At 66.0% G+C, this 57671-nt stretch carries 44 protein-coding genes (1 of these 44 running past the window's edge); 23 read left to right on the top strand and 21 right to left on the bottom strand.

The annotated features are described in order from the left end of the window. The 4 genes in view from JW958_09990 to JW958_09975 are tightly spaced (at most 21 nt apart) and all read left to right on the top strand, a layout consistent with a single transcriptional unit that may run on beyond the window. On the top strand, positions 1 to 1431 hold the 3' portion of the coding sequence (locus tag JW958_09990; GenBank protein MBN1826588.1) for an alkaline phosphatase family protein. It extends 720 nt beyond the left edge of the window; 1431 of the gene's 2151 nt are visible here — the last part of the coding sequence; its start codon lies beyond the left edge, outside the window; its stop codon occupies positions 1429 to 1431. Between the two features lie 5 nt (positions 1432 to 1436). Next, positions 1437 to 3476 (top strand): alkaline phosphatase family protein, encoded by a 2040-nt coding sequence (locus JW958_09985; protein ID MBN1826587.1) that lies wholly within the window; start codon positions 1437 to 1439, stop codon positions 3474 to 3476. A 17-nt stretch (positions 3477 to 3493) separates the two neighbouring features. Beyond that, on the top strand, positions 3494 to 3685 hold the full coding sequence (locus JW958_09980; GenBank protein ID MBN1826586.1) for a hypothetical protein: 192 nt from the start codon (positions 3494 to 3496) through the stop codon (positions 3683 to 3685). Positions 3686 to 3706: 21 nt separating this feature from the next. Then, positions 3707 to 4525, top strand: coding sequence for a hypothetical protein (locus tag JW958_09975; protein MBN1826585.1), 819 nt, complete (start codon positions 3707 to 3709; stop codon positions 4523 to 4525). A gap of 438 nt (positions 4526 to 4963) precedes the next feature. Here the strand turns inward: JW958_09975 and JW958_09970 are convergent, their stop codons facing one another. The 4 genes from JW958_09970 to JW958_09955 all read right to left on the bottom strand — a co-directional run bounded on the left by JW958_09970 (position 4964) and on the right by JW958_09955 (position 11258). Then, the gene (locus JW958_09970) at positions 4964 to 7213 is read right to left on the bottom strand and encodes a M20/M25/M40 family metallo-hydrolase (GenBank protein MBN1826584.1); all 2250 of its coding nucleotides are present in this window, start codon (positions 7211 to 7213) and stop codon (positions 4964 to 4966) included. After that, positions 7152 to 8744: an alkaline phosphatase family protein gene (locus JW958_09965; GenBank protein ID MBN1826583.1), complete on the bottom strand. Its 1593-nt coding sequence runs from the start codon at positions 8742 to 8744 to the stop codon at positions 7152 to 7154. Before JW958_09965 ends, JW958_09970 begins: the two co-directional genes overlap by 62 nt. A 130-nt stretch (positions 8745 to 8874) precedes the next feature. Beyond that, positions 8875 to 10212 (bottom strand): phospholipid carrier-dependent glycosyltransferase, encoded by a 1338-nt coding sequence (locus tag JW958_09960; protein ID MBN1826582.1) that lies wholly within the window; start codon positions 10210 to 10212, stop codon positions 8875 to 8877. Next, positions 10209 to 11258, bottom strand: a complete 1050-nt coding sequence (locus JW958_09955; protein ID MBN1826581.1) for a hypothetical protein — start codon at positions 11256 to 11258, stop codon at positions 10209 to 10211. Before JW958_09955 ends, JW958_09960 begins: the two co-directional genes overlap by 4 nt. A gap of 191 nt (positions 11259 to 11449) precedes the next feature. On the opposite strand from JW958_09955, the gene JW958_09950 reads away from it, so the two are divergent. From JW958_09950 to JW958_09940, 3 genes are all read left to right on the top strand, one after another. Beyond that, the gene (locus JW958_09950) at positions 11450 to 12466 is read left to right on the top strand and encodes a Fe-S cluster assembly protein HesB (protein ID MBN1826580.1); all 1017 of its coding nucleotides are present in this window, start codon (positions 11450 to 11452) and stop codon (positions 12464 to 12466) included. Between the two features lie 15 nt (positions 12467 to 12481). Beyond that, complete coding sequence (locus JW958_09945; GenBank protein ID MBN1826579.1) at positions 12482 to 14635, top strand: hypothetical protein; 2154 nt, start codon at positions 12482 to 12484, stop codon at positions 14633 to 14635. A gap of 120 nt (positions 14636 to 14755) precedes the next feature. Further along, positions 14756 to 16321 carry an alkaline phosphatase family protein gene (locus JW958_09940; GenBank protein MBN1826578.1) on the top strand — a complete coding sequence of 522 codons (1566 nt, stop codon included), beginning with the start codon at positions 14756 to 14758 and terminating at the stop codon, positions 16319 to 16321. 90 nt (positions 16322 to 16411) lie between these two features. Here the strand turns inward: JW958_09940 and JW958_09935 are convergent, their stop codons facing one another. Both JW958_09935 and JW958_09930 read right to left on the bottom strand, forming a co-directional pair. Next, on the bottom strand, positions 16412 to 16633 hold the full coding sequence (locus JW958_09935; GenBank protein ID MBN1826577.1) for a hypothetical protein: 222 nt from the start codon (positions 16631 to 16633) through the stop codon (positions 16412 to 16414). Between the two features lie 9 nt (positions 16634 to 16642). Next, positions 16643 to 17383 carry a hypothetical protein gene (locus JW958_09930; protein ID MBN1826576.1) on the bottom strand — a complete coding sequence of 247 codons (741 nt, stop codon included), beginning with the start codon at positions 17381 to 17383 and terminating at the stop codon, positions 16643 to 16645. A 550-nt stretch (positions 17384 to 17933) separates the two neighbouring features. Between JW958_09930 and JW958_09925 the strand changes: the two genes are divergently transcribed. Continuing rightward, positions 17934 to 19850 (top strand): S9 family peptidase, encoded by a 1917-nt coding sequence (locus JW958_09925; GenBank protein MBN1826575.1) that lies wholly within the window; start codon positions 17934 to 17936, stop codon positions 19848 to 19850. 785 nt (positions 19851 to 20635) lie between these two features. Here the strand turns inward: JW958_09925 and JW958_09920 are convergent. The 4 genes from JW958_09920 to JW958_09905 all read right to left on the bottom strand — a co-directional run bounded on the left by JW958_09920 (position 20636) and on the right by JW958_09905 (position 25119). After that, complete coding sequence (locus JW958_09920) at positions 20636 to 21442, bottom strand: right-handed parallel beta-helix repeat-containing protein (protein ID MBN1826574.1); 807 nt, start codon at positions 21440 to 21442, stop codon at positions 20636 to 20638. 337 nt (positions 21443 to 21779) lie between these two features. Next, positions 21780 to 22934, bottom strand: a complete 1155-nt coding sequence (locus tag JW958_09915; GenBank protein MBN1826573.1) for an ABC transporter permease — start codon at positions 22932 to 22934, stop codon at positions 21780 to 21782. Continuing rightward, positions 22931 to 24193, bottom strand: coding sequence for an ABC transporter permease (locus JW958_09910; protein MBN1826572.1), 1263 nt, complete (start codon positions 24191 to 24193; stop codon positions 22931 to 22933). Before JW958_09910 ends, JW958_09915 begins: the two co-directional genes overlap by 4 nt. Then, on the bottom strand, positions 24190 to 25119 hold the full coding sequence (locus tag JW958_09905) for an ABC transporter ATP-binding protein (GenBank protein MBN1826571.1): 930 nt from the start codon (positions 25117 to 25119) through the stop codon (positions 24190 to 24192). The genes JW958_09910 and JW958_09905 overlap by 4 nt, the downstream gene beginning before the upstream one ends. Before the next feature lie 167 nt (positions 25120 to 25286). Between JW958_09905 and JW958_09900 the strand changes: the two genes are divergently transcribed. The 8 genes from JW958_09900 to JW958_09865 all read left to right on the top strand — a co-directional run bounded on the left by JW958_09900 (position 25287) and on the right by JW958_09865 (position 34385). Next, entirely contained in the window at positions 25287 to 25685 is a 399-nt protein-coding gene (locus JW958_09900) for an OsmC family protein (protein ID MBN1826570.1), read from the top strand. A gap of 486 nt (positions 25686 to 26171) precedes the next feature. Continuing rightward, positions 26172 to 26441 (top strand): hypothetical protein, encoded by a 270-nt coding sequence (locus tag JW958_09895; protein ID MBN1826569.1) that lies wholly within the window; start codon positions 26172 to 26174, stop codon positions 26439 to 26441. Positions 26442 to 26520: 79 nt separating this feature from the next. Next, positions 26521 to 27750 carry a DNA repair exonuclease gene (locus tag JW958_09890; GenBank protein MBN1826568.1) on the top strand — a complete coding sequence of 410 codons (1230 nt, stop codon included), beginning with the start codon at positions 26521 to 26523 and terminating at the stop codon, positions 27748 to 27750. Then, on the top strand, positions 27747 to 30428 hold the full coding sequence (locus tag JW958_09885; protein ID MBN1826567.1) for an AAA family ATPase: 2682 nt from the start codon (positions 27747 to 27749) through the stop codon (positions 30426 to 30428). Before JW958_09890 ends, JW958_09885 begins: the two co-directional genes overlap by 4 nt. A 148-nt stretch (positions 30429 to 30576) precedes the next feature. Then, a complete protein-coding gene (locus JW958_09880) occupies positions 30577 to 31224 on the top strand; it encodes a protein-L-isoaspartate(D-aspartate) O-methyltransferase (protein ID MBN1826566.1) in 648 nt (215 codons plus the stop codon). A 178-nt stretch (positions 31225 to 31402) separates the two neighbouring features. After that, positions 31403 to 32833 (top strand): hypothetical protein, encoded by a 1431-nt coding sequence (locus JW958_09875; protein ID MBN1826565.1) that lies wholly within the window; start codon positions 31403 to 31405, stop codon positions 32831 to 32833. Positions 32834 to 33054: 221 nt separating this feature from the next. Further along, complete coding sequence (locus tag JW958_09870) at positions 33055 to 33546, top strand: zf-TFIIB domain-containing protein (GenBank protein ID MBN1826564.1); 492 nt, start codon at positions 33055 to 33057, stop codon at positions 33544 to 33546. Positions 33547 to 33851: 305 nt separating this feature from the next. After that, on the top strand, positions 33852 to 34385 hold the full coding sequence (locus JW958_09865; protein MBN1826563.1) for a GrpB family protein: 534 nt from the start codon (positions 33852 to 33854) through the stop codon (positions 34383 to 34385). A 93-nt stretch (positions 34386 to 34478) separates the two neighbouring features. Here the strand turns inward: JW958_09865 and JW958_09860 are convergent, their stop codons facing one another. After that, positions 34479 to 35882 (bottom strand): DUF4397 domain-containing protein, encoded by a 1404-nt coding sequence (locus tag JW958_09860; GenBank protein ID MBN1826562.1) that lies wholly within the window; start codon positions 35880 to 35882, stop codon positions 34479 to 34481. Positions 35883 to 36270: 388 nt separating this feature from the next. Between JW958_09860 and JW958_09855 the strand changes: the two genes are divergently transcribed. Further along, on the top strand, positions 36271 to 37164 hold the full coding sequence (locus tag JW958_09855; protein MBN1826561.1) for an SPFH/Band 7/PHB domain protein: 894 nt from the start codon (positions 36271 to 36273) through the stop codon (positions 37162 to 37164). Between the two features lie 559 nt (positions 37165 to 37723). Next, a complete protein-coding gene (locus JW958_09850; GenBank protein ID MBN1826560.1) occupies positions 37724 to 37999 on the top strand; it encodes an RNA-binding protein in 276 nt (91 codons plus the stop codon). Between the two features lie 125 nt (positions 38000 to 38124). Here the strand turns inward: JW958_09850 and JW958_09845 are convergent, their stop codons facing one another. From JW958_09845 to JW958_09805, 9 genes are all read right to left on the bottom strand, one after another. Next, entirely contained in the window at positions 38125 to 38901 is a 777-nt protein-coding gene (locus JW958_09845) for an ABC transporter ATP-binding protein (GenBank protein MBN1826559.1), read from the bottom strand. Beyond that, on the bottom strand, positions 38894 to 39448 hold the full coding sequence (locus JW958_09840; protein ID MBN1826558.1) for an ABC transporter permease: 555 nt from the start codon (positions 39446 to 39448) through the stop codon (positions 38894 to 38896). Before JW958_09840 ends, JW958_09845 begins: the two co-directional genes overlap by 8 nt. Next, positions 39445 to 40092, bottom strand: a complete 648-nt coding sequence (locus JW958_09835) for an energy-coupling factor ABC transporter permease (GenBank protein MBN1826557.1) — start codon at positions 40090 to 40092, stop codon at positions 39445 to 39447. Before JW958_09835 ends, JW958_09840 begins: the two co-directional genes overlap by 4 nt. A gap of 29 nt (positions 40093 to 40121) precedes the next feature. Continuing rightward, positions 40122 to 40559 carry a hypothetical protein gene (locus JW958_09830; protein ID MBN1826556.1) on the bottom strand — a complete coding sequence of 146 codons (438 nt, stop codon included), beginning with the start codon at positions 40557 to 40559 and terminating at the stop codon, positions 40122 to 40124. Then, the gene (locus JW958_09825) at positions 40556 to 41251 is read right to left on the bottom strand and encodes a DUF4198 domain-containing protein (protein MBN1826555.1); all 696 of its coding nucleotides are present in this window, start codon (positions 41249 to 41251) and stop codon (positions 40556 to 40558) included. The genes JW958_09830 and JW958_09825 overlap by 4 nt, the downstream gene beginning before the upstream one ends. A gap of 72 nt (positions 41252 to 41323) precedes the next feature. Continuing rightward, the gene (locus tag JW958_09820; GenBank protein ID MBN1826554.1) at positions 41324 to 44080 is read right to left on the bottom strand and encodes a tetratricopeptide repeat protein; all 2757 of its coding nucleotides are present in this window, start codon (positions 44078 to 44080) and stop codon (positions 41324 to 41326) included. Positions 44081 to 44206: 126 nt separating this feature from the next. Then, positions 44207 to 46126, bottom strand: coding sequence for an oligopeptide transporter, OPT family (locus JW958_09815; GenBank protein ID MBN1826553.1), 1920 nt, complete (start codon positions 46124 to 46126; stop codon positions 44207 to 44209). Positions 46127 to 46215: 89 nt separating this feature from the next. Further along, positions 46216 to 47280, bottom strand: a complete 1065-nt coding sequence (corA, locus tag JW958_09810; protein ID MBN1826552.1) for a magnesium/cobalt transporter CorA — start codon at positions 47278 to 47280, stop codon at positions 46216 to 46218. After that, complete coding sequence (locus tag JW958_09805) at positions 47277 to 47507, bottom strand: DUF1049 domain-containing protein (protein MBN1826551.1); 231 nt, start codon at positions 47505 to 47507, stop codon at positions 47277 to 47279. Before JW958_09805 ends, corA begins: the two co-directional genes overlap by 4 nt. Positions 47508 to 47846: 339 nt before the next feature. Here JW958_09805 and JW958_09800 point away from each other — a divergent pair, with 339 nt between their 5' ends. From JW958_09800 to JW958_09785, 4 genes are all read left to right on the top strand, one after another. Then, positions 47847 to 49391, top strand: a complete 1545-nt coding sequence (locus JW958_09800; GenBank protein ID MBN1826550.1) for a polysaccharide deacetylase family protein — start codon at positions 47847 to 47849, stop codon at positions 49389 to 49391. Positions 49392 to 49497: 106 nt separating this feature from the next. Beyond that, complete coding sequence (locus tag JW958_09795) at positions 49498 to 51399, top strand: sulfatase (protein MBN1826549.1); 1902 nt, start codon at positions 49498 to 49500, stop codon at positions 51397 to 51399. Positions 51400 to 51479: 80 nt separating this feature from the next. Beyond that, complete coding sequence (locus tag JW958_09790) at positions 51480 to 52043, top strand: N-acetyltransferase (protein MBN1826548.1); 564 nt, start codon at positions 51480 to 51482, stop codon at positions 52041 to 52043. A gap of 80 nt (positions 52044 to 52123) precedes the next feature. After that, positions 52124 to 54328, top strand: coding sequence for a M20/M25/M40 family metallo-hydrolase (locus JW958_09785; GenBank protein ID MBN1826547.1), 2205 nt, complete (start codon positions 52124 to 52126; stop codon positions 54326 to 54328). 99 nt (positions 54329 to 54427) lie between these two features. On the opposite strand, the gene JW958_09780 is transcribed toward JW958_09785, so the two are convergent. After that, positions 54428 to 55072 carry a hypothetical protein gene (locus JW958_09780; GenBank protein MBN1826546.1) on the bottom strand — a complete coding sequence of 215 codons (645 nt, stop codon included), beginning with the start codon at positions 55070 to 55072 and terminating at the stop codon, positions 54428 to 54430. Positions 55073 to 55693: 621 nt separating this feature from the next. On the opposite strand from JW958_09780, the gene JW958_09775 reads away from it, so the two are divergent. Continuing rightward, positions 55694 to 57133 carry an MFS transporter gene (locus tag JW958_09775; GenBank protein ID MBN1826545.1) on the top strand — a complete coding sequence of 480 codons (1440 nt, stop codon included), beginning with the start codon at positions 55694 to 55696 and terminating at the stop codon, positions 57131 to 57133. The last annotated feature ends 538 nt before the right edge of the window (positions 57134 to 57671 follow it).

Genomic DNA, 57671 nt, shown 5'->3' with positions numbered 1-57671 from the left:
TGCTTCTTCACCACCGACCCCTCGAAGGTGGGGAAGGCGATCAGCGGCGAGAGGCATCTGATGGAGAGGAAGGGGAACGAGGTCCGCGGTTTCGTGCCCGGCCCCGAGAACAGCATGACCGCGGGCGGCGGCGAGATGCGCGTTCCCTGGCGCGCCGTGATCGATGACGCGAAGGGGGAGGTCCATTTCCATCTGCCGGACCAAGACTTCCGCCTGAAGGTCGGCTCGTACTCCGAGTGGATCCGCCTCACCTTCAAGCCGGGGCTCGGCGTGAAGGTGCGCGGCATGGTCCGTTTCCGCGTCCAGTCGCTGAAACCGTACGTGGACATCTACCTCACGCCGACCAACATCGATCCCGAGAGCCCGGCCATGCCGATCTCCCAGCCCCTTTTCTACTCGGTCTATCTCGCCAAGCTGTTCGGACCGTACGCCACCCTCGGCCTCGCCGAGGACACCTGGGCGCTGAACGAGAAGGTGATCGACGAGGAGGCGTTCCTGGAGCAGACCTGGCTGATCCACGAGGAGCGGGAGAAGCAGTTCTTCCACGCCCTGAGCCGCGCCAAACGGGGAATGGTCGCCTGCGTGTTCGACGCCACCGACCGGATCCAGCATATGTTCTTCCGGTACATGACCGACGGCCATCCCGCCAACCGGGGCCGTGACGACGTGGAGAAATACCGGCACACGATCCGGGACCTCTACGTGCGGATGGACGAGCTTCTCGGCCGGACGTTGGCGAAATGCGACGACACCCGCACGGTGCTCCTGGTCATGTCCGACCACGGCTTCACCCACTTCAGCCGCGGCATGAACCTGAACACCTGGCTGATCGAGAACGGCTACATGGCGCTGAAGAACGGCGACAAGACATCGGGCGAGTGGTTCCAGGGCGTGGACTGGTCCAAGACCCGCGCCTACTCCTTCGGCCTCGCCGGCCTCTACCTCAACATCAAGGACCGCGAGGGGCAGGGGATCGTGGAGCCGAAGGAAGCGGGAGCGCTCCGCCGGGAGATCGCCGATCGGATGACCGGCCTGATGGACGAGGAGAAAGGAATCGTCGCCGTCAACAAGGCCATCCCCATGGAGGACCTCTTCGACGGTCCCTACAAGGACAACGCGCCGGACGTGATCGTCGGGTTCGCCAAGGGCTACCGGCAGAGCTGGGAGGCCGCGGTGGGCCAGGCGACGGAATCGGTGTTCCTGGATAACGTGAAGAACTGGAGCGGCGACCACTGCATCGACGCGCGGGAGGTCCCGGGCGTTCTCTTCAGCAGCCGCCGCCTCGCCGCCGCCGATCCCGCGATCATGGACGTGGGACCGTCGGTGCTCGACCTTTTCGGAATCGACACCCCCCGTTATATGAAAGGCCGGTCTTTCTACCGCGCTCGCCCGGAAGAGCGGGACGGCGGACGGAGCCGGCGGGAGGACTGAGAGTCATGACCGGACGGATGCGGCGTCGATACATAGCGTTTTTCGCACTCCTTCTGCTCGTCGTCGGCGTGGCGATCGCGGAGATGGGCGGGGCGGAAGCCCCGGCGCCGAAGAGGGGGAAGGTGCTCGTTCTCGGTTTCGACGGGATGGATCCGGGGCTTCTCCGGCTCCTCCTGGATCGGGGGGATCTCCCCAACTTTCAGCGCTTGATCGACCGCGGGACCTTCACCAGCCTCGGCACGAGCATCCCGCCCCAGAGCCCGGTGGCGTGGTCCAACTTCATCACCGGAATGGACCCGGGCGGGCACGACATTTTCGACTTCATTCATCGTGACCCCAAAACCTATCTCCCCTTCATGTCCACCTCGCAGGCGGTGAGCAGCGACGACGGGATCGGGCTGTGGGGGGAGTGGCGAATTCCCACCGGCGGCGGCGAAGTGCTGAACCTCCGGCGGGGGGTGCCTTTCTGGGACATCCTGACCGCCCACGGCGTGCCCACGGCGATCTTCAAGATCCCCGCCAACTACCCGCCGGTGAGCGAGGGGGCGAAGACCCTCTCCGGCCTCGGCACGCCGGACATCCTCGGCACGCCGGGGACCTTTACCTATCTCACGACCCACCGCCCGGAGAACGCCGACGACATCTCCGGCGGCAAGGTGGTGGACGTGTACTTCGACGGCGGGACCGCGGAGACGGCGATTCCCGGTCCGCCGAACCCGATGCGCGAGGGACACGAGAAGAGCGGCTGTCCGGTGCGGATCCACAGGGACGTGGAAAACAGGATCGCGAAGATCGTCATCGGCGAGGAAGAGGTGCTTCTCCGGGAGGGGGAGTGGAGCGATTGGGTCCCGGTGAAGTATTACTTTCTCCCCGATCACGGCTTCTGGGGCGCCGTTCGTCCGGCGCTGGATCCCGCCGGCATGGGGCTGACCGGCATCGCCCGGCTCTACCTCAAGTCGGTGGCCCCCGAGTTCGGCCTCTATGTCTCGCCGATCAACATCGATCCCCTCGCGCCGGCCCAGCCGATCTCCACGCCCGACGATTGGGCCGCGAAGATCGCCGAAAAGACGGGCCGCTTCTACACGCAGGGGATGCCGGAGGACACCAAGGCGCTCGAGGCGGGGATCCTGACGGACACGGAGTTCCTCCAGCAGGCGGGTTACGTGCTCGACGAGAGGATGCGCGTCTACGACAGCCTGTTGAACGAGTTCGTCGGCCAGGAATGGGGACTCCTCTACTATTACTTCTCCAGCCTGGACCAGCAGACCCACGTGATGTGGCGCGCCATGGACCCCCACCACCCCGCGTCGGACGCGGAGGCGCGGGAGCATCCGGACATCATCTACGACATCATGAAGCGCTTCGATCAGGCGGTGGGGATGGCGTTGGACCGTCTCCCGGAGGACGTGCTCGTCCTCGCCATGTCGGATCACGGTTTCGCGCCCTGGTATCGGGAGGTGCACCTGAACTCCTGGCTCGCCGACAACGGTTATTTGACTTTGAAGGATCCGTCGAAGGAAACGCGGGAGAAGAGCGACTTCTTCCTCAACGTGGACTGGCGCCGCACCCGGGTTTACGCCCTCGGCATCAACGGCCTCTACATCAACACGCGGGGGCGGGAGAAGTACGGCGTCGTCTCGCCGGGCCGGGAGAAAGACGCGCTGATCGAGGAACTGACGACGCGGCTCACGGAGCTGCGGGACCCGAAGACGGGCAAACAGCCGATCCTCGCGCTGTACCGCAACGACGAGGTGTACCACGGCCCCTACGCGGCGGAGGCGCCGGACATGAGCGTCGGTTACGCGCGGGAGTACCGGGGATCGAACGAATCGGCGCTCGGCGAGTTCCCGATGGAGTGGTTCGCGGACAACACGGGGAAATGGAGCGGCGACCACTGCATCGACGCGCGGGAGGTGCCGGGGATCCTGGTGTCGAGCCGGGAAGTCCGCATCGCCGATCCGATGTTGTATGATTTGACGGTCACGTTGTTGAACGAATTCGGGATCGAGAAGGGCGAGCACATGGTGGGCCGCCCGATCTTCTGACCCCGGGAGGAGGACCGATGTTCGGACCGAAAGTAAAGATCTCGAAGGATTTGCTGATGAAGATTCGGAAGTACGCCGAAGTGGCCGGCTACTCCTCGGCGGACGAGTTCATCACCCACGCCCTCGAGAAGGAGATCGCCAAGATCGAGGAGGCGGACTCGGACGAGGAAATCAAAAAGAAACTGAAGGGACTCGGTTACATTTCCTAGAGACGAGAGAGGATTCGGCGTATGTGGCCCCTGGTGAGCGCGGTTACGGCATTCTTCGACGGCTTGATCGGCTTGTTCGGCGGCATGAACCCGTTGGTCGGTTTGACGGTGGTTTCCGTCCTGACCGGTGGGATCATGCTGGTTATCTTTCGATACACGTCGAACCAGGAAGCGATCGCCCGTGCGAAGGGCCGCATCAAGGCCTACATCCTGGAGGTGCGGCTCTTCCAGGACGACCTGGGGCTGCAGATGGCGGCGCAGCGCCGGATCCTGGCCACCAACATGAACTATATGCGGCATGCCCTGACGCCGATGCTCGTCATGCTCGTCCCGGTGTTGATCATCCTGATCCAACTGGACGTGCGCTACGCGCACCGCCCCTTCCATCCGGGCGAGAAGACCATCGTCAAGGTCCGCCTGGACGAGAACGCCGACCCGTCGGCGCTCACCATGCGTGTCCCCGACGGCCTGGTCGCCGAGACGCCCCCTCTCCGGATCGCCGGAGAGAGGGAGGTGGATTGGCGGATTCGCGTGGAGAAAGAGGGAACGCACGAACTGTCCTTCGACCTGGGCGGGGAGACCGCCATGAAGCGGGTGATCGCCGGCGGAGGGCTGATCAAGCTCGCCCAGGGCCGCTACGTCGATGGAGCGCTCGCGCTCTGGACCCACCCGGCGGAGCCTCCCCTCCCCAAGGACGCCCGAATCCGTTCCATCGAGATCGCCTATCCCGAGAGGAACATGGCGCTCTGGGGCGTGAACCTGCACTGGCTCCTGGTCTTCTTCGTGGTGAGCGTCGTCTTCGGCTTCGCCATCAAGGGGTGGGTCGGGGTCGAAGTGTAACCTGGATTATGCACAAACTTCCTGCTGCGGAACCGGTTCTCGGCCTGCGAGACCGGCTTTCCGGCGCCGTTTCCTCGACGTAACTCAGGGGCTACGCCTCCCCCCATCGGGCGCTAAAGCTTATCGCTCCTAGCGGTCGCGATAAGCCCGAGTGCCCGAAGGGTCCCTGGGAGCGGCTTGTCCAAGCCGGCCTCTCGGCACGCGATCCGGTTCCTCGCCACGAAGGTTCGTGCATAATCCGGGTTAGGAGAGGAGATCCCGCGGAGACGCGGGGATCGCAGAATAAAGGCAAAGCCGGAATCCCCTTTCCCTCCGGACGGGAGAGGGGATTCGTTTACCTGTTCATTTTCCCGTTTTCCCTCTGCTTTCCCCGCGTCTCTGCGTGAGGCTTCTTTTCCGGAGCAGTTGGATACTTCGCGTCTTGTCGCGACCGGTTTTTCACCTCAGCCGGACGATTTTCTTGCTGGTCTTCCGGCCTCCCGCCTCGATCCGGGCGAAGTACACCCCCGCCGCGGTTTCGCGGCCGGAGGCGCCGCGCCCGTCCCAGACCGCCTCCAATATGTCCCCCCGCGCCGCGATCTCCCCCGCGCCGAGCGCCCGCACCAACCGTCCCGACACGTCGTAGATCGCCACGGAGACCGTGCCGCCGCCGGCGGGGCGCGCGAAGGGGATCGTCACCGCGCCGCCGGCGGGGTTGGGACGGACCGGAAGGGCATCGACGAGATCGGGATCGGGCGGCGTGTAAACGCCGGCGAGTCGCGCCGTCAGGGCCGCCGCGAAGCGGGCGTTCTCTTCGGTGAAGGCGAAGTCCAAGTTGCCGAGGGTGTCCCCCGGCGTGTGGAGGGGATTGTCCTCCTCGATCGTCTCACCCAGCATCGCCGCCGGGTAGCCTCTTTGCCAGAAGGAGGCGTGGTCGCTGTAGACCATGCAGGGGGAGATGTCGTAGGAGAGATCCAGGTCGGGCGCCGCGACGCTTGCCGCCGCCGCCCCCTCGTCCAGGATCCACGCGGAGGCTTCGTTCGCGTAGAGGTGGGAGGGACGGCCGGGGATGCCGATCATGTCGATCTGCACCGCCGCGCGGATCGCTTCGTCCGCCTCGGCGAGGGCCGAGGCGTAGGCGGTGCTCCCCAGAAGGCCCAGCTCCTCGCCGCTGAAAAGGACGAAACGGACCGTGTAGGCGAAGTCGCGCCCGGCGAAGGCGCGCGCCGCCTCGAGCACCGCCGCGACGCCGGTGGCGTCGTCGTCCGCGCCGGGCGCCGACGCGTAGGGGTCGAAAGAGGTGTCGTACACGATCGAATCGTAGTGGCCGGAGAGGATCACCACGCTGTCGGGACGGACCCGTCCGGGGATTTGTGCCGCCACGTTGCGCGAGGGGTGGGCGATGGAGGGGGCGAGCGGAGGGAAGACCCACGAGTCGCCGCCGTCTTCGCTGCGGAGGGAGAGGCCGTCGTAGCCGGCGAGGAGAACCGTGTCTTCCGGCCCGAAGTGGATGTGGTTCACGCTCCGCCAGAGCACGCCGATCGGGAAGAGGACCTCCTCCCAGGTGCGGCCCCGGTCGGAGGAGCGGATCACCCGGGTGAGGCGGACCGGCGAATCGAGACCGCCGAGCCAGACCGTGGAGTCCCCCTTTACGCCGACGGAGAAGCCGTAGGGGACGCCGGTGGAGAGGGTGTCCCAGGCCGCGCCGTCCCAAAGGAGCAGCCAGGGGCCGGATACGGCGCCCACGGCGAAGGAGGTGTCGGCGAATGCGAGGTCGTAGATCGTTTTCCGGATCGGCAGCGCATCGAGGACCCACCCTTCCGGCCGGAGCCTCCAGATCTTGCCCATCCCGCCGTAGACCCAGGTGTGCGCCGAGTCGACCCGGACGGCGCCCTTGAGGAGTGAAGTGGTGATTCGCTCGCCGCTCCAGACGGAGCCGCCGTCGTCGGTCAGCCAGACCCATCCCTCGCCGTTCACCGCGACGCCGTGCCGGTCGTCGGCGAAGTCGACGGAGACGAGCGGGGCGTCGCCGAGGGTGTCCGCCACGGTCCAGGCGGAGGAGCCGCGCCGGAGCACGATCCCCGAGTCCCCCACCGCCCATGTCTCGCCGGGCGTCGCGGCGATCGACCGGAGGAGCGCGGGCACCGTCGCTTCGGCGGTCCAGCTCGCGCCGCCGTTTCCCGTCGCGAGGATCACGCTCCGATCCCCCTGCCGCGAGTCGGACCAGATCATCCACCCTACGCTCCCGCCGGAGAGCCAGTCCGCGTCGACGGCGTCCCACTCGGAGAGTTCGTACGGTTCGTAGTAGGGATCGAGGCCGAGGGCGCGGAAGCGGTCGTACAGATAGGCCGCCGCGCTTTCCTGTTCGGCGGCGTACTCGTAGCGGGTGCCGAAGGCGACCAGATCCGCCACGGTCCGGCGGAGCGAGTCGGCGTGGATCTCGCCGGCGATGGACGCGAGAAGCGTGTCGCCCGGGGCGGGAGCGCGGCGGGAGGGCGTGATGCTCCTTTTCGGCGCGGAGCGGAGCGCGCGGATCCACTCCTCCCGGCCGGGCGGCCCTCCGGCGGGCAACGGCGGATCGGCCCCGCCGCCGCCCATCGCGCCCGCGGGAAAGAGGGCGAGCAGAAGGGTCGCCGCGAATATCGCCCTACGCTTGCGGGACGGTCCTCCCGTCGCCGAATGCGATCGCCCGGTACGCTTTCTCCACACGATCCCAGTTCTCCTCACGGTCCAGCGCCCAGTACCGGCCGGTCACCGTGCAAACCACCCCGAGTCCCAGTTCACGGCACTTGTCGTCCACCGCCTCGATGTACGCGGCGCCCGCCTCGGGCCTCTCACCGCGGCGGCCGAGAAGGCTGTGGACGCGAAGGCGCTGCACCCCACGCTCCTTCGCCGTCTCGAGAAGCTCCATCAAGTGGTCCAGCGAGCCGTGGCTGCTGAAGAAGGAGACGATGCCGAGGAGGTGGAGGGTTTTATCGCGTTGCGCCGCCTCATCCATCGCCCAGAGGAAGGCTTCGTTTTTGCGAAAGGAGCCGTCCGCGATCGCCTTGTCGATGCGGAGACGGTCCGAATAGATCACCCGGCCGGCGCCGATGTGGAGGTGTCCCGCCTCGCTGTTCCCCACGGTCCCTTCCGGCAGGCCGACCGCCTCGCCGGCGGCGGCGAGAAGTCCGTGGGGACATTCGGCGAGATAACGGTCCATTTTCGGCGTGTTCGCCGTCGCCACCAGGTTGCCGTGGGTCTCCTCGCGGTAGCCCCAGCCGTCGGCGATCAGGAGGAGGAGCCGCCGTCCCTTCCTCTCCGGCACGCCCCCGAGGAGGTTCTCGCCGGTCATCTCCTTCGGTCGCTTCAAGCCGAGGAGCGCGAGAGCCGTGGGGGCCACGTCGGTGAGCGCGCCCTTCTCCCGGCAGGTGACGCCGTCCACGCCGCCCGCGGAGATGTAGACGAGAGGGACCGGGCTGTCGGTGTGACCGGTGTCCTTCGTCCCCTCCGGGTAGAGGCGCTTCTCCACCGTCCCGTGGTCCGCCGTGATCAGCACGTCCGCGCCGGCCGCGCGCGCCGCCTCCACCACGCGCCCCACGCAGCGGTCCACCGTCTCCACCGCGCGGATCGCCGCGTCGTCGTCCTCCAGGTGGCCGAGCACGTCCATGTTGGCGAAGTTGGCCGTGATGAGGGCGATGCCGGGATCGCCGAGGCGGTCGATGATGGTGTCCGCCACCTTCTCCGCCTCCAGCTCGGGCACGGCGGTGTAGTCCGGCACCGTGGGGGAGGGAATGCCGTGATGCTCCTCGCTGGGGAAGGGGTCGCGGTTCTTGCCGTTCAGGAAGTAGGTGAGGTGGATCAGCTTCTCGGTCTCCACCACCTTCGCCTGGCGGAGACCGGCGCGGCCGACCGTTTCGCTCAGCGTCCCCGCCACCGCGCCGATCGGCGGGAAGGCGACCCGCGCGTTCAGCTTCTCGTGATAGCGGATCATGGTGACGTAGCGGAGGTCGAGCCACTCCCGCACCGGGAAGTGGGGGAAGTCCTTTTCGACGAAGGCCTCGGAAATCTCCACCTCCCTCTCGCCGCGGATGTCGTAGAAGATGAGCGAATCCCCCGGGTCGGGCGCGCCGACCGGTTTTCCGTCCCGGCCGACCAGGACGAGGGGGTTCATCGTTTCGTCCTCTTCCCCGCGCCGGTACGCCTCGAATACGGCTTCGGCCATCGGGGAACGGTATTTCGCTTCGTCCTTCGGTTTCATGTTCACTCCCGGTCGTCGTTTCTATGGTTCGCCGCTCGTGTGGAAAACATAGGAAAAACCCCTCTCCTCGGGCGGGGAAAATCCATTTTAACAGACCCGCGCGGAGGGGACCAGGAAGGGTATGGCCCGATCAGACTCGCGGCCCGCCGGAGGGTTCCGGGAAAAGAGAGGCGACCCCCGCGGCCGCGCCGAGGGGCATCAGGACGAGGAGGTTGCGCCCGAGGGCGGTGCCGTTCATCAGAAAGTCGTGGCTGCCGGTGAGACAATAGGCGGCGCCGAAGAGGAGGAGTCCGCCGCCGAAGAGGAGTGCCGGCGTCCCCGCCCGCCCCCGCGCGCCGGGCACGAGGAGCGGAAGGAGGGCGAAGGGGGCTATCCCCCAGCTCCCGTTCAAGAAGAGGCCCGCGAGGGTGAGACGGATGAAGTCGAGGAGCCGGCCGGCGAGCGCCGCCGGGCCGGGGGGCGCGAAGAGATGGTAAGGCGATTCGGGGACGCCGGCGCCGTACTTGAAGAGGAGCCAGGGGAGGGAGAAGAAAAGAAGCGGCGCGAACCAGCGCGGCCAGGTCCGGCGGAGCGTTCCCGCGCGCCGCGCCCGCCACAGGTAGACCGCCGTGACGAGGAGGAGGAGGGGAAGCCCTTCGTTTTTCACCTGCGCCAGGAAGCCGGCGTGCGCCGCCGCGATGAGCAGGTTCGCCTCGCGCCCCTCTTTCTCCCAGAGGACCAGATGGGTCGCGGCGGCGAGAAGGAAGAAGGCGAGGGGAAGGTCCATGTACGCCACGGTGCCGTGATGAACCAGAAGGGGCATGGATGCGATCACCGCGATGCCGGCCGGGACGGCGCGGCGCCCGGCGGATGCGCGTAGGAGGACCGCCGCGAGAGCGACCACGCCGACGTAGAAGAGGGGAAAGATCGACTTGATCATCGGTTCGTGCCAGTAGCCGATCGCACGGGCGATGAACGCCTCGACGAAGGGGATGCCGAGCGGGTAGCCGGGGAAGCCGGCCCAGTCGCCGGCGAAGAAGTCGGCCGGAAATCCTCCTTCCGCGGCGATCACTTTAGCCCGAAAGGACCAGATCCTCCAGGCGTCCCAGCCGTGGATCGGCCGGAGGAGGGCGTGGCGGAAGACGTAGACCACGTGGACGGCGACCAGGGCGTAGGCGGCCGCGGCGGCGGCTCCGGGGCGGATGCGGGGGACGGCGATCCGAAGCGCGGCGCCGGAGCCTCCGGCGCGGAGGCGGCCGGCGGGATAGAGAAGGACCGGCGCGGCGAGGAGGAGGGAAGAGGCGTGCGCGCCCGCGATGGCGAGGAGGAGAGACCATGTGGCGATGAGGGCGACGCCGAGCCCGAATGCCGCGGCGAGGCGGGCGGCGATCCCTCCGGCGGCGCGCCTTCCGCCCACGAGCAGGAGGAGCCCCTCGCCGGAGGCGAGCATCAGCACGATCGTAATCGCCGCGGCGAGCCCCCCCTTCATCTCTCCATCCTCCGGTAGAGCGTTCCCGTCCCCTCGATGCGCAGGATCTCCTCACAGGCATTGGAGTCGGGCGGCGCCGGCGCGCGGTAGGAAACGACATAGCGGGCGCCGTCCGCCGTGCGGCGCGGGTAGAGATAGAAGGCGGCCTTCTCATACGGGTAGGGGCGCTCGGCGCGCACCTCCACCCTCTCGCCGGGAGGGATCCAGTCCTTGCTCTCTCGGAGGAGCCGCCAGAAACCGGGCGGATTCGCCGCCTCCATTTTTCGGCTCAGGCTCTTCCCGGCGTAGAAAGCGTCGTCCACGCGCCACGTCTGAATCATGTCCGCGCCGCTCCGGAGCGCCAGAAGGAAGGCGCCCGCGAAAAGACCGGCGCGAACCCCGCGGCGGATCCGTTCCCCACGTCCCTTTTTCCCGCCGCGCATGCCGAGGAGGAGCGGGATGAGAAGGGAGAGGACGCCGACGAGAAGAGGGAAAGGGAGGGGCCCGACGCGCGCCCCGAGGATCCCGTTCACGGAGTATTGCGCGCGCAGTTCCGTCTCCCAAAATCGGCGCCAGAGCCGGGCGGATCGTTCTCCGGCGCCGCGCGGGCCGCGCGTTTCGAAGCGCGAGAGGACCACCCGGGTCGCCCCCGGCTCCGGCGCGAGGAGGAAACGGTCGATGCTTCCGCGCCAGAAGGGACTGCCGGAGAGGCGGGTCACGGAACGGCCTTCGGGGATCGGGACGCGCCATTGGGGGACGAAACCGTTCTCCGCGTCGTCCGTCCAGTAGAGGAACGCGCCGGTTCCGGGCGGTTCGACGCGGAGGTCGATCTCGACGCGATCGACGCGGCCGGCGTCGACCGCGAGGCCGCCCGGGCTGAGGAAGGAGGAAACCGGGTCCGCGATTCGGAGTTCGAGCCCCGCCGGGCCGGGGAGGAGACGGCCGGTCGGGGTGGCCCATCCCTGCGCGCCCCCCTCCGCGCGGTCGTAAAGGAGCGCGCCTTCGCCGCCGCTCGCGGGCGACGCGAGGAGCGCCGCCGACAAAAGAAGGAAGGTTTGGATCCGCATCGCTCCTCCGCCCGCGTCATGCCGCCGCTCGTGCGCGTTCATGGTACACGACGGCCGCCCCGCGCGCGAGCCTCTCACCCTCCTTGCCGCCTTCCGCTCCCCTTCCTATAATCCGACGGGACCCCGGTCCGCCGGGCCGGTGTGAGAAATGGGCAAAAAGTCCTCCCGATATTCCACCCGGGGAAAACGGATTGTCGATTCCCGTTGAGAAAGAGAGTGAATTGGGCGGATCGGAGGGAAGGCGGGGTGCGCCGGCGGCGGAGATCGCGCTCGCCGTTCGTCGTCCCTTTCGTTTCCGGCTGATGGTGCTCTCCCACGGCTGGTACGCGCTCCCCCCTTTCCGCTGGGACGACGGGCGTCGCGCGCTGGATGTCGCCTTCCGCGCCGAAGGGGAGCCGGTCGCCTTCCGCGTAACCAGCCGGCGCGACCGGAGCGAAGGGCAGGCCCTGCGGGCGGCGCAGATCGGCGGCGCGCCGGTCGGCCCGGCGGCGAGACGCGAGGCGCGGGCGATTCTCCGATGGGTGTTCCGTCTCGACGACGACTTCGCTCCCTTTCACCGCCTCGCCGCCGAGAGGGGTGAGCTGGATTTCGTGGTCCGTGAGGGGCTCGGCCCGTTCCTCCGCGCGCCGACCCTCTTCGAGGAGTTCGCCAAGGTGCTTCTGACGACGAACGTCAGCTGGTCCGGAACGAAGAGGATGGTCCGGAACCTGATCGATCGGGCGGGCGCCCCGGTGCGCCCCTGGCGAGGGGGCTCGGCGGCGCCTCGCCTCTTCCCGAACCCGAGCGCCGTCGTTCGTCTCGGCGAAAAAGGTCTCCGTGAACAATGCGGGCTCGGTTACCGGGCTCCCTATCTGTACGCCCTCGCCGCGGCGGTGCGCGGCGGCGATCTCGATCTCGACGGGTTCGCCGATCCGCCCCGGGGCACTGAGGAACTCGCGGCGTCGCTCGCCTCGATCCGCGGTTTCGGGCCTTACGCGGTGAGCACTCTTCTCGTCTCGCTCGGCCGGTACGATCGCCTCATTCTGGATTCCTGGATCCGAAAGACCGTTTCGGACGTTCATTTTCGTTCCCGCCCCGTCACCGACCGGGCGATCGAGCGACGCTACGCTCCCTGGGGGCGTTGGAAAACGCTCGCCTGTTGGTTTGATTGCGCCTGGGCTTCGTGGCTCGGAAACGCCCACGCCGCCGGCGAAACACCCGACCTCTGAAAGGAGACCGGTTTCATGCGCGCACGCGCTTTTCTCGCGTCCCTCGCCTTTCTCACGCTCCTCGCGGCGCGTCCTCCCCTCGCCGCGGCCGCCGTGCCCCACATCACCGAACACGTGATCCGCGCCGAGCTCGAACCGGGCGCGTCGACGATCCGCGTGACCGATCGGATCAGCGTCGTGGAGATCGAAACGAGCGTGTTTCGTTTTCTTCTCAACGAGAATCTCAAGATCGACCGAATCGCTCTCGGCGAGCGGGAACTGCAATGGCGGCGGAGTGAGAACGATCCTTCTTTTTGGGAGGTGGCCGAGGGCTCGGAGGGGGAGACCTGGGAGAACGCGCGGGTGGTCGAGGTGAACGTCCCTCGATCGGGCGGAGGAACGGCGGACCTGACCGTCGTCTACTCCGGTCGTATCCTCGACTCGCTGCAAGCGCCCGGGGACGCCTACGCCCGCTCCTTCGCGACCACCAGCGGCATCATCGAGACGCGGGGCGCCTTCCTCGGCGGCTCCACGGTCTGGCTGCCGACGGTGCCGGGGGACCGCTTCACATTCCGGCTCGAGACGACGGTGCCTCGGGGTTGGGAGACGGTGTCCCAAGGGAAGCTGGATGGGCGTTTCGAGCGGGGAAGTCGCCTTGTCTCCCGATGGTCGAGCGATGTCCCGATGGAGGAAGCCTACCTCGTCGCCGGCCCCTACCATCTCCGCGAGTCCGATTTCGAAAACATAAAGATCCAAACCTTTCTCTACGACGCCGAGGACGCGGAACGACTCCACCAAACCTACACCGCCGCGACCCGGAATTATCTCGAACGCTACAGCCGCCAATACGGCCCCTACGCCTATCCCAAGTTCGCGCTGGTGGAGAATTTCTGGCAGACCGGGTATGGGATGCCCTCTTTCACGCTTCTCGGCGACCGGGTGATCCGCCTCCCCCATATCCCATTCACGTCTTATGGACACGAGATCCTTCACAACTGGTGGGGGAACGGCGTCTGGGTGGATTGGGAGAAGGGCAACTGGTGCGAGGGGCTCACCGCCTACGGCGCCGACTACGCCTATCAGGAAGACAAGGGGCCGGAAGAAGCGGCCGCCTACCGGCGCGGCGAGCTGCAGAAGTTTCAGGATTACGTGAGCGGCGCCGAGGACTTCCCCCTCGTCGATTTCCGCGGGCGCCACAATGCTTCCACTCAGGCGGTGGGCTACTCCAAGGCGACCATGGTCTTTCACATGCTCCGGAAGGAGATCGGCGACGAGGCGTTTCGGACGGGACTCCGCCGTTTCTACGCGGAACGGAAGTTCCTCTTTTCCGATTGGGGGCATCTTCGCGCCGCCTTCGAGGCGGCGAGCGGTGAGGATCTGGAGGGCTTTTTCCGTCAGTGGACCACGCGGACCGGCGCGCCCTCCCTCCGCATGGAGAAGGTGAAGGCCGGGTCGGCGGGGGACGACCGTTTCGAGGTGAAGGGACGGTTGGTTCAGGAGGGAACGCCCTGGCGGATCGATGTTCCGGTGGTGATCGAGACGGACGCCGGACAGGACACGGTGATCGTTTATCTGGAGGACCGCGAGAAATCATTCGAGTGGAAGGGGCGCGGACGGCCGGCGGTGGTCGCCGTGGATCCCGGCTTCGATATCTTCCGGAGGCTTCACCGGGAGGAGATCCCGCCCGCCCTTTCCGGCACCCTGGGAGGCGACTCGACCCTGATCGTTCTCCCGGCGGAGGGCGGTTCGGAGTCGGGCGAGGCGTTGGAGGATCTTGCGCGCGGCTGGGCGGAGAGGAGCGGCGCCCGGATCGTGCGGGGCGAGGCTCCGGCGGACCTCCTGGCGCGGCGGACGGTCTGGCTGCTCGGGGAGACGGCGTACACGGACCGCTTTCTGGGGGGACTCCCCGAGGGGTGCGCCGTCTCGGCCGACTCGATCGTACTCCCCGGCGGGCGCTTCGGGCGGGAGGGACGCGGCTTCGTCCTCACCCTGGTCCACCCGGAGAACCGGGATCTCACCTGGTCCCTTTTCCTCCCGGGCGATGCGGGGTCGATCCAGGCGGTGGGGAGGAAGACGCCCCACTACGGCCGTTACGGTTACCTCGTCTTCGAGGGGGAGACCAACGTGGGGAAGGGGGAATGGCCGTCCGGTGTTTCTCCCCTCCGGCAACGCCTGGCCGTCGGCCGTTAGGGATCCGGGATGAGCCATGCCGCCTCTCGACCGGAGGAGCGGAATGGACTATCTTTCCAAAAGATAGGCGCGCCAAACCGCGGGCGATCGCGCCCTCCGAGCGAAAGGGAAAAGAACCGCATGCCACATACCGCCCTTCGGTTTTCGGTTCGGATCATCGCGACGGCGATCACCGCGGTATTCCTCGCCGGTTGCGGCGGCGGGAGCGACTCCCGCCCCACCGGTCTCCGCGTGGCGGTGATCGGGCTGGACGGCGCCACATGGGACATCCTCGATCCTTGGATCGAGGAGGGGATCCTCCCCAACCTCGCCCGTCTCCGCGCCGAGGGATGCCGCGGCGATTTGGAATCGGTGCTTCCGCCCCTTTCCGCTCCCGCCTGGACGTCGGCGATCACCGGCGTGAACCCCGCCAAGCACGGCATCTTCGACTTTGAATTGGTGGACCGGCGGAAATTCCTGCCCGTGCCCGCGACCTCTCTCGACCGGCGGGCGAAAGCGGCCTGGGAATACATGACCGAGAGCGGCCGGCGCTCGGTTGTGATCAGCGTGCCGGTCACTTCGCCGCCCGATTCGGTCGACGGGATCATGATCTCCGGTTTCCCCCATCTGGATCAGAGCGGCTACACGTGGCCGCCGGAACTCGAATCGGAACTGCTCGGTTGGCGGCTCGACCGTTACGGCGAATATCTCCCCCCCGGCGGCGAAGACGCATTCCTCGTCAACCTGAACGCCACCCGCGAAGCGCGCGCCCGGATCGCCCTCGACCTCTTCCAAAACGAGGATTGGGAGCTCTTCTGGCTCGTCTTTATGGGGACCGACAAGGTGCAGCACTTCTTCTGGAAGTTCATGGACCCGGAGGGGCGCGAGGTGGACCCGGAGCTGCGCGAGCGTTACGGCTCGGCGATCCGCGATTTCTGGATCCGCACGGACGAGATCGTCGGAACGTTCCTGGACGCCATGGACGACCGGACCGTTCTCTTCGTCATCTCCGACCACGGCTTCGGACCGGTGACCCGGGAGCTGCAGGTTCTCCGATGGCTCTGGGGAGAGGGGTACTGCGACCCCAACCCTGTCCGCTCGCGGGTGCTCTATTTCACCCACCTCGGCGGACGGATGACGGTGAACGACAAGAAACGCTTCCCGATGGGCGTGGTGGAACCGGAAGCGCGGAACGCGCTCCTACACGAGATCCGCGACAAACTGCTCGCCCTCGAGGACCCGGAGAACGGCGCGAAGGTCGTGCGAGCCGCCTACAAGAAGGAAGAGATTTACAACGGGCCGCTCATGGACGACGCGCCGGATCTGATCTTCCTGCCGGAGAGAGGCTACTTCTTCGGCCGCGGATCCCCCTATGAAGAAGGGGAGGGGATCTTTCGCGAGCCTTCCTACACCTTTTCCGCTTACCACGAGCCGCGGGGGATCTTCCTCGCCCAGGGTCCTTTCGTGAAGAGAGGAGGCGTCGCCGGCGGGATGAAGCTGATCGATCTCGTGCCGACGGTGCTCCGCCTCCTCGGCGAGCCGATTCCGGAAGAGATGGACGGCCGGCCGATGGAGGGTCCCTTCGAGCCGGGGATCGACGAGCGCGCACCTCTCCGCGTCACCGGGCGTTCCATCACCCGCGACATTCCCGCCGACGCGGTCGCCGAGGCGCGCGAGAACCTCGAGGCGCTCCCCTATCTGCGCTGAGGATGAGGGAACCGGATCCCGCGACGCATCGCATGGGGATCCGGTTCCCTTGTTACGGCGCGTAAGGCCGCGTGAACCGAAGGCGCCCCCTCAGCCCGCGGCCGTGTTCCCCCTCCGCCTGTACAACAGGTAGAGAAAGAGCGGGACGGCGGGGAGGAGCCAGAAGGTCCGCATCGTGTAGAGCGCGCTCACCATCATCACCGCGCAGATCCCCCAAAAGCCGGACCAGATGTCCTCCTTGCGGCCGGTCATCCAACGAGCGAGGAGAAGCCCGGTCAGACACGCCGCCACGTTGACCAAGAACTGAGTCATCGTTCTCTCCTATACCTCGTCGTCGTCTCCGAAGAGAATGTCGTCCGCTCCGTTGGACGCCAAGCCCCCGATGATGCCGCCGACGACGGGGCCTGCGCTTGCGCCGCTGATTCCTCCGGCGATCCCGTCTACCGCCACCATGACGACGAATCGAAGAAGTCGGGATTGCTCATCCTGCAGCTTCGTCATACCTCCCGATACCCACTCGTCGGCGTGTCTCGCGATCCAGTATTCGGCGGAGTGGACCCAGATGTCGGCGGCGTAATCCAGAACCGATCCTTTCCGCGGGGCGCCGTAGAGCGCGCAGTGCTCTTCATAGACGGCGCGGGCGTCCGGGGAGCACGCCTCCTCTGTGAAACGCTCCCACCAGAGGAGATCTTCCCCCGTGAAGGCCGTGGCGGCGAGAATCGACGGATCTTCGAGAGCTTGAAGAGCAATCTTGCGGCCCCTTTCGATGTAAAGATTCACATCGTCCGCCGTCGGAGGCTCCATGCCGTGTTCGAGGGCGAATGCGCCGACCGCCGCCGTGGTCCGGGTGAGTTTCTCCGTTTTGGAAAGCGACGGCTCATCGCATACCGCGTGGATCTTCTCCAGAACCCGGTTGTGAAGCTCGCCGGCGCTCGGGCTCGGATCGTCCGCGGCGGTGGGTCCGCCGACGGAGGAGCCGTCCAGGTCGCAGCCGACGACGAAAAGGAAAGCGAAAAGGGCCGCGAAACACGCGCCCGTGACCGTTAGCCAATACTTCCTCAAGTTCTTCCACCTCTCCCGTGCCGCAGCACGTTATCGGACCTTTCGGCCGGGCCGCCTCCGCCCGCTTCCGCTCTTCGCCCCGCGGGGCGCCCGGCACCGCGCGCGGGGGCGGAGCGGGAAAGCGTCCCGGTATTCTCGGCCGAACCGGGACGGGATTGCGCCGTGGGAGTCCATGCGGGCGCCGTCGTCGTGGACCGAGGAGCCCGCCCCCTGAATGAGGAAGGGCAAGAGGCGTGCCGTCGCCGAGAACGCTCTCACCTCCGAGGAGACAAGAGTTTGCGCGCGCGGGGGGGAGGGTGCGGCGAAAAATACTTTCATTTTCGGAAAAACATTTTCACGCGGGCGTGCCGGACCGCCGACGCCGATTCGTTTGAACCGACCGAGCTTACTCTTCGTCTCTCTCTTGGACCGTGGAGGTGGATCACGATTCGTCCCTCGGGGCCGACTCCGCGACGGAAGGAAACGCGACCCGCGTTCGTTGGAAGAGACCGATGGAAGGATCGGGTCGCGCTTCGGCAGTGGGTGCCGCTACAAATGGAGGGACAAAACGATGCGCCGCACGGGCAGCATTCCGCCGATCGTTCTCGCTCTCCTTTTTCTCTTTATCGCCGCCTGCGCCTCCGACGCCCCGAGAGTCGCCGCCGCGCGAAAAATCCCGATCCGGGACTTCTTCCGCCACCCGGAAGAGACGGAATACAAGCTCTCTCCCTCCGGCCGGCATCTGGCTTTCGTCGGTGTGTATCAGGGACGGGACAATCTGTTCGTGAGGGACATCCGAACCGGCGAGTCGCGCCGTGTGACCGGCGACACCGAGAGGGACGTGAACCGTTTCACCTGGGGAAACGACGAGCTTCTCCTCTACATCCAGGACGACGGGGGGGACGAGAACTACAAACTCTACTCCGTGGATATCGAGGAAGGCGCCGTCCGCTGCCTCACCGACTTCGACGGCGTGAAGACCCGCCTCGTCAGCCGGCTGAAAAAACGCCCCGACGAGATGTTGATCGGCCTGAATAAACGCGATCCGCGGATCTTCGATCTCTACCGCCTGAACACCCGGTCCGGTGCGATGGAGATGGTGTTCGAGAACCCCGGTGATATTCGTTCCTGGATGGCGGATGAGGAGGGTGTGATCCGGATCATCGACGGAACGAGCATGATGTACAGGCGGAACGCGGAGGAGGAGTTCATCGAAACGCTCACCACCGATCCGGACGACATCTTCGATCCCTGGTTCTTCGCCCCCGAGGAAGACCACGTTTACGCCTACTCCAATGTCGGGCGGGATAAGATCGCCATCGTCGAATACGACATGGCGAAGGGGCGCGAGGTCCGGGTGCTCTTCGAGCATCCCGAGTACGATACCTTCGGCGACGACGAAAGGGATCTCTTCGACTATTGCGCGAAGAAGGAGAAGCTCCTCTACGCGCTCTACACGGGAGAGAGGCGGACCTACCACTTCTTCGATCCGGAGATGGCCGCGTGGCACTGGCGGCTTCGGGAGCGGCTCGGCGACTACGAGATCGCGATCGAGTCCCGGAACGACGACGCCGACCGCTTCGTCCTGCTCGTCACCTCGGACCGCCTTCCGGGGCGGTACTACCTCTACGACGCGAATGCGGACGACCTGCAATTCCTGCGGGACGCCGCTCCCTGGTTGGAGGAGGCTCGGATGGCGGAGACCCGGCTGATCCGCTACGAGGCGCGGGACGGGCTCCTCATCCACGGTTACCTGACGATCCCCGCCGGCGCGGAGCCGAAGAACCTGCCGCTCATCGTCCACCCCCACGCCGGGCCGCAGTGGCGGAACTCCTGGGGTTTCGACGCGAAGACACAGTTTCTCGCCAACCGGGGCTACGCCGTCTTTCAGCCGAACTTTCGCGGGTCCGAGGGGTACGGCAAAGCGTTCATGCGGGCCGGATTCAAGCAGTGGGGCTTGGCGATGCAGGACGATATCACCGACGGCGTGCATTGGCTCATCGATCAAGGGATCGCCGATCCCGACCGGATCGCCATTCTGGGGTGGAGTTTCGGCGGCTATGCGGCGCTCGCGGGGATGGCGTTCACGCCCGAGATCTACGCCTGCGGCGTGGACATGTGGGGGATCTCCAATTACTTCACGTTCTTCGGATCTTTTCCCGCTTACTGGGGCCCTTACCTTGACGAGATTCGCGTACGCTGGGGGGACCCGGTCGAGGATAGCCTGCAAATGGCGGAGACGTCGCCAGCCCTCCACGCCGACAAGTTCCGCGCGCCGATCCTGATCGTCCAGGGGGAGAACGACCCCCGTGTGAAAATGAGTCAATCCGAAGAGATGGTGAACGCCCTCCGGGAGGCGGGCAAGGACGTGGAGTATGTCCTCATTCCCGGCGAAGGGCACGCTCTCTCGGACGAGAAAAAAACCATCGAACTGATGGAGAAGATCGAGGACTTCCTCGCCCGGCACATGGGGAAGGACGTTCCTTGATCAGGAGCGAAAATCTCACCACGAAGAACACGAAGATCAAGAAGGATTCCTCGTAACCAGATACCTTTTCTCTCGCCCGTTCGCGAAAAGGTATCTGGTTACGAAGGTGCGTGAATTCCGGGGACACAATACGGAATTCACCGTTTCGTCGGGGCTTCCTTCTCGTGTGACCTGGGGTGATTCCCCAAGGACAGCCAGACGATCGGGATGCATGCATGCCCGTGATACCGGGGTTTTTAGTATTCCGTATTGTGTCCCCAGAACTCGGGGTTTTTAGTATTCCGTATTGTGTCCCCAGAACTCGATTTCGATTGCGATTTCGATTTGGATTTCGAGTCTGATCGCGATTGGGGATCGAGTGAGGGTGTGGGGGTGCGCAGGATCAGCGGAACATCTTCTTGATCGTTCCCCAAGAGGTCGTATCCCGCCGGGCTATCGGGACCGACGTGAACACGCACCCCACATCTAACGCTCCTATCAGACCGCAACCTCCGGAGTTCCCCGGTGCACAAGGCGATTCATCCGCAATCGAGTAGTCGCCGTTCTCCGGATCACAGAAAAGGGGATTCACACAGATGTTTCCATTCATTCCACAGGAGTCGCAACCAGGATAATAATCCCAATCAACATTGCCCCACGAATTGTTACATACGATTGTCTCGACGTAGCAAGTACCGATGCCCATTTGGTTCCCCACCGACAAATTATTATATGTTTCACAACTCATCGCGTTGATCCCAACCCAGCTATTACTTACGACTGTATTCGAGGCGATCACTCCTTCGTCAACACCTATCCCCCCCCCCCTCATTCAGGACAACCAGATTTCCCTCCACTCGACCTGTGCCCACTATATCAAGACAGTATGAGGTCGACTCGTTAGCCATAAATATGTTGTTGGTCAATATAATGTTTGAGTATTCGGCTCTTATCCCTCCATAGCCCCCAACGTTGCCTTGAAATAAGTTGTTTTTGATAAAAACACACCCGTCATCCACCCCATAGATCCAAATACCCGCGGCATTATTGGAGCACGTGTTTTCAATAAACTGGTTGCCCTCGATCACGCTGCCCCCGCAACCTTCGCAAGGGTTTGAAAAGGCCAGCCCACCGCCACGGCTCTTGCTGTTGTTCGCCCTGATGATGTTTCCGCGTATCGTCACGCGGCCCCCACCTATGATCCTTATCCCCCCACCCCAACCAGCTATCGTACTTGGGTTCGCATTCTGGATCGTGAATCCCTCGACGAGTGCGTCTGGGGATTGGAAAACTCGAACGACTTGACGATATTGCGGATTGAACGAGGGACTACCGTCCAGGATGGTTACTTCGGGGCCTGATTCGCTGATCAGCGTAAAGTCGGTAATCCCGGTGATCTGAAGATTCACATAGTACGTGCCCGCCGCCACGAGCACCGTGTCTCCATCACCGCTCGAGTCGATCGCTGCCTGAATATCAGGCGCGTCACCTGTCGAATCAGGGAGCACATACCACGTCCTTCCGGACGCGGTCACTGCCGCGAAAAGTACGCAAAGGAGCGGGATGACGAGAAATAACCGGCATACATGGGAATGGAAGTGGGGGTGATTCATCTTCTTTTCCTGTCCGGTGAATCTAATAATTATTATCGCATGAAAATTTACTTTTAGCTAATGAAATCCTCGCCCTCGTAACCAGATACCTTTTCTCTCGCCCGTTCGCGAAAAGGTATCTGGTTACGAAGGTGCCGAGTGCGAAGGCGCGAATGGCAGGCGCCCTTCGCGGGCGGATGGAGGGCAGGACCCGGCCGCGTTCCCGTTCTCGTTTACGGCTTATCATCGCTATCGGGGCCGATTTCGATTGCGATTTCGATCCCGATAGCGATCCCGATAGCGAGAGCGATTGGCGAGTACGGGAACGTGCACGGAAGAGGCAGCGGCGCTCCTCCCCTTAATCGAACTTCAAGAGCCGCGAGGCGAGGAAGGCGAAGAGGAGCGCGTAGACGGCGAGCATCCCGAGCATCGGCAGGATGGTGAGGGTCGTGCCGTCGTAGGCGACCAGCTTCATCAGTCCATCCATCGCCCAGGCGGTGGGGAAGATGTGTCCCACCGCTTTCATCGTGTCCGGCACGATCTCGAGCGGCCACCAGCAACCGCCGAGGGAGGCCATCACCAGGGTGACCAGCACACCGATGGACGCCGCCGTCTCCGGCCGCCGTATGTAGAGCCCCAGAAAGCAGCCGATCGATGCCGCGACCACGGCGTAGAGGAGAAGAAGAAGCGCGAGCCCCAGAGGATCCCTTCCCCACTCCATGCCGAAGAGAAACGTGGAGACGATCACCAGAAGCGCGATCTGCGTTACGGCGATCAGCGTTTTTCCCAGCAGCTTGCCGAGGAACACCTCGAAGCGGGAGAGAGGGGACGCGCCGAGCCTCCGCAGGTGGCCGCCCGCGGACTCGACGGCGATCTGCGCGGCGCCGCCCGTGAGCGCGACGATGAGCACGAACATGATCAGGTTGCCCGGCACGGAGAGAAGGAAGCCGCGGGGCCTCTCATGAATACCCGAGGCGGGCCGGCTCCGGAGCGTCACCAGCGGCGGGCGCGCCGCGAGAGAATCATAGAGCGCCGCCAGGGCCGTGTCCGGCGCGCTTCGAAGGGTCGAGTCCGGAATCTCGTACAGATGAGAGAGAATGCGGAGCGCCGCCAGAGTGGAATTCATCAGGTGGCCCCTCTCGCGGAGGGGGGAGCCGCCGCCGCGCCGCGCTACGCGGATCGTGGAGCGTTCGCCGGAGAGGACGCTGTCGGTGAATCCCGCGGGGATCTCGATCCAGTTGGAGAGCGCCGCGAACGCCGAATTTTCGCGCGCCACGGCGTAAGGCGCCCAGGTCGAGTCCGCCAGCTCGGCGGCCACCACCCGCCCGAGAAAACGATCGTCCTCGTTCAGCACGGGAAGGGGCTGTTTTCCCCCCCGCCCGCCTCCGCGGAAGGCGTTCCCGAAGACGAAGATGAAGAGCACCGGCATCAGGAACATCCAGAGGAGAGCCTGGCGGTCCCGTAGGGTGATCGTCCAGTCGGTACGGGCGACGGCGAAGACGGCGCGCATCATCGGATTCCCCTCCGGAGCTGCCGCGGGAAGAGGATCGTGCCGATTCCGCCGGTGACGACGCCGATGGCGGCGAGGACCGCCGCGTAGGGGAGAACCTCTCTCGCGCCGCCCCCCCAGACGATCACCTGTTGGAATCCCTGAATCGCGTAATAGTTCAAGGTCAAACGGCCGATCCGTTGCATCGCCTCGGGGAGCATTTCCAGAGGCATCATGCTCCCGCCGAGGATCGACATGCCGAGGATGACCACCGAGGAGAGCGCGTCCCCCTGTCTCTCCGTCCGCGTGATGGAGAAGAGGAGCGCCATGACGCCGGTGATGGCGACCCCCTCGGCCAACACCATCAGGAGCGCCGCTTCGATCTTGCCGAGCGGGATCCCGAAAATGAGGCGCCCGGCGAAGGCGACCAACAGGTGACAGAGGACGAGAAGCAGGATGGTGCCGATCCATTTCGAGAGGAGGATCGATCGCATCGGCGTGGGGCTCGAGAGAAGCCGCGCCAGATGCCCAGCCTCGCGCTCCCGGATCAGCTCCCGCATACTGATCTGCCCCACGAAGAGCAGGCCGAGCGCCAGCATGCCGGGGAAGATGTAGGCGAAGATGTTGACCGTTCCCCCCGGGCCGTCCTCTTCTTCCTCTTCGATCACCGTTTCGACGACACGGATCGCCGGTGGATAGAGGAGGCGCTCCGCGTCCTGAAGGCGATGGCTCATGAGGATCGAGACGGCGGCGATCGCCGCGTCGGAGGGCGGGCCGTCCCCTTCCATGAAATCGGCGACCTCGGCGAGGGGCTCACGGAGCACGCGGCTCGCCGTGTCGAGAAAACCGGTGATGATCCGTGCGAACGTCTCGGCGATCTCCGGTGTGATCGTCTTGCCGGGATCGCGGATCAGTGTGAGTTCCGCCGGCACACCATCCAGGAGATCATCGCTGAACCCTTCGGGGATGATGAGGAGCGCGGCGGCGTCCCCCTCGGCGACGATCGCCTCCCCCGTCCCAGGCTCGACCGGTTCCGCCCGCACGTACTCGGCGGCCTGCTCGTTTTGGAGGGCGCCGGCGAGGAAACGCCCCAGTTGGGTTTCGTCGTGATTCTCCACGAGAAGGCGGGTGGGGGGGATCGTCGTCCCGCCGCCGCTCGGGCCGAAGGCGGCGCCGATCACGCCGACCAGCACGAGCGGGAAGAGGAGCATCACCACCGTCCCCACCGGCGAGTGGAAACGGCTGCGGAGGTCCTTTCGTACGAGGGCGCGGATCGCCGTCATTCCCGGATCTCCCGGCCGGTCAGTTTGATGAAGAGGGATTGGAGCGACGGGCGCCGCACCGAAATCTCCTCCACCGTGTCGAGATGTCCCAGCTTTTCATTCAGGAGGCGGAGCACCTCCGGTCCCGGGAGGGCGACGGAGAGGGCGGCGCGCCCTTCCTCGGCGCTCACCACCTCCACCTCGTCCGCGCCGCCCAGGGCGGCTCGGATCTCGGCGGCGGCGAACCCGCCGGAGAGGACCACGAGTTCCCCCTCGCCCAGTCGATCCACCAACTCCCGCGCGGTCCCCTCGACCAGCATGCGGCCGTGGTCGATGATGCCGACGCGGCGGCAGAGGTCTTCCGCCTCCTCCAGGTAGTGGGTGGTGTAAACCACGGTGGTTCCGGCGGCGGCCGTCTCCCTCACCAGGTCGAGGATGGCGATCCTCCCCTGCGGGTCGATACCGACGGTCGCCTCGTCGAGGAGGAGCACCTTGGGCTCGTGGACGAGCCCGGTGAGGAGGTTGAGGCGGCGCTTCATCCCGCCGGAGTAGGTCTTCACCGCTTTCTTCGCCTTCTCCGCGAGGCCGCCCCGCTCGAGGAGCGCGGCGATCCGCCGGTCCAGCTCCCGGCCGCCCATGCCGTAGACGCGCCCCCAGAAGAGGAGGTTCTCGCGCGCCGAGAGGTCCTCATAGAGGGTGACCTCCTGGGGGACCACGCCGAGGAGGCGCTTGGCGGCGCGCGGGTCGGCGTCCATCGAGATGCCGGCGATCTCCACCGATCCGGCGTCCGGCTTGAGAAGGCCCGCGATCATCGATAGTGTTGTTGTCTTGCCGGCGCCGTTCGGGCCGAGAAGGCCGTAGATCTCGCCCGGGCCCGCCTCGAAGGAGATGTTGTCGACGGCGAGGAGTGTTCCGTAGCTCTTGCGTAGGCCGGAAACGCGGATCATCGGGGGGACCTCCGGGGGCCGGCGGTTCGGCCGGTTCGGGATGACGGGTTGCGAAAACTCGGGGAACAGCATATCACAAGGGGGAATGGGGTCAACGACGGTGGGCGGAGGGGTGGAGTGTTCGCCCGGAACCGTTTGCGCGAGATAAAATTGTGACGGGAGGAGCCATGTATCCGGAGATGACCATCACCTTTCACGGCGGCAAACGAGTGAACGCCGATTTCAAGGGATTCACCCATAAGACCGACCAACCCCCCGAGGACGGCGGTGAATGGACCGCGCCGGAGCCGGTGGACTATCTCTTCGTCGGGCTCGGCACCTGCGCCGCCCACAGCGTTCTTTCCTTCTGTGAACTCCGGAAGATCTCGACCGACGGCCTCCAGGTGATTCTCCGTTTCGAGAAAGATCCGGAAGAGAAACGCGTCGCTAAAATCATTCAGGAGATTCATCTCCCCGAAGATTTCCCGGAGAAGTACAGGCCCGTCGTCGCCCGCGCCGTGCGCTCCTGCACGGTGAAGCGCTACCTCGAGCGCCCTCCCGAGATCGAGACGGTGGTGGCGGAGTAAACGGGGATAGTCACGGATTATCATCGTTTGTCGCGCCCATTGCGAAGATCTCTTTGCAAAAGAATGGTTTGGAGTTATTCTGTCAGCGGGTGCTCCGATGAACCGCTATTTCGGGAGGGAGCCATGATCCGCCGCGCGATTCCCGCCGTGTTCGCTTCGCTCGTTCTCCTTACTCTGGCCGCCGGTTGTTTATTCGATTCGGATCAGTGGGCCGGACCGCCCGGGCCGCTCTCTTATCACTCTCTTCGTTATCAGACGCCCGTTTTAGCGGGTTCGGAGACGGACAGCGTCGAAATCGGTATCACCCGATCGAATCCCGGTGATCGTATCCTGTGGGTGGCTTGCGATTTGCGGGGGAACACGATTCAGATTACGGGGGAGGGAAGGCAATTAAACGGAATGTTCTCGTGCGTGATCTGCAATGAGTATATTACTCTACCTCTCCCTTCACTCGAGGAAGGGTTATACATTCTCTCCGCGGGTGTCGTGAGGGATACCCTGGAAGTCACGCCCTCCGATTCGATCCCGGTGAGGCGCATCGCCGCCCACGGAAATCTATATTCCAGCGACCGGGAGGGATGCGTGCAGTTTCATGCCGGGGACCTGGGTATCGCCCTTTCCGGCGTTCCCGACTCCCTCATCGGTCCCGGTAGGTTTCTCGTCCATATGCGCGAGATCGACGAGGATCCCTGCGGCTTCGACTCCCCCTTCATCGATCTCTACGCCGAATTCCTGAGCGCCGAGCTGTTGGAGTAGACGCACCCGCTCCTCATCCCCTTCCTCCCCCTGGGAGTCCGTCCCCTGATGTCGTATACTCCCGGCGGGGGGGACGACGATGGCCGCCTTTCGATTCGTTCATGTCGCGGATGTTCATCTGGACGCGCGGTTCAAGAGCCGGGACGAGCACCTCCGGGAGCGCTTGGCCGGAGCGCTCCGCGATTCCTTCTCGAACGCCGTGGAGCTCGCCCTCCGGGAGGGGGTCCACGCCTTCCTCGTCGCCGGCGATCTCTTCCACACGCCGGAGATTGCCTACGGGACCGAGCGTTTCCTGATCAATGAGTTCGAGAAGCTCGCCGGGGCGGGGATCGCCGTCTTCTACGCCCACGGGAACCATGACCCCGGCGGGGCGGCGTCGCCGCTTGCAGGAATCCGTTGGCCGGATGGAGTGGAGGTGTTCCGTGACGGGACGCCGCGCGCGGTGGAAGTGAAGGACGCCGACGGCCGCCCGGTCGGCCGAATCACCGGCGCCGGGCATGCGACTTCGGCGGAAGGGGAGAACCTCGCCGCCTGTTTTCCCGCCGCCGTCGGGCCGCTCCCCGAAGTCGCCCTCCTCCATGCGAATGTCGAGGGGGGACAGACGGCGGGGGAACACGAGCGATACGCCCCGTGTGTCGCCGCCGATCTGGAGGGGAAGGGATACGACTACTGGGCGCTCGGCCACATCCACCTCCGTCAGGCGATCGACGCGCGCGTCGCGGCGCGCTATTCCGGGTGCGTCCTCGGCCTCTATCGGAACGAGACCGGCCCCAAAGGAGCGCTCTTCGTCGAGGTGGAGAGGGGCGCCGCGCCCAAAGTGGTTTTCCAGGCGACCGCGCCTCTTCTCTGGGAGAGGATCGAGGTGAATCTCGGCGGCGCGGAGGACGTGGACGCCGCGCGCGAGAGGATCGCCGCCGCGATCGGCGAACGCTTCGGCGGCGCGGGTGACGTCCTCGTCACCGTGGGCCTTCTCGGTGAGACTCCCGCCGCGCCCCGCCTTCGGGATCGGGAGACGCGCGTGACGATGGAAGAGGAGATCGCCGGGGAGGCCGGGCTTGATCTCTTGAAACTGGAAACGGGAAATCTTCGATCCCCCGTCGATGAGGAGGAGATGCGCCTCCCGCCCCTCGGCGAGCTGCTCGATTTCGTCGCCGTCCTCCGGGAGGGGCGGGAACCGATCGCCCCTCTCGCGCCGGAGAAGCTCGCCGCCGCGCCCGACAAGGCCGCCGCGCGCGAGGAGTATCTCCGTTCCCTTCTCGATGGGGCGGAGGAGGAGCTGATCCGGCGGATGTGGAGGGACGAGCCGTGAGGGTGCGGGCGATCCGGATCGAGGGATACGGCGCGCTCGGCGGGCGCTCCTTCGAGAACCTCCCGCCCGGCGTGGTTCCCATCGTCGGCCCCAACGAGGCGGGGAAGTCGACGTTCCGCGCCCTCCTCGCCGACCTCATCTACGGGTTCGATCCGGCGAACCGGGAGAGCCACCCCTTCGTCCCTTGGGACGGCGCCGACACCGGCGTCGAGGCGGATTTCGCGCGCGAAGACGGGCGCGGCTTCTCCGTTCGTCGCCGCCTGCGAAGCACCGCGCTCGGCGACCGGACCGACGGGAAGAAAGAACGGATCGGAAACAACCCGGTCGAGGAAGCTCGTCACGTTCCACGCGCGCTCTTCCGGAGCATCTACGATCTAGATCGTGAAGATATGAACTTTCCACGGGATTCCTGGGACGCCGTAAAGGATCGCCTTCTCGGGGCGGCGGGCGAGAAGAGGATCCGCCCGGCCCGCGAGGTCGCGGAGGAGTTGGAGGGGAAGGCCGATTCCCTCTGGCGTCCCGACCGGCGGGGAAAGCCCCGGGCGAAGGAAATCGCCGACCGCCTGAAGGATCTGGGGGTATCTCTCCGGGACGCGAAGGAACGGGACCGGTCGATGCGCGCGCTGGAGAAGGAGGCGGAGGAACTCGCGGCGCGGGACGAGGCGCTGGGGAGGAAACGGGTGGAGATCCGCGCGCGCGCCGAGAAGGCGCGTTTTTGGGCCGATCTCCGGGGGAAACTGGAGAGGCGGCGGGCGCGGATCGACGACGCGGGGGATATCGGGCCCTATGCGGACGTTCCGGAGGATCCTCTCGCCCGTCTCGCCGAGCTGGACGACCGCGTCCGCGAGGGGGAGGAGGCGCTTCGGGAGAAGGGGGCCGAGAGGGAGTCGTTGGAGAAGGCGGCGGGCGCTGTCGCGAGCGGGGACGATCGGATCCTCGCCGCGGAGGACCGGATCGGCGCGGCGGTCCGCGGCGCGGCGCTCCTCGCCCAGTTCCGGGAGGATCGGAAGTCGCGCCTACGCGAGATCGAGGAGAACGCCGGGGCGCTCCGTGAGAAGGCGCGGGACCTGATCGCGGAGCCGGAGAGGGCGGAGGAGCTTCCGGTTCTCTCTCCGGCGGAGTTGGAGTCCCGGATCCGCGCTTGGCGGCGCGCCGAGAGCGGAAGGAGCGGTCTGGAGTCGGCGGCGCTCCTCCTCGAAAGGGTCCCGGTTCCTTCGGCGATGTCGATCGTCCTTTCCGTTTTTATCGGGATCGCCGCGGCCATCGCGGGGATCCTTATTCCCTCTCCGGGGAGACTCGCCGCCTTCGGCGCGGCGGCGGTCGCGGGATTCGTTGCCGTTTTTCTGTGGTCGCGGCGCGGGGCGGATGCACGGGCGAACCGCCGCGCCGCGGAGGAGGCGGCCCGCCGCGAGGAAGCGCTCCGTGAAGCGCGCACCGAGGAGGAGAATCGGCTCGCCGCGATCCGCGACTATCTCGCCGATTGGGGCGTTCTCGACCATCGTCTCCACGACCCGGGCGAAACACTTCTTTGGGACGTGAAGGAGCTTCTCGATCGTCGCGAGACGGGGCGCCGTCTCGAACGCTCGCGGCGGGAGATCGATGGGCGTATCGAGGAGCGGGAGAGGGCGATTCTCGGTCCGGCGCGGGAATGCGGCGTGGAGGAGGACGATCCGGAGAGGGCCGCCGTTCTTCTCGCCGCGCGGTTGGAGAAGGCGAAGGAGAGAGGGCGCGTCGGGAAGGAGGCGGAGGAGCGTCTCCCCGCGCTCCGCGCCGAGATCACCACGCGGGAGGCGCGCCTCGAAGAGCTGCGGGAGGAGCGGGAGAGAATCGCGGAGACGCTCCGTGGATTGGGCGGCGGCGAAGAGAAGGCCGGTGCGCTCGCCCTCGCCGAACGGAGGGAGGCGGCACGGGACGCGCGCCGGATCGAAGAGGATCTGAGCGACGCCGGTCACGATCCGGACGCGTTGGAGATGAATCTCGCCGCGGAACTCGCCGCTGGCGCGGTGTTCACCCCGGAGGAGACGGTTCGTCTCGAGGCGGAGGCGGACCGGATCGAGGATGAGAGGCACACCGCCGGTAAGCGTTTGGCCGAGACGGCGGCCGAGAAGGAACACCTCTCCGGCGAGCCCGGCGCGGGGGAGATCGAAGGGGAAAGGGAGGCGCTCCGCGAGGAAGAGGAGGAATTGAAGCGCGACCGGGACCGTCTCGCCCTTCTCGCGGCGATCGTCCGCGAGTCGGATCGTCGCTACCGGAGAGAGCACGCGCCGGACATCGTGAAGCGCGCCTCCGCCTACTTCGCGAGGATCACCGGCGGCCGCTATGACGAGCTGGAACTCGATTCCGACGGAAGCGACGGACTCCGCCTTTTCTCCCGCGAGAAAGGGGAATGGGTCGACGCGAAGCCCCCCCTCAGCCGCGGAACGCTCGACCAGATCTACCTCGCGCTCCGGCTCGCCCTGGTGGACCACATCGAGGGAGAAGGGGAACCGCTCCCGCTCCTCCTGGACGAGGTCTTCCTCCACTGGGACGGGGAGCGCGCCGGCCGGGGATTCACCCTCCTCGAGGAGATCGCCGCGCGCCGCCAGGTTTTCCTCTTCAGCTGCCGGCCCGAGTCTCTGCCGGAATCGATCGCCGGGGGGGCGATCCGACTCGCCGCGCCGGGTGAAGGGGGCCGCTGACCGGCGACCCGTCCGAGCGGAAAGGAGGGGAGGAATGGTTGGTGGGCGAAGGGATCTCGCCGTCGCGGTTCTCGCCGGCGCCGCTCTGATCCTGCTGTGGGCGTTCGCCGCCTGCGAAACCGAGGAGGAAGGGAAGGTGGGAGGATCGATGAAGGAGGAGGACCGCTACGCGCACCGCCGGGAGGCGATGGTGCGGACCCAGATCGAGGCGCGGGGCGTCCGTGATCCGCGTGTGCTCGCCGCGATGCGCGCCGTGCCGCGCCATCTCTTCGTCCCCGAAGATCTCCACTCACGCGCCTACGAAGACCACCCGTTGCCGATCGGCTACGACCAGACCATCTCCCAGCCGTACATCGTCGCGCTCATGACGGAGCTTCTCGACCTCGAGCCCGGCGAGAAGGCGCTCGAGATCGGCACCGGCTCCGGATACCAGGCGGCGGTGCTCGCCGAGTTGACCGACACGGTCTTCACCATCGAGATCGTGCCGGAGCTGGCGGAGCGGGCGCGGGCGGACCTCGCCGCGGCGGGCGTGCGCGGCGTGAATGTGCGCGCCGGCGACGGCTACCGCGGCTGGCCGGAGGAGGCGCCCTTCGACGGGATCATCGTCACCGCCGCGCCGGAGGAGGTCCCGGCGCCGCTCATCGAGCAACTCGCCGAGGGGGGACGTCTCGTCATTCCCGTCGGCGATACCTACCAGGACCTCATCCTCCTCCGGAAGGAAAAGGGGGAGATCATCCGCCGCGTGGTGATCCCGGTCCGTTTCGTCCCCATGACCGGCGAGGCGGAGAAGCGGTAACACGTTTCGAAACGAACGGATCGGGAGGCGCGACGCCACTGCCGCCGCCCGAAGCGCCCCTCGGCGCGCCCTCTTCCTTGACATTACAAAAAAAAAGGGCCATACTTGAAAGAAATGCGCCGGCGCGCGGTCCCCGGGTGTTCCGTCCGGTCCGCCGCGCCGGATGCGGAGGCCCTCCATGCGATTCCTTCCCGCCGTCGCAAGGCTTCTTCCAACGATTCTCCTCTCATTCGTTCTCGTCTCCTGCGGGGAAGACGGAAGCCCGACGGGGACCGGCGAACCGGAACCGGTCGATTCCATTCGTGTCCGTTTCGTGGAACCCTGGGATGAAGAATTCGACTTCTGCCTCGATCTCTACCCGAACGGATTCGCCGAGATATATTACCGAACCGTGGAAGGCGCGACGGGGATCACCCATCGTCTGGATTTCACCCTCCTCGATGATTCGTACCGGCGGGAGATCTCCCGTTCCCTGGGCCGCCTGGACCGGTGGAGCGGAGCGATCGATTCGGCCGGAGTCGCGCCGGACGTTCCTTCCCTCGCCGTCCTCCGGGGTGAGGGGCTCCCCGACACGCTCCGCGTCCCCCTCGAGGCGCCCGAGGACAGCGGTCCTTCTCCGGAGATCGATTCCCTCCTCGCGGCGGCGGACGGCCTGACCGCCCTCCTCCGCGATCTCCGCATGTCCGTCCCCTGGGGTCTGGACCAACCCTTCCCGCTGGAGGAGTCGGTGATACAGGTGAGTCGCGCGCGCCTACCTTCATTCTGTCTCGGCGAGGCGATCGAGTACATTCGGATCCACGACGGAATCTACGTCTGCGCCTGGCGCGACCGCTCGACTCCGGATTATCGGTTTCCCTACGTCCTCCCCGATTCGACTCGTGAAGAACTGGTGAGTTGTTTGCCGGCGGTTCCCTATCTCCAGGAGCTTTATCCGGAAAGGGATGGTCGCCCGTATCAGTACATCTTCGAGGGGGACGGCGAGCGGTACGGAATCGACGGGGAGAAAGGGCGCTTCGACCAATCGTTGCCGAAAAGCTATCTGATGCTCGGCGACATTTGGGATCACATCCAATATAGGAATCGACACCTTCAGTGCTACGAGGAAATCCCCGCGGACGCGATGTGGATTCGCCTGGAGAGATTCGGCGTTTCGGACACGCTGGAAATGCGTTTGTGGGGGGAAGGATCGGTCGCCTATGAAAAGACGATATGGAAGGATGGGGTGCGCGAACGGTCCTCTCTGACCGGAAACGTCGATAAGGATCTGCATCGATCGGTATCCCGCCGCGCCGAACTGTTTCCCCTTCTCGCGGAACCCGTCGATATCGATCCCGCCTCGCCCGAGGACGTCGAGTTTTTTGACTATCGCTTCACGCTGCGGATTCGAGGAGTCGAGTTCCCGGTCGCCGCGCGCGCACCGGAAGGAAGCTGGCTCCCCGTTCCTCTCCGGATCGATTCCCACCCGGCGGTGGAAGAATACCGACGCCGGGATCCGGACCGCGAGGTCTCCGATTTGATCTGGTACTTCGATCGGATCGAGAAGGACCTAACGGCCGTCGGAGCGCACGGTTCGGGCGGAGGGTTGATTCCGCCGATCGACGAGGGCTGAACTCCGGACACCGGCCCGGTTCTCTAACGCTATTTATTACAGCGAGATAACGTTTCGAGCCTTTCGTTCCTTCTCTCCGTCCCCAAGCCTCGCCCCGCCCTTGCCGATACGTGGAGAGAGAAACACCCAGCACGTGTGAACCGCGGGGCGCCGGCGCGCGCCCCTTAACGGAGGAACGAACGACGATGAACTGTCCATCTTGTGGAAAAGAACTACGGGAGATGAGCGTGGGCGAGATCCGGGTCGATGTCTGCCGGGGCGGTTGCGGCGGGATCTGGTTCGACCGCTTCGAACTGGACAAGGTCGACGAGCCGGACGAGGCGCCCGGCGAGCTGCTCTACGACATCGACTACGACCCGGAGCTTCAGGTGAACCCCACGAAGCGCAGAAGTTGCCCCCACTGCGAAGACGCGGTGATGATGCGTCACTTCTTCAGCGTGAAACGCGCCGTGGCGGTCGATGAATGCCCCGCCTGCGGCGGCTTCTGGCTCGATCGGGGAGAGCTGCAGACGATTCGTTCGCTCTTCGGTTCCGAGGAGGAGAGGGCGCGCGCCGGCGAGGAGTACTTCGACCGTATCTTCGGCGGGCAGCTCGAACAGATGCGCCGCGAGAGCGAGGAGAAACACGCGAAGGCGCTCGCCTTCGCCAAGCTCTTCCGCTTCATCTGCCCAAGCACCTACATTCCGGGCAAGCAGTCCTGGGGCGCTTTTTAGCCCGGAAGAGACGGAAGGTTTCTACTGCGGATCCGGCTCGCGGGCTGCGAGACCTCCCTTCCCGCACCGCTTCCTCGACGGGGCTAAGGCCCCGCCTCCGGGAGCGGCTTGTCCAGGTCGGCCTCTCGCCTCCCGATCCGGATCCTCGTCACGAAACCTCCCGTCTCTTCCGGGCTAATCCGGAATGGAGTACTGTGGATCCGGCTCGCGGGCTGCGAGGCCTGCGAGGACGGCCCGGGTAGAGAGGGACGGTCCCCTGTTCGGAAAGTGGTGACCGTGCCCATATTTGTAGCTATCCTCGCCGCATGCTTCGTACGATCCGCGTCGTTCCCTACGATCCTTCCTGGCAGGCCGCCTTCGCCGCCGAGAGGGAACTCCTCGCACCGCTCTTCGCCGATCTCGATCCGGTCATCCACCATATCGGGAGCACCGCCGTTCCCGGACTCGCCGCCAAGCCGATCATCGACGTGTTGATCGAGGTGCGGGAGATCGCCGCCGTGGACCGTCTCGATTCCGCCATGCGCGCCGCCGGATACACGCCCATGGGGGAGTACGGCATCCCGGGGCGCCGCTTCTTTCTGCATGGCCCGGGACCGGACGAAGAGAGGACCGCCCACGTGCATGTCTTCGCCAAGGGCTCGCCCGACGCGGAGCGCCATCTCGCTTTCCGGGACTATCTGATCGCGCGCCCCGATGAAGCGAAAGCGTACGGCGCGCTCAAACGCGAACTGGCGCGGCGGCACCCCCACGACATCGAGGCGTATATGGCCGGCAAGGAAGCCCTCATCCGGGAGCTGCAGAGACGCGCCCTTCTCCGGAAGCGGGGGGCGCGGGAGTAGGGAAGGGGACGGTCTCGATCGAAGGCGAAAAGAAGCCCCGGCGCAGGACGATCCCGGGCCGGGGCTCTCTCGTTTCTCGCTTGCTGGCGCGGATCAGAGAAGAATGTCGATCCGCGTGACCGATCCGTCCTGGAGCTGCGCGAGCAGGAAGACCGTTCCGCCCGACTCGGCGACGGCGTAGACGTTCGCCACGGTGCCCGCCGGGAGGGCGGGGATGTCGAAGGTCAGTTCCGGAATGCCGTCGTTGTCGGTGTCGAAGCCGAGACTGTACGCCTGTGCGGGAAGGTCCGCATAGGCGCCCACGTCGCCGAAGTCGACGTTCGAGTAGAGCTCGGTGGGCGTGGTTCCCATGGTCACGTTCCAGATGTCCACTTCACCCACGCCGACGGCGGTATGGATCGGGCGGATCCGGATGCCCGTGGGCGTCGGCGTCAGGCTGTCCGAGAGCGCCAGGGCGCCGAGCATCGCCGCGTCGTTGTAGGCGGCGACGGTGTAGACGCCGTCCGACTCCAGGTCGATGCCGGAGAAGGTGGCCACCGCGCTCCCGATCGCGCCGCCCGCCGGGGCGATGTCGAAACGGTAGGCGCCGGCGGGTACCGTCAGATAGCCGGTGCCGCTCTGGAAGGCGAGTCCGGTGATGGTCGCCGGCGAGACCTGGTTCACGAAGATGTCCACCGTGCCCGCGTCGGGCGAGAGATGGATCGCGCGAAGGTCGACCGAGTCCACCGCGGCGGGCGTCGCGTCGATCTTCGCCGTTGTGCCGTCCGCGAACTGGGCGACCAGGTAGACGTCGCTCCCCTCGGCGACGGCGAAAACGTTCGCCACGGTCCCCGCGGTGAGTGCCGGCAGATTGAAGACCAGGTCGGGCGTCGCGTCGTCGTCGACGTCGAAGCCGAGGGAGTAGGCGCCGGCGGGGAGGTCGAGATAGGCGCCGGCGACGCCGTAATCCACGTCCGTGTAGAGAGCTGACGGGGTGGCTCCGGATGTGACGTTCCAGATATCCACCTGGCCCACGCCCGAGGCGGTGTGAATCGCCCGCACCCGGATGTTGCCGTCCGCCAGACCGGTGAAGTTATCCTCCAGCGCCAGCGCCTGGATGCTCGCGAGCGGTCCGTAGGCGACGGCGGTGTAGAAAGAGGCTTTGCTCAGCGGGAGATTGTCCACCGTCAGCACTGCGTCGTTCGCCGTCTGGCCGTTCGGCGCGATGTCGATCCGGTAGGTTCCCGCGTCCACCTCGAGGTAGACCGTTCCGTCGCGGAAGGCGAGCGCGCTGACCGCCGCGCTCGATCCCTGATTCAGGAAGATGTCGACGGCGGGGGCGTCCGGCGAGAGGTGAATCGCCCGGAGGCTGCTCTTGTCGACGGTCCCCATCGGGTTGTCGTCGTCGTCGTCCCCGCATCCGAGGATGAGAAGTCCGGGAAGGATGAGCGCCGCCAGGGCCAGCGCCGTGACGCGGCCGAAGCCGCGCTGCGTGATCGTTTCCATCCGACTTTTCATGGTTCCATCCTTTCTTGCGGACCGTTCCCGGTTCCCAGGCCCCGAGCGGCCGACCGGGGGGGGCGCGTTCCGCCATTCAGCGATGCTTGACTCGTTTCCAGACCGTATCAAACTTCCTCTGAAGATAATGCGTTCTCCGTCGCGCGCCCGCTTATCTTCCAACTCAATATGAATAAACGGGATGCGGCGCCGCCTTCCCGTGGAGTTGAATAATCCGCTTCTCGGGCTCGTAAAGGAGTCGACGGCGCGGGCCGAGGCTTGCGATCTCCATCGGCGCCTGATAGGATCCCTTGGGCCGCGATGCTTCAGGAATGGAAGATTCTTGCGGGACATGTTCGGGGGCGGGCGCCGGATGAAAATCCGGACCCGACGTTCGAAGGAGGAAAAGATGCCGTTCGCATTCGTCGCTTTGATTCTGTTGGTGCTCTTCTTCTCGGGGATCCGGATCATTCGGCCCACCACCCGGGGCCTCGTCGAGCGTCTCGGGAAGTACAGGCGCTTCGCCCAGCCCGGATTCCACTGGATCATTCCCATCATCGACCGAATGACCAAGATCAACATCACCGAGCAGATGGTGGACGCGCAGCCGCAGGAGATCATCACCTACGACAACCTGAACGCCAGCGTGGACGCGCAGGTCTATTTCAAGGTCAAGCCGGACGAGGAGAGCGTCAAGAGTTCCCAGTACAACGTGAACAACTACGAATGGCAGATCGTGAATCTCGCCCGGACCACGCTTCGAAACATCATCGGCACACTCACGCTCAAGTCGGCGAACAGCGAGCGGGACAGGATCAATGGCGAACTGCTGACGACTCTCGCCAAGGAGACGCGGAGCTGGGGGATGGAGATCGTCCGGACCGAACTGAAGGAGATCGACCCGCCGTCGGACGTGCAGGAAACCATGAACAAGGTCGTCAAGGCGGAGAACGAGAAGATCGCCGCCCTCGATTTCGCCAACGCCAATGAGCGTGAAGCGGATGGTTTCAAGCGCGCCGAGATCAAGAAGGCGGAGGGGATCAAGCAGGCGAAGATCCTCGCCGCGGAGGGCGAGGCGGAAGCGATTCGTCTGGTGAACGAAGCGGCGAACACCTACTTCGTGGGGAACGCCCAACTTCTTCGGAGATTGGAAACCCTGGAGCGTTCTCTGGCGCAAAACGCCAAGATCGTGATCCCCTCCGACACGGATCTGGTCAACGTGATCGGCGACATGTCCGGTGTGCTGCCGCTCGTCCGGCGCGGCGACCGAGAGGAGCAGCCGGAGCGGAAACGCGAGGGATAGCGACTCTCCCGGCGGTCGCGTTCGGCCGATCGGGGGGCCGCCCCATCCTCCGATCGGCCGAAAAGCGATGGAAAAATCGACCCGGATCGGGTACACTGTCCTTCAGTTTCAGGAGAGCGGGTCGACGGCACATCGCTCCGGAGGGGGCGTTCGAGAGACCCGCGCACACGGAGTACGGATCATCGGTTCAACCGCTTCTGGAAGGCGCGCGCCGGCGCGGCCGTCTTCCAGCCCGCCCATGACGCTTTCCGCGCTCGGCGCTCGATTCCCGATCGGTTCTTTATGGCTGAAAAGCCCGTTCCTCCGGGTGTCGCTCCCGAAGGCGCCGGCTTTTGCCGCCCTTTCCGATCGACGGGGTCCGCCGGGGAGCCGGGGGATCGCGGGAAGGCGGCGATCAAGGAGGTGCGACGCATGATCAACCGGGCGGTCTTTCGACCGTCCTCGCGTGTTACCCACTGTCGTGTTTGGATCCGGTCCGCATGACGCATTTCGGCACACACTCCGAGTGGGACGGAGACACCGAAAGGCGGCGGGCCTCGAAGAGGAGACGGAAAAGCAGATGGCCAAGACGATCTATGTCGGAAATCTTCCCTTCGGCGCCACGGAAGAAGAGGTCCGGGACCTGTTCTCACAGCACGGATCGGTCCTGTCGGTCAAACTGATTACCGATCGTGAGACCGGTCGTCCCCGAGGCTTCGGGTTCGTGGATATGGACGACGCGGACGCGGACAAGGCGATCGCGGCCTTGGACGGCACCGATATGGGCGGCCGGAATCTCCGAGTGAGCGCCGCCCGGCCGCGCGGCGACCGCGGGTTCGGCGGCGGCGGCTACTGATCCTTCATCGGTCGAACTTCCGCCGGGGTCCTTCGGGACCTCGGCTTTTTTTGTGCTCTTCCTCTCCGGCCGTTCTTCGGTACCGGACACCTCTCGTCTCTTTCGGTTTTCCGGCGTAGTCCGGGCTAGTCCCAATCATGCGTGTGGTAATGACGGTGCGAGATTCCCCCATGCCGGTGGTCGTGCGCGTGCATGAGGTTCGCCGCGAGCAGCTTTTCCTTGTCCTCGAGAAGAGAGCCGACCTTTCCGTCGTAGATCAGGCCGTGGTCTTCGCCGAGCACGAGCGTGCGGTCGCCCAGTTCGGCGGCGAGGCTCAGGTTGTGGGTGGTCGTCACGGTGGTCCCGCTCCAGTCGCCGAGAAAGTCGACGAGCCACCCGGTGCTGCGCGGATCCATGTGGGAGGTGGGCTCGTCGAGCAGGAGAACCTCCGGATCGACGGCGAGGATGGCGGCGAGGCAGACCTTCTGTTTTTCCCCGCCGGAGAGATGGAAGGGGGGTCGGTCGAGCCGGCCGGCGACGCCCAGGATCTCCGCCCACCGGCGGACCCGTCCGTCCACGTCCTCCAAGCCGAACTGCCGCGGCCCGAAGGCGATCTCGTCGTACACGGTCGGGTGAAAGAGCATGGCGTCCGGGTTCTGGAAAAGGAGCGCCACCTCTTTCCGGAAAGCCCGCGCCGCCTCCCGCCGCCGGAGCGCGCTCCGCGTCACCGGTTTCCCTTTATACGAATAGGATCCGCCGGCGGGGAAGATCAGCCCGTCCAGGATCTTCAACAGCGTGCTCTTTCCGGAGGAGTTGGCGCCCAGTAGAACCACCTTTTCCCCCGCGCCGATACGGAAGCCGACGCCTTCCAGAACATCCCCGCCTTCGTCGTAGCGATAGCGCAAATCGCGCGCTTCAATCATCGAAAAACCCCCTGGACCGGAGCGCCAGGCCGACCTCGTCGGCGTTGTGGATCGCTTTGTCGAGGAAATGAGCGGCGGCGGCGGCGCCGTGTCGGCCGAGATGGCGGAAGGCGGGCCGCCCCGGCATGCGGCTCCGGAGCGCGAGGCGGAAATCCTCGTAGGTGCGTCGAAAACCGATGATCTGGCTGGTGGCGAGGGTGAGCAGTACCTGCAGCGTGCGCGAAAAACCGAGCGCGCGGAAAGGATTGACGCGTCGGATCATCAAAAAGGTGAGGAACGTGACGAGGAAGACGCGCAGGTTGAGGAGCGCCACGTAGTGTCCGGAGAAATCCCCCCGGTAGAGGGAGAGCGAGGCGTAGGAAATCGTGACGACGGAGTTGAAAAGGAGGATCGCGAGGAGAGCGCGGCGGGCGACACGGGGCGCGTCCCGGCCGGCGAGAATCGCCGCGAGGGCGAGCATCGCCGCGAGCGCCCGGAGATCGTGGACGACCGTGGCGGCGATCACGGCGCACCCGTAGAGAAGAAGAAGGCTCCCGTCACGCGTCATCTCTCTCTCCCGCGGCGAAGCCTCCCGACGAGACGATAGACCAGAAGCGTGAGCACCCCTTCGCCGATTCCCACGAGGGCGTGGGGGATGAGGAGGGCGGGGATGGTGATCGCGAAACCGAAGGGGAAGAAGAGGGGTGAGCCGTCGGCGGCGTGGGCGATCCGCGGCTGGGCGCCGAGAACGATGGCGAGCAGCAGGGCGGGGACGGTCACCGAGATCCATCCGGCGGCGATGAGGGCCGCCTTCTCGCTTCTCCGGGAGAGGGCGCGGAAGAGGAGGGAGGCCGCGCCGCCGCCGGCGAGGCCGAGGGCGAGCGCGTTCAGCGGGAGCGAAGTGATCCCGCCGGCGCCGAAGAGAAGCGCCTGCAGCAGGAGGACCAGCGAGACGGAGAGGAAGCAGGTCCAGACGCCGAAGAGGATCGCCAGGAGGGCGACGCCGGACGCGTGGGCCGAGGTGCCCCCCGGAACGGGAACGGCGATGGTCATCAGAACGAAGGCGAAACCGGTCATGGCGGCGAGAATCGGCAGGGTCTCTTCGCGCAGGCGGCTCTTCAGGCGGCGGAGGCCGACCGTCCAAAGGCCGGCGGCGGCGGCGTAGGCCGGCAGATACATCTGCGGCGCGATGAAACCGTCCGGGATGTGCATGGCGTCGGAACCTCGCCTCCGCGCCCGGGTCACCCTCTCCGGGCGGACCGTCCGCGGTAGAAAAGGGAGATGAGACCGAAAAGTCCGAAGAGGAAACCGAGACCGGCCAGGAGCCGGGCGTAGCGGTCGACGGCGGGCCGGCCGGCGCGCGGCGCCTCTCCTCCTCCGGCGGTCAGCGTCATCTCTCCCCCGTGTCCGTCCTCGGAAAAGACGCGGACGCGCCACTCCCCCTCGCGATCGGGGAGAAAGACGACCCTTCCCTCCGCGTCGGTGAATCCGGTCTGATAGGGAATCCTCTCGCCGGCGCGATAAACCTCGTAGCTCTCGTAGGAGAAGGGGGTCCCATCGGCGTAATGGAAACGGACGATCGTGGCGTCGCCGGTGGTCTCCTCGTGTAGGACCTCGTGGGCGGCCGCCGGAAACGCGGCGGCGAGAAAGAGCGCGACGAGGATATGCCGCGCGTTCACGGCGTCTCTCCGACGACGACGACGAGCGTCGCGGCGCGCACGACCTTGTCCGTCTTCTCCGACTCCACCGGCTCGACGTGCTCCGTTTCGATGAGGCATATGCCGGGAAAGGCCAGAGGGATCGTGATCCGGCCCTCGGCGTCGGTCGCGCCGATCCTCTCTCCTCCGGAGCGAACCTCCAGGCCCGCCAGCGGCTTCCCGTCAAGGACGACCCGTGCGCCGAGCGAGTCTCCCGATCGGAGAGCGGTCGGATCGTCGAGGGGGACGATCTCCAACCATCTCGTGAGGGGGCGGCCCATCGCCGGGCTCCAACGCTCGATCCGTTTCACGTAGGAAAAATAGAGCCCGCTCCGGATCGGCATCTCGACCTCGTCCTTGGGGAGGTTCTTGGTGCCGTAAGGGGTCTTGGTCCAGTATCCGGAGGAGGCGAACACCGTCACGGCCGCGCAGGAGCCGGGCGACCGGAAGGGGGTCTCGCCGGTGAGTTCCAGCGTGTCCGCCGCTCCGTCGCCGTCCAAGCAGAGCGCCTCGCGCACGAAACCGGGGCCGTACTCTTGCAGATCCGCTTCTTCGCCGGAGTGGAAGTGTCCGCTCCGGAGAACGAGGAAATCCCCCTCCCGGTCGATCCATAGGCTATGGGCCGATGCGGTGGAGGCGATGAGCAGCAGGGCGAGCGTCGCGCGCAATCGCATATCGTCGGTCCTCCCGTAACTCCGATTATCCCACGGCGGCTCTCGGCGGTCATCCACCACGGTCGGGCGGCGTCAGCGGAAAACCTGCTCCGTCTCGCGCCTGTATTCCGCGGCCGCGACGCCGTCCCCTCTCGCCTCGGCCATTTCGGCGGCGGTGCGATACAGAAGCCACCTTTCCTCGGCCGGATAGGTGTGCGTCTCTTCGTATTCCCCGCGTTCCTCGATGAACACGTAAAGGGGCGGCACGGAGCGCTCCACTCCCGAGAGGATCGGCGCGAGCAGGCTCTCGGCACGAACGGCCTCCCCCTCGGCGACCAGCGTGTGGCCGAGAAGAATCCGGATCAGGTCGTCCTGCGGTTTCCGGCCGGCCGCCTCCTCCAAAAGGCGGCGCGCCTCCTCCCAATCGCCGAGGTAGATCGCCAGAAGCCCGGCCGCCGCCGCCGCGTCGGAGTTCGTCGGCTCCAAAAGACGCGCCTCTTCGATTTGCGTCTCCGCCTCGTCGAAGCGCCCCTCGCGAATGAGAAAGCGCGCGTAATCGGCGCGCAGCTCCGCGATCCCGTTGCGGCCGAGCAATGCGCGCCCGAAGAAACGATCCGCCTCTTCCTCGTCGCCGGCGAGACCGTGCGCCTCGCCCGCCCCCCAGAGAGCCTCCGGGTCGTCACGCCGGTATTCGAGCACCCACCGGAACGACTCCTGCGCTTTTCGGAGATCGCCCCGGCCGAGATACGCCCGGCCGAGCGCCGATTCGATCCTCGCCTTTTGGTCCCGATCCACTTTTTCGCGGGCGCGGAGGAGCACGGCGATCCTCTCCGACCAGGAACCGGTCTTGAGAAAGACGGCCCGCGCCTGCTCGAGCCAGGGACCCGCCGAACCGCCGTGGGCGCGTGTCGCGTCCATCGCCGCCTTTTCCGCCCCCTCCGGATCGCCGGTCACGGAGCGGGTGTAGGCGAGGGCCGAGAGCGCCGTCTCGTCCTTCGGTGAGCGGGCGAGCGCCTTCTCGAGGAGGGGGAGCGCCTCACCCGCGAGCCCCGACTCCAGCCGGTCGTAGGCGGCGGCGGTCAGCGCCGGGACGCGGTAACGCGCGATCGCCGTATCCGCCGCGATCCCCGCGATGAGCGCCGTCAGCTCCGGGTCCATCTCCTCCAAACGCTCCCGCAAAATCTCCCGCGTGTCGTAACGGTCCCGCCGCGGGCTGGCGAGAGAGTTCATCCCCTCGGCGAAATACTCCCACACGCTCGATCCCTGATAGCGGGACACGAAGACCCGTTCCCCGGCCGCCTCGCGCTCCTTCGCCCGACGGTAGGCCTCCTCGATTCGCCGTTTCTCCTCCGGCGTCAGCACGTGGTGCACCTGGTGGGTCAGCTCGTGCAGCACCGTGTTGTACTTTCCGAAGACGTTCCTTTCCACGTCCTCCAACCCGGTGACGGTGTGAAACCCGCCGCAACCCCGCACGTCGTCCCACAGGCGCGAGTCGTACTCGATGCGGCGATCCCGGAGAACCGCCTGCCGGGGCGCCTCGGAGAGCTTTTCATAGAGAGGCTTGACGTAAAAAGTAGCCCCCGCCTCGGCGAGCACGGGAACGAAACGCGCCCAGGGCGCGACGCTCAGGGCGACCCTCTTCCGGTGCCGCGGCGACAGGGACTCATAATTCACGACAAAAGAATCGATGCCGGGAATCTCCGGCTCCGGCGTCTCGGCGAACTCTCTCTCGTAGGCGTCCCGCCCGGGATTCGCCCGGAGGCGTTTCCACTCCATCGCCTTGGCGAAGCCGTTGTGGGCGCGGCCGTGCTCCGGGCAGCGTTCCAGCGCCGCCGCGAACCGGGCGATCGCCGAATCCGGCTCTCCCTCTTCCCAGAAGAGCGAGCCGAGGAGGATCTCCGGCTCGGCGAGCTCGGGGTGGTTCGCGCGGAAAGCGATCAGCCGCCCGCGCGCCCGGTCCTTCTCGCCGGAGGCGAGTTGCGCGCGGATCGAGTCGAGGGAGGCGCGCGCCGCCGGGTCGGGGAACGCCTCCGGGCGCGACGCTTCGAGGTCGGTGTAGTTCAGGCGCGCGTAACCGTTGCCCAAGAAGTAGTGCGCCTTCTCGCTCCATGGATTCCAGAGAAGGGTCTCCTCGGCGAGGGCGATCGCCTCGCCCGTCTCGCCGAGACGGACGAGCACGCGAACCGCCTCCTCCAAGCACGCGGGGGACGGGGAGCCCGCCTCCAGCGTCCGTTTCGCCAGATCGAGCGCTTCGTCGAAGTCGTTTCTTCCGTAGGCGACCCGCATCAGTCCGGCGAGAGCGGCGACCCCTTCTTCCGGCCGGCGGGCTACGGCGAGCGCCTCCTCGTACTCCTCCTCCGCTCGATTCAGTTCATGAAGGGCGAGACGGAGGTCGCCCCGGCCGATCCGCGCCGCCGCGCCGCCGGGGAGCCTCTTCAGGCGGGCCGTGGTCGCAGAATCGACCGCCTCCCAGTCCTCGGTCGCCTCCAGGATCTCCAGGCGGAGGAGGAAAGCCTCTCCCCAAGACGGATCGATCCCTTCCGCTTCCTCGATCCGCGCGCGGGCCTCTCCGAAATCGTGCCGCCCCAGGGCGAGCCGGGCGAGGAGAAGCGCTCTCTCCATCTCGTCTTTCCGGGTCGCCGGCGCGTGGGCTGCGATCCACGTCGCGGCCTCTTCTCTTCGGCCCGCGTCGATGAGCGACCGGGCGCGCTCCCACGTCCCGGCGGAGTCCCTTTCCGCTCGGGCGACCAACGCCTCCCGCGCATCCCGCACGGTTTTCAGGAGCCCCGTCTCTCCCGACGCGGGCGCGGCGATAAGGATCGACAGAAAAGCCAGCAAACGAAGCCGCATAGAAGAAAAACCCTCCGTGGGGTCGAATAGGGGCGATGGGATACGTCATTCCCGGCCGCGCCGGCCGGGAGGGCGCGGATCGCTCCGAGCATACGGAAAGAAAGCCCGGCGGGCAAGGCGCCTTCGTCAATCCTCCCCGGCGTCTTTTCGCGCGGCCGACAGGGCGATACGGGCGAGCAAGGCCGCCACGCCGAGAAAGAGAAGGATCGAGAGCGCGTTCGACTCGACCACGGTGATCGGGAGCGTGTTCTGGCCGAGGAAGAAGATCGCCGTCGCGAGCAGCACGCCGGTTACCGCCTCGCCGGCGACGAGACCGGAGGCGAAGAGGAGACCGCGGTTCTGGGCGCGCGCCGCCGCCCCTTCGCCGCGCGCGGCCGCGCGCCGCGCCACGGCGAGGCTCACCAGCCCGCCGAGGAGGATCGGCGTGGAGAGGGAGAGGGGGAGATAGATCCCCACCGCCACCGGCATGATGTGGGCGCGGAAACGCGCGCCCCGCGCCTTGAGCGCCAGGTCCACGGCGATGATGACGACGCCGATCGCCGCGCCGCTCATGATCATCCCCCAGGGAAGGCGCCCGCCGCCGAAAACGGTCTGCGTCAGGTTGGCGAAGAGTGTCGCCTGCGGCGCGCGCAGCTGATCGCCGATCCCGTAGGCGGTGTGGAGCACCGTCAGAATGGGCGCGATGATGAATGCCGGGACGATCGCGCCGGCGACCTGGCACCACTGCTGCTTCCACGGTGTCGCGCCGACCAGATAGCCGGTCTTGAGATCCTGGCTTACGTCGCCGGCGGTGCAGACGGCGCAGCAGACCACGCCCGCGATGCCGAGCACCGCCACGATCCCCGCGGCGCCGCTCATGCCGAAAAGAAGCATCACCGCGCAGGCGAAGAGGACCGTGCAGATCGTCATCCCCGACACCGGATTGTTCGAACTCCCGACGAGACCGACGATGTAGCTCGACACGGCGACGAAGAAGAAGGCGGAGACCGTCATCACCAGCCCCGCCGTAATCCCCACCGTCCAGCTTCCGGCGAGCCGCACGTAGAGCCCGAAGAGGAAGGGGAGGACGAGAAGAAGGAGGAGTCCGATCTCGCGCATGGGAATGTTCTTTTCGGTCCGCGTCTCCACGCCGCCGCCGCCGATCCCGACGCCCCCCAGCCCTCCGGCGATCCCTTTCCGGATGCCGTGGCGCACGTTCACGATCGACCAGACGCCGCCGACGATCATCGCGCCGACGCCCAGATAGCGGATCTGCGTGTCCCAAACGTCGTTGGCGTATTCGACGAGATCGATTCCGGCCGGGAGGCCGTGGATCGCCGCGTAAACCGGGATGGCGACGAGCCAGGCGACCGCGCCGCCCAGGAACACCAACGCCGCCACGTTGGGGCCGACGATGAAACCGACGCCGAGTAGCGCCGGCGACATATCACTTCCCATGTAAACCAAATTATCCCGAATCCGGAGCGCCCCCTCCACCGTCCCCTTCACGAAGGAGACGCCGTCGATGAGGACCTTGAAGAAGACGCCGAGCCCCATGGCGGCGAAGACCGTCTTCATCCCGCCGCCGCCGCGTTCTCCCGCTTCGAGCACCTCCGCGCAGGCGAGTCCCTCCGGATAGATCAGCTCCTTCTCCTCCACGATCAGCGCCCGCCGGAGGGGAATCATGAAGAGCACGCCGAGGAGCCCGCCGAGCGCCGCGATCATCGTCACCGGCCAATAGCGGAAGCCGTGCCAGGAGCCGGTCAGCACGAGCGCGGGAACGGTGAAGATGATCCCCGCCGCGAGCGATTCGCCCGCCGAGGCGATGGTCTGGACGATGTTGTTCTCCAGAATGGTGCCGCGCCGGAGGACGCCGCGGAGAATCCCCATGCTGATCACCGCCGCGGGGATCGACGCGGAGACGGTCATCCCGGCGTAGAGGCCGAGGTAGGTGTTGGCGGCGGTCATCACCAGCCCGAGGAGCAGGCCGAGCCCGATCGCGACGGCGGTCGCCTCGGGGATGCGCTTTTCCGGCGGGACGAAGGGTGTGAAGGTCTCCTGCGGCACGGTCCGTTCCTCCGTGGGGTCTCGGGGCGTGTGGGGGGACGAAGCGATCCTAATGGTCGCCCACGGCTCGGGTCAACCGGCGCTCCGGGCTAAATCCACCTCTTCCGCCGGAACCAGGCGAACATGCCTCCGCCGAGAAGGATGACGGCGACCCAGAAGATCGGATAGCTCCAGCGCCAGCCCAGCTCCGGCATGTGCTCGAAATTCATCCCGTAGATGCCCGCCACGAAAGTGAGGGGGACGAAGATCGTCGCCGCAATGGTCAACACCTTCATCACTTCGTTCATCCGGTTGCTCATGCTGGAGAGGTAGAGGTCCTGCAGCCCCGACAGGATGTCCCGGAGCGACTCGACGCCGTCCGCCACCTGCACGGTGTGGTCGTAGAGGTCGCGCAGGAAGATCCCCGTGGTCTTGCGGACCAGCTTCGTTTCGGTTCGCTCCATGGCCGACGCGAGTTCCCGGAGAGGGAAGGTCGCCCGGCGGAGGAGGATCATCTCGCGCTTCAGCTCGTGGATGGACTGCAGCGTTTCGGGGTCGGGGTTCTCCACGAGCCTCTCCTCGATCTCCTCGATCCGTTCGCCGAAAACCTCGAGGACCACGAAGTAGGCGTCCACGGCCGCGTCGAGGAGGGCGTAGGCGAGATAGTCGGCTCCCAGACTGCGGGAACGCCCCTTTCCGCGACGGAGCCTCTCCCGTACGGGCCCGAAGACGTCCCCTTCCCGTTCCTGAAAGGAGATCACCCAGTTCGGCCCGAGCAGAAGGCTGACCTGTTCCGAGCCGAGGCGGCTCTCTCCCTCGTCCAAAGAGAACATGCGGAAAACCGCGTAGATATAGTCGCCGTGATCCTCCATTTTGGGGCGCTGCCCGGTGTTGACGATGTCCTCCAGAACGAGGGGATGAATGCCGTAGCGCTCGCCGATCGCCCCGAGCACCGCCGTGTCGTGGAGGCCGATCACGTCGATCCAGAGAATGCCGGCGCCGCCGGCTTCGGCGAGGGCGCCCTCGAGGGTCGCCTCGTCGTTCTCGTCGAACCGCTCCTTGTCGTACCGGATCGTACGGATCCGTACGCGTTCCACTTTTTTCTCACCGAGGTAGGCGACGGTCCCCGGCGAGAGGGCGGCCCGCTCGGCGGTCCGGCGGAAAAGGCGGCTCACGGCCGCGCATCCTTCGGGGGGGCTCCCTTCCGCGATCGGCGGCGGACGATGGGGGGAACGAGAAGCCCCAGCAGGAAACCGATGCAGAGCAGCAAAAGGACGAGAACGATCAGCGACATCTCCAGCTGCCAGAAGAGAACGTGAAAGGCGCAGACGGCGGTGTTCTGCAGGAGAATGACCAAAGCCAGGGCGAGAAGCACGAGCAACAGGATCACCCGGATTCGCATCGTAAACCCCCTTTTCGGGGCGGAACGCCCCTCCGCCGCCAGTATTCCGGGAATGGAGGGGCGTGGCAAGAGCTTTTAAATCGAGGCCATTCCACAATTGACGAAATACAAATATATGCTAAGATGTTCTTGAGTAAAACGGTTCGCTTTCCTGTCTTCGTCCCCCCCGGCGGGAGAGAGGGTGTTTCCGTGCGCTCCCCCGTTTTGTCGTTTGGTGCGGTACTGATTCTCACCGCTGTCGCTCATGCTTGCCCGCCCGCTCCCGCCAACCTGGAGGTCGTCGAAACGGGAGACGGTTGGGTCCGTCTCCGTTGGGACACCGAGCCGGACACCCGGATCATGGGATATCGCATCCGTTGGTCTTTGACTCCCTTCTCCCATCCGGTTCAAACGGACTGGAACGGTTATTCCGCCGCTTTCACCTTCAGCACCGACGACGGCTGGAAGGACAACCTCGTCTACGCGGAACTCTTCGATCGGTACGACCGGGCTTTCACCGTATTCGCCATCGCCGATCGGATCGACTGGGAGGAGTGCCTGAGCGCCGCGGATCTGAACTCCTTGCACGGTCGCGGGCACGAGATCGCTTCCCATACGGTCAGCCATCCGCCCCTCACCCGGAACACCGCTTTCACGATCCAATACCTCGGCGGCAAGCCGTCCTGTACCCTGGCGGTCTCCGGGGAGAGGTTGCAGACCCGTCCCGGAGGAACGATCGATCTCGATTTTGATCTCACCGATCCTTCCGTCGCCTATTTAGACATGCTTGTCGATTCCATCGCCGTGCGCCCCGGGTACACGTGCGTCCTCGACCACTACGCCGCCCGGACGAATTACTGCGAGTCCCGTTACTTAAAGGAGGTCTGCGGAGAGGATATCGCCTGCACCCCCTATCAGGCGCTCACGAAGAAGGGCTGCGACTCCGCCGCTCTGCGGTCCCAGATCGAAGACTCCAAGGCTTTCTATGAAGGGGTCATCTGCGACACCGCTTATCGTTGCCGGACTTTGGCCTACCCCTATTTCGCGCATGATCAGCGCGAGATGAACGCCCTCATGGAGGGGGGCTATCTCGGCGCGCGAGACGGGAACATCGGCTTCTACCCGGGCGGGCCGCCCGTCGATCCGTCGCGTCTGGGAGGCATCAGCGTCTACCAGGCGCCTCTTGCATGGGGAAGGCCCAACAACGATATGGACGAGGATTCCACCCGCGCCAAGGTCAGAACCAGAATCGCCTCTTGGAAGAGGGACGGGGAGTGGGCGAACTGGTTTTGCCACACCCTTGAAGAATTGGACTCGGTTCACGTCGACTGGATTCTCGACGAGATAGTCGCCGACGGCGGCGTCTGGGTGGCTCCCTTCGGTGAAGTGGCCGAGTATGTGCGGCGGTATCACGTAACGGTGGAGAATCCGGCGGAGGAAGGAGGGAAGCCCTCGCCCTCTATGTCCGCGGTACTCGGCGGGCTGCCGAGGGGCGCCTTCATCGCCGCGGTGGTCGTGGCCTATGAGTCGGGAGGCGCGGAAAGCGGCTGGTCGAACGAGGTCACTTTCTACGCCACGGACGACTCGATAGTCTCCGTCGCCTCGGGGAGTTCCACCGGCCTGTCCGCTCCGCCCCATCTGCGGATTCTGCCCAATCCGGCCAATCCTCGTACCATGATCCGTGTGCGCACCGACGAGCCCGGACCGGCGCAGATCGCGATTCTGAATGTCCGTGGAGAGACGGTGATCGAGCTTTTCGATGGATCGCTTCCCGCGGGCGTTCGAGATCTGGAGTGGTGCGGTTGCGATCAATGCGGTCACCAGGCCTGCTCCGGTCTCTATTTCTGCCGCTACTGTTCGGCCCGTCACCCGACCGAGGTGCGGCGCATCGTGCTTCTTCGCTGATCGTCTTCCGCGCCGCGCAAAAGCCCGCGGCTTTTCGAGACGGCGTTATCCCGGCCCGCATCATCGCCCGCTTTTCCATTCGCGGGGCGGCTGCTAGACTCGGATCATGATCGAAGCACGAACGCAGATCCGGACGGTGGTCCTCTCCTCGCTCCTCCTCGCCGGGATCGGTTGGGCGGCGGCGGGCGCGGGGGTGTGGGCGGTCGAGACGGTCCGGCAAGGCTTCGTCGCCGCCGGGCATTCCTACCTGGCGATCTGGACGGGCGCGCGGATTTACGCGAGGCTTCTGCCGATGATCGGCGCCGCGGGCGTCGCGCTCGCCCTCGTCGTCCTCGCCGCCCGCCTCCTCCCGGAGCGCCGCCGCCGCCCGGTATTGATCGCGATCGTCGCCGCGGCAACTCTCGCCGCGCTACTCGTCTTCGGCTACCGTCTCAACCGTTTCACTCTTGTCGGGTTTTGGAAAGGTGTCCGGAACGCGGGCGCCCTCCCCGGCGCGACGGAAACGCTCCGCGTGCTCGCCGCGAACGCCGGGCTCGCGGCGCTCGTTCTCTTTCACGGCCTTCTGATCGCCCGCCGCGCCGTCGCTCTCGCCGCCTCGCCGCCCCGCCCCGCCCCCTGGGTCCGCCGCGTCGCCCCCGCCGCCCTCGCGATTCCCCTTCTCGTCCTCGCCGGCGCGCGCTTCCTCCGCCCCTCCCCGGAGGGACCGAACGTGCTCGTCATCGCGCTGGACACGGTGCGGCAGGATCACCTTACTTCCTGCGGCTATCCCCGAGAGACGGCGCCCCATCTCGCCCGCCTCGGCAAAGAGGGCGTCCTCTTCGCGCGTACGCTCTCCCAGGCGCCCTGGACGCTCAGCAGTTTCGCGTCGATCCTCACGGGTCTTTACCCCTCCACGCACGGGGCTTACATCGGCACCGAACGGAGACTGCTCACACGGGACCACGTCCCCTACCTCGGGAAGCGCGCGTCCACGGCGGCGGAGGTTTTCAAGAACGGCGGTTACGCCACCGCCTGCGAGGCGACCAACACCTATCTTCGCTTCGGACTGGAGCAGGGCTACGATCACGCCCGCGTGGAACTGCGCGGCGCCGGGGAGGTGACCGACGCCATGCTCGACTGGCTGGGTGCCAACGCCGGCCGCCCCTTCTTCGCCTTCCTCCATTTCAACGACGCCCATGGTCCGGGCCGCACCCCCGAGCCATACGACCGGCTTTTCCCGACCGGCGACGAAAGGGAGCATACCGGCGACGAGAGGTGGCGCTGGCTCTTCACCGGCGGCGAGGAATTGGAGGGAGAGGCATTCCGCGCCTTCCGGGAACACAAGACCGCCCTTTACGACGGAAGCATCCGTTACATCGACGCCGAGATCGGCCGCGTGCTGGATTGGCTGGAGAGGCGCGATCTCGCCGATCGAACCGTGGTGGTGGTTCTCAGCGACCACGGCGAGGAGTTCTGGGAGCACGCCGGCGCCGAGAAAGAGGTGTACGACGACCCGCGCGGCTTCTACGGCGTCGGCCACGGCCACACCCTCTTCGATGAACAGCTCCGCCTCTTCCTCCTGATCCGCGGTCCCGGCGTCCCGGTGAACCGCGTGATCCCCAACCAGGTGCGCGCCATCGATCTCGCGCCCACTCTTTTCGAAATCGCCGGCCTGGGCGCGCCGCGGGGCGTGGAGGGACGAAGCCTCCTCCCGGTGTGGGAGGGACGGGAGCGGGAGGACCGGCCCGCGCTTGCGGAGGCGATCATTTTCGGCTCGGACAGGAGGGCGGTGATCCGGGACGGTTACAAGTACGTCTTCTCGCCCGACGAGCCGCATCTTCTCTACGACCTCGACGCCGACCCCGGCGAGACGCGCAACCTCATCGGCTTGGAAACGGACCGGGCGGCGGCGCTCTTCACCGAGCTGGAAGCGTATATGGAGAAACACCCGCGCGGGGAGGAGAGCGTCCGGTCCGGCATCGACGAGGAGACCTTCGAAGAGCTTCGCGCACTCGGCTACGTCGACTAATCAGACGCATCGGCTTCCGCAAACTCCCCGTTCGCGCTACACTGGTCGCGTTCATCGATAATCAACCGGGAGAACAAGGAATGAGCGAAGACGTTTTCGTCCACGAAAAGGGAATTTGCGAGAGCGACCGGGTCGGCAAGGGGACGCGTGTCTGGGCGTTCGCGCACGTGATGAAGGGGGCGGTGGTCGGCGAGCATTGCAACATCGGCGAGTGCAGCTTCGTCGAGGGAGGCGCGGTGATCGGGAACCACTGCACCATCAAGAACGGCGTGTCGGTGTGGGAGAAAGTCACCCTCGAGGACTACGTGTTCCTCGGGCCGAACGCGGTGCTCACCAACGACATGCTCCCCCGCTGCCGCGTGAAGAAGGGAACCGAGGGGTTCCTGCCGACGCTCCTCCGGGAGGGAGCCACGGTGGGGGCGAACGCCACCATCGTCTGCGGCGTCACCATCGGGCGGAACGCCATGATCGGCGCCGGCGCGGTGGTCACCCGAGACGTGCCGGATCACGGCCTCGCCTTCGGCAACCCGGCCCGCGTGCGGGGGTGGGTGTGCGAGTGCGGCGTCCGTATGGATCCGGGAACACCCTGTTCCTGCTGCGGCAAGCTCTACAAAGTGGAGGGAGACCGGATCGTCGAGGCGTGAACCCCGCCGCCGCTCCCTCTCCCCGATGCGTTCCGCGGACCGGTCTCCCCGGCGCCGGCCGTCCGTGCAAGGAGAACGACGTGAACCGAATCCACAGACCGCGCCGCGCCGCTTTTCTTCTTCTCGCGGCGCTCCTCTTTCCGATCGCCGCGTCCTCCTTCGACGAGGAGAGGGCGATGGCGATCATCGGCCGGATCTCCTCCGACGAGTTCCGCGGGCGAAAGAGCGGGACGCCCGACGGCCGAAGGATCGAGGAGTTCGTCGCCGCGCGTTTCGAGGAGTGGGGACTCGTGCCGGCCGGCGGCGACGGGACCTTCTTCCATCGCCATCCCATGCTCGTCACCGTGGAGGAAGCCGCTTCGATGGAGATCCTGGACCGATCCTTCGGCGTTCCGTCCGTCCTGTTGCCGGGACACGACTTCACGGTGATCCAGAACTCGGGGAGCGGCGAAGTCACCGCCGAGGTGGTCTTCGTCGGCCACGGCCTCTCCGATCCGGCGCGGGAGTGGGACGATTACGCCGACACGGACGTGCGCGGCAAAATGGTGCTGATCCACCGGGGCCATCCGGAGAACGGCTACGACTGGGAGCGCGCTTCGGGGCGGGACTCCACACTCACCGAGGCGCGCCGCCGGGGCGCCGCCGCCGTCCTCTGGTATCAGCGCGCGCTGCCGATCTTCGGCGCCACCATACCGATCGGCGTGTACGATCCGGCGCTCCCCCTCGCCTACGTCGGGGATCGCGTCGTCGATCTGCTTCTGCAGAACACCGGGTACGATCACCAGCGTTACGAGAACGAACTGAAAAAGGGGCCGGTCCCCCTCGCGACGGGGAAGAAGATCCGTTTCTCGGCGAGGGTCCGCCGCCTGCCCGGCGGAGAGGCGCGCAACGTGGCGGGGCTCGTTCCCGGCGCCGATCCGATTCTCTCGAGAGAGATCGTCATCATCGGCGGCCACATGGACCACGTGGGGGCCAACGCCGAGGGGGTGATCTACAACGGCGCCGACGACAACGCTTCCGGCTCGGCGACGGTAATGGAGCTGGCCCGTTCCTTCGCGGCGGCGGGAGAGCGCCCGGCGCGCACCCTGCTCTTCGTCACCTTCGCCGGCGAGGAGCAGGGACTGATCGGGTCGCACGCCTTCGTCGACGATCCGCCCGTCGATTTGGACGACGCGGTGTTGATGATCAACTTCGACATGGTGGGGCAGGGGAACGGACGGTCCGGAATCGGCGGGGGCGAGTATTACCCCGAGGTCCTCGCCGCCTTCCGGAGGGGCCTCGATCCGGAGGCCGCCGAGTCCCTCTCCATCGGGCTCGCCTGGGGCGGTATGTCGAGCGACCACGGGCATTTCCGGCGCGCCGGCATCCCCGTGGGGAACGTCTGGACCGAGGGAGGGCACCGCTTCTACCACACGCCGCAGGACGACGCCGATTGGATCGACACGATCGCCGTGGGCGGCGCGGGGCGGACGGCGGAGCGATGGATTCGTTTCGTCGCCGATTGGCCGGAGCCGCTTCGGGCCGAACATCGCGCGGGGCGCTCGTTCCTCTACGCGTCGACGCAGGTCGATTGGGATGGGCGGGTCGAGGGAGCCCCGCCCGGTTACGTGAGGGGACTGGTCCGTTGGTTCGATGGGGAACAAGCCTCGTCCCCCGTTTTCCTCGACAGCGTCGGGGCGGTCACATTGCGCGCCGGGGAGGCCGATTCCATCGACCTCGCCGCCGGCCCCGCCGCGGCGCGGTCCGCCTCGCGTCACGGCGCCCGCGCCTTGATGCTCGGCCTCCGCTCCGAAGAGAACGCCCCTCTCTCTCCCGAGCGCGCCGCGCTCCTCGGGCCGCTCGGCTTCGGTCTCGTTCGATGGGATGGGGCGCCGCCGGACACCGCCTCCGCCAGCGGCGCCGCGGAAAGGCTCGAAACACTCGCCGGAACCGGCGCCTGCCTCCTCGTCGACGCGGACCCGGAGTGGCCCGGTCTTCTTCCGGCGGGAGCGCGGGCGATCGTCCGCGTCGATCCGAACGACGGGGAGCGTCTCGGCGAACCGGCCCTCTATCCCCGCGGACGGGTTCTTTTCGTTCTCCGCATGGAGGGACCGTCCGATCCGGAGCGTGACGCTCGTCTGATTCACCGCCTCGGCCGCGACAGGGTGCTCCTCGATCTCGTCCCGTGGGTCGCCACCGGGGGTGAGGACGAGATCACGGCCTATCTGGAGGAGTTGGCGCGGATGGGACCGTTCGACCACGAAGGGATGACCGGTCTTCTGGGAGGGAATCTGGAGAGGATCTGAGCGCTTCGGGGAGACGAAAAAGCGAGGGGCCGCGGCGTGTTCCGTCGCGGCCCTTTCACATCGGCGGCGCGAGGCGTTCCTTTCGGAACGACGCCGGGATCACCGGCCGGATGGAATCTTCACGTCCCCGCCCGAAGGCGCGGGCGTCCATGCCGGCGCGGCGCGGTCCAGCTCATGGAAGCGTACCTCGATCCCGGCGAATGCCGCCTCCGCGTCCGCCGTTCCATTCTCTCGAAGCGCTCTCTCGAGGCGGAGCGCTTCGGCGGCGAGGGATCCCGCCGCCAGACCGAGCGCCCCCTCGCGGAGGGCGAGCGTCTCTGTCCGCGCGAGCGCATCATCCCGCGCGGCGAGCGCTTCGCGGATCCGGTTGATCCGATCGGCCAGATCGCCCATGCGCGTTCCCTCCGGCGCTTCATCCGTCCGAGGAGCGCGGCCCATCTCCTCCGGGACCGCTTGGGCGGTTTCCTGGAAAAGAAAGACGGGGGGGGAGGGCGGTCCGGAGAACGTCCCCCCATGAACCGTTCGGCCGGTTTCCTCCCGAGCCCCCATCTCTTTCTTCTTTTCTCCCGCCCTCGTTCGGTCTCCGCGCCGAAGGGCGCGGACCGTTTCCCCGTGAATCGCCCGTCCGTAGTCGCGCGCCTGATCGAGGGAATCGGCGCGAGAGATTCGGTCGGCGCACCCCAGGATCAGCTTCAACGTCTCTCGGATCTCACCGCCGCCGGCGCGCCTCGAGCGCTCCAGCATCGTCTCCGCGGGCGCGCGTTCGGGCGCCCGGGCATCCGACACCGCTACCCTCGTTGCTTCCCCCCGGCCCGGGCGTTCCCCGCGCGCCCCCCCCGTCTCCGGGGTTCGGGCGGCGCCTGCTTTTATCTCGTTCCGCTCCGTCTTCATCGGGTTCGTTCCCTCCCCGGACTCTCTCGGGGTCGGACCGCTCCGTTTCCGGATTCTTCCGGTTTTTCGTTCGTGGCGTATGGGGGGGATGTCGGGCTGGGTGCCGTGCGTTAATCAGATGATCTGCTTCCCGAAGTCGTTCCGAGTATCGGCGAAGGGCCCGGCGACTTAAGGAAAAAGAGCGATCCGCGCGAACGATCGATTCGGGCGTCCCGGAGCGTCTTTCCGCCGGGCGCGCCGGCGGGGGGCCTGGGATGGGGTCCCTTTCGCGGGCGCGGGACTTTTCCGCGTCCCATCAGGTACAATGACGGGGATCATCCCATCCGGTTCGATTCACCCACGCCTCGCGTCGAACCGGTCCGAACGCACACCCCCGGCCCGGCCCGGGATCGACGGAAAGGGGCGCCCGTGAGCGACGCGACGACGAACCCCCGGGAGCAGGAAGACAAAAAAACCTTCGGCCGGACCTATTGGATGCTGAACACGATCGAGATGTTCGAGCGTCTCGCCTACTTCGGTGTTCGGGCGGTGGTGCCGGTGTACATCATGCAGGCGGATGATCCCGGCGGCCTTCACTTCACCGCCGCGATGAAGGGGACCATTTACGCCTGGTGGTTTATCTTTCAATCCATTCTACCGACCTTCACCGGCGGCTACGCCGACCGCTACGGCTACAAGAAGACGCTCTTTTTCTCGGTGACGCTGAACATCGTCGGCTATCTGATGATGGCGAACCTGCGCACCTACACCGGGTTCTTCGCCGGAGTGATCGTGCTCGCGACGGGGACGGCGTTCTTCAAACCGAGCCTTCAGGGATCGCTCGCCCAGAATCTGACGAAGAAGAACTCTTCCGTCGGTTGGGGGATCTTCTACTGGGTGGTGAACATCGGCGCCGCCATCGGTCCCTTCATGGCGACGGCGGTACTCGGCGACCCGCACACCGCGAAGTCCTGGAACCATCTCTTCACGGCATCGGCGATCATCACCGCCCTGAACTACATCATGCTCTTCACCTTCAAGGACGTCTCCTCCGGCGCGGACAAGACGGAGAACGCGGCGCAGGTAATGGCGCGAACGCTGAAAAACATCGTGGAGCCGCGACTCGTCACCTGGCTCCTCATCATGTCCTGCTTCTGGCTGATGATGTACCAGCTTTGGGACCTGCATCCCAACTTCATCGAGGACTGGGTGGACAGCGCGGCGATCGCGAGGATCCTCCCCTTCGACCAATGGAGGATCGAAACGGCGCGGGGCGTGATGGTGCCGCAGCAGATCCTGCTCAACCTGAACGCGCTCTTCATCATCGCCTTCATGGTTCCCATCTCCTGGTTGGTGCGCCGGATGCGGGTGCTCCAGTGCATGGTGATCGGAATGACCGTGGCGACAATCGGCATCCTGGTCGCCGGGTTGACCGGTTACGGCTGGATCCTTCTTCTCGGGATCGTCTTTTTCTCCACCGGCGAGATGATGACCGGGCCGAAGAAGAACGAGTATCTGGGGCTGATCGCCCCTCCGGGGAAGAAGGCGCTCTACCTGGGTTATGTGAACATTCCCGTCGGGATCGGCGGGTTCGTAGGCTCCAAGATGGCGGGGTACCTGTACGGCAACTACGGCGAGAAGGCGACGCTCGCTCTGAAATACATCGCGGAGAAAGGACTGGTGCCGGGCGCCGGGAAATGGAACGGCGAAATCGCCACGCTGGAGGAGGCGGTCGGCATCGCACGGACGGACGCGATGGCCCGTTTCCAGGAGCTGACCGGGGTGGACGCGGTGCAGGGGACCCAACTTCTCTGGGACACCTACCGGCCGCATGTTCATGTATGGATCCCCTTCGCCTGCATCGGCGTGGCGGCGATCGCCGCGCTGGTGATCTTCAGTCAGATGGCGAAACGGTGGTCGGATATGGACGCCTAGGTCCGCGCGGATCCGGAGGATTTTCTACTGTGGCGACGGAGGAAGGGCTGCAAGGCCGCCTTTCCTTCGTCGCCTCCTCATCGTAGCGCAAGGGCTACGACTCCGGGGGCTCCTCGTCCAAGGCGGCCTTTCGCCTCTTCCCCCACCGCCTCGTCACGAAAATCCTCCGGATCCGCGCGGACGAGTAACCCTGATTTACATTGTCCTCGCGACGGAACGATCCCGCCGTCGCGGACCGTTCGGGGATGGGCGGCCTTTCGCCTCTTCCCCCACCGCCTCGTCACGAAAATCCTCCGGATCCGCGCGGACGAATAACCCTGACTTACATTGTCCTCGCGACGGAACGGGCGACTCGCCGTCGTTTCATTCCGTACGCGCCCCCGTACTCGAAGCGCGATCGAAATCCAAATCGAAATCGTTTTCTCCCTCTCCCGCTTGCGGGAGAGGGTGGGGGTGCCTTTCCTTCCCCCACCGGTCTCCCTTCGGGGCACGGTCCGGATGCTTCCGCATCCTCCCTCTTCTCGCTCGCCGACCCACC

Source organism: Candidatus Eisenbacteria bacterium, assembly GCA_016930695.1.
Taxonomy (GTDB): domain Bacteria; phylum Orphanbacterota; class Orphanbacteria; order Orphanbacterales; family Orphanbacteraceae; genus JAFGGD01.
The sequence above is the reverse complement of the archived record's forward strand: the minus strand, read 5'-3'. Positions and strand labels throughout refer to the sequence as shown.

Bases quoted from the DNA above. Each gene is read 5' to 3' on its own strand.
- JW958_09985 (MBN1826587.1), top strand. From the start codon at position 1,437: ATGACCGGACGGATGCGGCGTCGATACATAGCGTTTTTCGCACTCCTT.
- JW958_09980 (MBN1826586.1), top strand. From the start codon at position 3,494: ATGTTCGGACCGAAAGTAAAGATCTCGAAGGATTTGCTGATGAAGATT.
- JW958_09975 (MBN1826585.1), top strand. From the start codon at position 3,707: ATGTGGCCCCTGGTGAGCGCGGTTACGGCATTCTTCGACGGCTTGATC.
- JW958_09965 (MBN1826583.1), bottom strand. From the start codon at position 8,744: ATGAAACCGAAGGACGAAGCGAAATACCGTTCCCCGATGGCCGAAGCC.
- JW958_09960 (MBN1826582.1), bottom strand. From the start codon at position 10,212: ATGAAGGGGGGGCTCGCCGCGGCGATTACGATCGTGCTGATGCTCGCC.
- JW958_09955 (MBN1826581.1), bottom strand. From the start codon at position 11,258: ATGCGGATCCAAACCTTCCTTCTTTTGTCGGCGGCGCTCCTCGCGTCG.
- JW958_09945 (MBN1826579.1), top strand. From the start codon at position 12,482: ATGCGCGCACGCGCTTTTCTCGCGTCCCTCGCCTTTCTCACGCTCCTC.
- JW958_09940 (MBN1826578.1), top strand. From the start codon at position 14,756: ATGCCACATACCGCCCTTCGGTTTTCGGTTCGGATCATCGCGACGGCG.
- JW958_09935 (MBN1826577.1), bottom strand. From the start codon at position 16,633: ATGACTCAGTTCTTGGTCAACGTGGCGGCGTGTCTGACCGGGCTTCTC.
- JW958_09925 (MBN1826575.1), top strand. From the start codon at position 17,934: ATGCGCCGCACGGGCAGCATTCCGCCGATCGTTCTCGCTCTCCTTTTT.
- JW958_09920 (MBN1826574.1), bottom strand. From the start codon at position 21,442: ATGAATCACCCCCACTTCCATTCCCATGTATGCCGGTTATTTCTCGTC.
- JW958_09915 (MBN1826573.1), bottom strand. From the start codon at position 22,934: ATGATGCGCGCCGTCTTCGCCGTCGCCCGTACCGACTGGACGATCACC.
- JW958_09910 (MBN1826572.1), bottom strand. From the start codon at position 24,193: ATGACGGCGATCCGCGCCCTCGTACGAAAGGACCTCCGCAGCCGTTTC.
- JW958_09905 (MBN1826571.1), bottom strand. From the start codon at position 25,119: ATGATCCGCGTTTCCGGCCTACGCAAGAGCTACGGAACACTCCTCGCC.
- JW958_09900 (MBN1826570.1), top strand. From the start codon at position 25,287: ATGTATCCGGAGATGACCATCACCTTTCACGGCGGCAAACGAGTGAAC.
- JW958_09890 (MBN1826568.1), top strand. From the start codon at position 26,521: ATGGCCGCCTTTCGATTCGTTCATGTCGCGGATGTTCATCTGGACGCG.
- JW958_09880 (MBN1826566.1), top strand. From the start codon at position 30,577: ATGAAGGAGGAGGACCGCTACGCGCACCGCCGGGAGGCGATGGTGCGG.
- JW958_09875 (MBN1826565.1), top strand. From the start codon at position 31,403: ATGCGATTCCTTCCCGCCGTCGCAAGGCTTCTTCCAACGATTCTCCTC.
- JW958_09870 (MBN1826564.1), top strand. From the start codon at position 33,055: ATGAGCGTGGGCGAGATCCGGGTCGATGTCTGCCGGGGCGGTTGCGGC.
- JW958_09865 (MBN1826563.1), top strand. From the start codon at position 33,852: ATGCTTCGTACGATCCGCGTCGTTCCCTACGATCCTTCCTGGCAGGCC.
- JW958_09860 (MBN1826562.1), bottom strand. From the start codon at position 35,882: ATGAAAAGTCGGATGGAAACGATCACGCAGCGCGGCTTCGGCCGCGTC.
- JW958_09855 (MBN1826561.1), top strand. From the start codon at position 36,271: ATGCCGTTCGCATTCGTCGCTTTGATTCTGTTGGTGCTCTTCTTCTCG.
- JW958_09850 (MBN1826560.1), top strand. From the start codon at position 37,724: ATGGCCAAGACGATCTATGTCGGAAATCTTCCCTTCGGCGCCACGGAA.
- JW958_09845 (MBN1826559.1), bottom strand. From the start codon at position 38,901: ATGATTGAAGCGCGCGATTTGCGCTATCGCTACGACGAAGGCGGGGAT.
- JW958_09840 (MBN1826558.1), bottom strand. From the start codon at position 39,448: ATGACGCGTGACGGGAGCCTTCTTCTTCTCTACGGGTGCGCCGTGATC.
- JW958_09835 (MBN1826557.1), bottom strand. From the start codon at position 40,092: ATGCACATCCCGGACGGTTTCATCGCGCCGCAGATGTATCTGCCGGCC.
- JW958_09825 (MBN1826555.1), bottom strand. From the start codon at position 41,251: ATGCGATTGCGCGCGACGCTCGCCCTGCTGCTCATCGCCTCCACCGCA.
- JW958_09820 (MBN1826554.1), bottom strand. From the start codon at position 44,080: ATGCGGCTTCGTTTGCTGGCTTTTCTGTCGATCCTTATCGCCGCGCCC.
- JW958_09805 (MBN1826551.1), bottom strand. From the start codon at position 47,507: ATGCGAATCCGGGTGATCCTGTTGCTCGTGCTTCTCGCCCTGGCTTTG.
- JW958_09800 (MBN1826550.1), top strand. From the start codon at position 47,847: ATGGGATATCGCATCCGTTGGTCTTTGACTCCCTTCTCCCATCCGGTT.
- JW958_09795 (MBN1826549.1), top strand. From the start codon at position 49,498: ATGATCGAAGCACGAACGCAGATCCGGACGGTGGTCCTCTCCTCGCTC.
- JW958_09790 (MBN1826548.1), top strand. From the start codon at position 51,480: ATGAGCGAAGACGTTTTCGTCCACGAAAAGGGAATTTGCGAGAGCGAC.
- JW958_09780 (MBN1826546.1), bottom strand. From the start codon at position 55,072: ATGCTGGAGCGCTCGAGGCGCGCCGGCGGCGGTGAGATCCGAGAGACG.
- JW958_09775 (MBN1826545.1), top strand. From the start codon at position 55,694: ATGCTGAACACGATCGAGATGTTCGAGCGTCTCGCCTACTTCGGTGTT.